The organism is Pseudomonas marginalis (genome assembly GCF_001645105.1).
Classification (GTDB): Bacteria; Pseudomonadota; Gammaproteobacteria; order Pseudomonadales; family Pseudomonadaceae; genus Aquipseudomonas; species Aquipseudomonas petroselini.
The window spans coordinates 246,141-287,528 of the sequence record NZ_LKEG01000041.1; the positions used below are offsets into that span (position 1 = coordinate 246,141).

At 60.6% G+C, this 41,388-nt stretch carries 37 protein-coding genes; 12 read left to right on the top strand and 25 right to left on the bottom strand.

The window, feature by feature from the left end; genetic code table 11:
- Nucleotides 1-109 precede the first annotated feature (109 nt).
- Together AO064_RS15610 and AO064_RS15615 are read right to left on the bottom strand one after the other, a co-directional pair.
- Nucleotides 110-1,126: an ABC transporter substrate-binding protein gene (locus AO064_RS15610; protein WP_064053901.1), complete on the bottom strand. Its 1,017-nt coding sequence runs from the start codon at nt 1,124-1,126 to the stop codon at nt 110-112.
- 133 nt (nt 1,127-1,259) lie between these two features.
- Nucleotides 1,260-1,709 (bottom strand): hypothetical protein, encoded by a 450-nt coding sequence (locus AO064_RS15615; protein ID WP_046034041.1) that lies wholly within the window; start codon nt 1,707-1,709, stop codon nt 1,260-1,262.
- Nucleotides 1,710-2,126: 417 nt separating this feature from the next.
- Here AO064_RS15615 and AO064_RS15620 point away from each other — a divergent pair, with 417 nt between their 5' ends.
- The 3 genes from AO064_RS15620 (at nt 2,127) to AO064_RS15630 (ending at nt 3,048) form a co-directional block, all read left to right on the top strand.
- Nucleotides 2,127-2,402: a hypothetical protein gene (locus tag AO064_RS15620; RefSeq protein WP_064053902.1), complete on the top strand. Its 276-nt coding sequence runs from the start codon at nt 2,127-2,129 to the stop codon at nt 2,400-2,402.
- A 110-nt stretch (nt 2,403-2,512) separates the two neighbouring features.
- Nucleotides 2,513-2,743 (top strand): hypothetical protein, encoded by a 231-nt coding sequence (locus tag AO064_RS15625; RefSeq protein WP_064053903.1) that lies wholly within the window; start codon nt 2,513-2,515, stop codon nt 2,741-2,743.
- 68 nt (nt 2,744-2,811) lie between these two features.
- Nucleotides 2,812-3,048, top strand: a complete 237-nt coding sequence (locus tag AO064_RS15630; protein ID WP_064053904.1) for a DUF2789 domain-containing protein — start codon at nt 2,812-2,814, stop codon at nt 3,046-3,048.
- A gap of 221 nt (nt 3,049-3,269) precedes the next feature.
- Here the strand turns inward: AO064_RS15630 and AO064_RS15635 are convergent, their stop codons facing one another.
- The 13 genes from AO064_RS15635 to AO064_RS15690 form a co-directional block, all read right to left on the bottom strand.
- Nucleotides 3,270-4,946, bottom strand: coding sequence for a methyl-accepting chemotaxis protein (locus AO064_RS15635; protein ID WP_425262145.1), 1,677 nt, complete (start codon nt 4,944-4,946; stop codon nt 3,270-3,272).
- A gap of 97 nt (nt 4,947-5,043) precedes the next feature.
- Nucleotides 5,044-5,448, bottom strand: coding sequence for a TraR/DksA family transcriptional regulator (locus AO064_RS15640; RefSeq protein ID WP_003191666.1), 405 nt, complete (start codon nt 5,446-5,448; stop codon nt 5,044-5,046).
- Nucleotides 5,449-5,868: 420 nt separating this feature from the next.
- Entirely contained in the window at nt 5,869-6,891 is a 1,023-nt protein-coding gene (locus AO064_RS15645; RefSeq protein ID WP_016975559.1) for an ABC transporter permease, read from the bottom strand.
- A gap of 27 nt (nt 6,892-6,918) precedes the next feature.
- Complete coding sequence (locus AO064_RS15650) at nt 6,919-8,472, bottom strand: sugar ABC transporter ATP-binding protein (RefSeq protein WP_043205233.1); 1,554 nt, start codon at nt 8,470-8,472, stop codon at nt 6,919-6,921.
- Nucleotides 8,473-8,537: 65 nt separating this feature from the next.
- Nucleotides 8,538-9,473: a sugar ABC transporter substrate-binding protein gene (locus AO064_RS15655; protein WP_064053906.1), complete on the bottom strand. Its 936-nt coding sequence runs from the start codon at nt 9,471-9,473 to the stop codon at nt 8,538-8,540.
- 48 nt (nt 9,474-9,521) lie between these two features.
- A complete protein-coding gene (locus AO064_RS30940; RefSeq protein ID WP_167355327.1) occupies nt 9,522-9,698 on the bottom strand; it encodes a hypothetical protein in 177 nt (58 codons plus the stop codon).
- A 127-nt stretch (nt 9,699-9,825) separates the two neighbouring features.
- Complete coding sequence (locus AO064_RS15660; protein ID WP_064053907.1) at nt 9,826-10,854, bottom strand: Gfo/Idh/MocA family protein; 1,029 nt, start codon at nt 10,852-10,854, stop codon at nt 9,826-9,828.
- A 152-nt stretch (nt 10,855-11,006) separates the two neighbouring features.
- Entirely contained in the window at nt 11,007-12,017 is a 1,011-nt protein-coding gene (iolG, locus tag AO064_RS15665; RefSeq protein WP_064053908.1) for a bifunctional inositol 2-dehydrogenase/D-chiro-inositol 1-dehydrogenase, read from the bottom strand.
- A 19-nt stretch (nt 12,018-12,036) separates the two neighbouring features.
- On the bottom strand, nt 12,037-13,968 hold the full coding sequence (iolD, locus tag AO064_RS15670) for a 3D-(3,5/4)-trihydroxycyclohexane-1,2-dione acylhydrolase (decyclizing) (protein WP_012723780.1): 1,932 nt from the start codon (nt 13,966-13,968) through the stop codon (nt 12,037-12,039).
- 56 nt (nt 13,969-14,024) lie between these two features.
- On the bottom strand, nt 14,025-14,846 hold the full coding sequence (locus tag AO064_RS15675; RefSeq protein ID WP_064053909.1) for a TIM barrel protein: 822 nt from the start codon (nt 14,844-14,846) through the stop codon (nt 14,025-14,027).
- A gap of 28 nt (nt 14,847-14,874) precedes the next feature.
- Nucleotides 14,875-15,663, bottom strand: a complete 789-nt coding sequence (gene iolB / locus AO064_RS15680; protein WP_064053910.1) for a 5-deoxy-glucuronate isomerase — start codon at nt 15,661-15,663, stop codon at nt 14,875-14,877.
- Entirely contained in the window at nt 15,660-16,553 is an 894-nt protein-coding gene (gene iolE, locus AO064_RS15685) for a myo-inosose-2 dehydratase (protein WP_043205231.1), read from the bottom strand. Before iolE ends, iolB begins: the two co-directional genes overlap by 4 nt.
- A 169-nt stretch (nt 16,554-16,722) precedes the next feature.
- A complete protein-coding gene (locus tag AO064_RS15690) occupies nt 16,723-18,660 on the bottom strand; it encodes a bifunctional 5-dehydro-2-deoxygluconokinase/5-dehydro-2-deoxyphosphogluconate aldolase (RefSeq protein WP_064053911.1) in 1,938 nt (645 codons plus the stop codon).
- A 284-nt stretch (nt 18,661-18,944) separates the two neighbouring features.
- Here AO064_RS15690 and AO064_RS15695 point away from each other — a divergent pair, with 284 nt between their 5' ends.
- Complete coding sequence (locus AO064_RS15695) at nt 18,945-19,853, top strand: MurR/RpiR family transcriptional regulator (protein WP_012723775.1); 909 nt, start codon at nt 18,945-18,947, stop codon at nt 19,851-19,853.
- Nucleotides 19,854-20,138: 285 nt separating this feature from the next.
- Here AO064_RS15695 and AO064_RS15700 read toward each other — a convergent pair whose 3' ends face one another.
- Entirely contained in the window at nt 20,139-21,044 is a 906-nt protein-coding gene (locus AO064_RS15700; RefSeq protein WP_064053912.1) for a hypothetical protein, read from the bottom strand.
- A 303-nt stretch (nt 21,045-21,347) separates the two neighbouring features.
- Here AO064_RS15700 and AO064_RS15705 point away from each other — a divergent pair, with 303 nt between their 5' ends.
- Both AO064_RS15705 and AO064_RS15710 read left to right on the top strand, forming a co-directional pair.
- A complete protein-coding gene (locus tag AO064_RS15705; protein WP_010564812.1) occupies nt 21,348-22,031 on the top strand; it encodes a response regulator transcription factor in 684 nt (227 codons plus the stop codon).
- Complete coding sequence (locus AO064_RS15710) at nt 22,009-23,403, top strand: sensor histidine kinase (RefSeq protein WP_012723773.1); 1,395 nt, start codon at nt 22,009-22,011, stop codon at nt 23,401-23,403. Before AO064_RS15705 ends, AO064_RS15710 begins: the two co-directional genes overlap by 23 nt.
- A gap of 294 nt (nt 23,404-23,697) precedes the next feature.
- Here AO064_RS15710 and AO064_RS15715 read toward each other — a convergent pair whose 3' ends face one another.
- Genes AO064_RS15715 through AO064_RS15725 form a run of 3 tightly spaced genes read right to left on the bottom strand, consistent with a single transcriptional unit; the run spans nt 23,698 to nt 25,963 of the window.
- Nucleotides 23,698-24,114: an SRPBCC family protein gene (locus AO064_RS15715; RefSeq protein WP_064053913.1), complete on the bottom strand. Its 417-nt coding sequence runs from the start codon at nt 24,112-24,114 to the stop codon at nt 23,698-23,700.
- 29 nt (nt 24,115-24,143) lie between these two features.
- Nucleotides 24,144-24,941, bottom strand: coding sequence for an SDR family NAD(P)-dependent oxidoreductase (locus tag AO064_RS15720; protein WP_012723771.1), 798 nt, complete (start codon nt 24,939-24,941; stop codon nt 24,144-24,146).
- Between the two features lie 17 nt (nt 24,942-24,958).
- A complete protein-coding gene (locus AO064_RS15725) occupies nt 24,959-25,963 on the bottom strand; it encodes an aldo/keto reductase (protein WP_064053914.1) in 1,005 nt (334 codons plus the stop codon).
- 127 nt (nt 25,964-26,090) lie between these two features.
- Between AO064_RS15725 and AO064_RS15730 the strand changes: the two genes are divergently transcribed.
- Entirely contained in the window at nt 26,091-26,984 is an 894-nt protein-coding gene (locus tag AO064_RS15730) for a LysR substrate-binding domain-containing protein (RefSeq protein WP_064053915.1), read from the top strand.
- Between the two features lie 141 nt (nt 26,985-27,125).
- Nucleotides 27,126-28,382 (top strand): hypothetical protein, encoded by a 1,257-nt coding sequence (locus tag AO064_RS15735; RefSeq protein ID WP_064053916.1) that lies wholly within the window; start codon nt 27,126-27,128, stop codon nt 28,380-28,382.
- A 369-nt stretch (nt 28,383-28,751) separates the two neighbouring features.
- On the opposite strand, the gene AO064_RS15740 is transcribed toward AO064_RS15735, so the two are convergent.
- Together AO064_RS15740 and AO064_RS15745 are read right to left on the bottom strand one after the other, a co-directional pair.
- A complete protein-coding gene (locus tag AO064_RS15740; protein ID WP_064053917.1) occupies nt 28,752-30,047 on the bottom strand; it encodes an NAD(P)/FAD-dependent oxidoreductase in 1,296 nt (431 codons plus the stop codon).
- Entirely contained in the window at nt 30,044-31,132 is a 1,089-nt protein-coding gene (locus AO064_RS15745) for a polyamine ABC transporter substrate-binding protein (RefSeq protein ID WP_064053918.1), read from the bottom strand. The genes AO064_RS15740 and AO064_RS15745 overlap by 4 nt, the downstream gene beginning before the upstream one ends.
- 209 nt (nt 31,133-31,341) lie before the next feature.
- Between AO064_RS15745 and AO064_RS15750 the strand changes: the two genes are divergently transcribed.
- Nucleotides 31,342-32,229: a helix-turn-helix domain-containing protein gene (locus AO064_RS15750; RefSeq protein ID WP_064053919.1), complete on the top strand. Its 888-nt coding sequence runs from the start codon at nt 31,342-31,344 to the stop codon at nt 32,227-32,229.
- 87 nt (nt 32,230-32,316) lie between these two features.
- A complete protein-coding gene (locus AO064_RS15755; RefSeq protein WP_064053920.1) occupies nt 32,317-34,479 on the top strand; it encodes a TonB-dependent siderophore receptor in 2,163 nt (720 codons plus the stop codon).
- A gap of 3 nt (nt 34,480-34,482) precedes the next feature.
- Here the strand turns inward: AO064_RS15755 and AO064_RS15760 are convergent, their stop codons facing one another.
- Nucleotides 34,483-34,920 carry a carboxymuconolactone decarboxylase family protein gene (locus AO064_RS15760; protein WP_064053921.1) on the bottom strand — a complete coding sequence of 146 codons (438 nt, stop codon included), beginning with the start codon at nt 34,918-34,920 and terminating at the stop codon, nt 34,483-34,485.
- A gap of 441 nt (nt 34,921-35,361) precedes the next feature.
- Nucleotides 35,362-35,832, bottom strand: a complete 471-nt coding sequence (locus tag AO064_RS15765) for an Lrp/AsnC family transcriptional regulator (RefSeq protein WP_064053922.1) — start codon at nt 35,830-35,832, stop codon at nt 35,362-35,364.
- Between the two features lie 123 nt (nt 35,833-35,955).
- Here AO064_RS15765 and AO064_RS15770 point away from each other — a divergent pair, with 123 nt between their 5' ends.
- Together AO064_RS15770 and AO064_RS15775 are read left to right on the top strand one after the other, a co-directional pair.
- On the top strand, nt 35,956-37,191 hold the full coding sequence (locus AO064_RS15770; protein WP_064053923.1) for a methionine gamma-lyase: 1,236 nt from the start codon (nt 35,956-35,958) through the stop codon (nt 37,189-37,191).
- A 155-nt stretch (nt 37,192-37,346) separates the two neighbouring features.
- Complete coding sequence (locus tag AO064_RS15775) at nt 37,347-38,018, top strand: helix-turn-helix transcriptional regulator (RefSeq protein WP_080567183.1); 672 nt, start codon at nt 37,347-37,349, stop codon at nt 38,016-38,018.
- Between the two features lie 70 nt (nt 38,019-38,088).
- Here AO064_RS15775 and AO064_RS15780 read toward each other — a convergent pair whose 3' ends face one another.
- Nucleotides 38,089-40,047, bottom strand: a complete 1,959-nt coding sequence (locus AO064_RS15780) for a MacB family efflux pump subunit (protein WP_064053924.1) — start codon at nt 40,045-40,047, stop codon at nt 38,089-38,091.
- 3 nt (nt 40,048-40,050) lie between these two features.
- The gene (macA, locus tag AO064_RS15785; protein WP_064053925.1) at nt 40,051-41,202 is read right to left on the bottom strand and encodes a macrolide transporter subunit MacA; all 1,152 of its coding nucleotides are present in this window, start codon (nt 41,200-41,202) and stop codon (nt 40,051-40,053) included.
- Between the last annotated feature and the right edge of the window lie 186 nt (nt 41,203-41,388).

A 41,388-nucleotide genomic window follows, 5' to 3' on the forward strand; every position in this document is an offset into this window, starting at 1 on the left:
GGGGGCTTGCTCCCGATAGCGGTGAATCAGTCAACCATGCCGTGACTAAGACGCTGCAATCGGGAGCAAGCCCCCTCCCACACTTGATCTGCANTTGAAAGATCCGTGGTTATTTCAGGCTGGCTTCAACCTTCTGCGCCACATCCTCGGTCAACCACGCCTTCCACACCTCGGGATGTTCCTTGAGAAACGCCTGGGCCACCTCACGTGGCGCGGTGTGATTTTCGCTCATGGTCGCCAAGGCTTTATTCAGCGGTTCAATCGGAAACTCGACCTTTTCAAAGAACTCAGCAATCTGCGGATGTTCCTTCTGGAACGGCGTAGAAACGCCGATACTCAACTTCGACGCCAACGACCGCGTCGGCTTCGGATCAGGGTTATCTGCATCCGTCAGGGTCTTCCACGCCTCGGCATCAAACGGCGGTTCTTCCAGCTGGATCAGCTTGTAGCGTCCCATCAGCGGCGTCGGCGACCAGTAGTAGAACAGCACCGGCTTGCCACGCCGGATCGACGAGGCAATCTCGGCATCCAGTGCCGCGCCCGAACCGCTGCGGAAGTTCACGTAGCTGTCATCCAGGCCGTAGGCCTTGAGCTTCTGTTTGTTGACCACTTCCGAGGTCCAGCCGATCGGGCTGTTGAGAAAGCGCCCTTTGCCTGGGGATTCGGGGTCCTTGAACACGTCCTTGTAGCGCGCCAGGTCCTTCACGCTCTTGAGCTCGGGTGCGAGGGGCTTGATGCCTTTGGCAGGGTCACCCTTGACCACGTATTCCGGCACCCACCAGCCTTCGGTTGCGCCTTTGACGGTATCGCCCAGGCCTACCACCTTGCCTTCGGCCTCAGCCTTGACCCACACCGGGCTGCGGCCGGCCCATTCTTCGCCGATCACCTGGATGTCGTTCTTCGCCAGGGCGGTTTCCAGGGTGATGGTGGTGCCCGGCAAGGTGTCGGTGGGCAGGTCGTAGCCCTTCTCGACAATCACCCGCAACACTTCAGTGATCAGACTGCCGCTTTCCCAGTTCAAGTCAGCAAAATGGATCGGTGCCTGGGCCGCTGAAACCGGCAACGTCGTCGCTGACAGTGCCAGGGTCGTCAGGGATGCTGCCAACAGTGTTCTCAATCCTTTCATGCCTTCGCACCTCGCGATATCGCAGCCAATGGCGGACGGCTTTGCTGCGTATGCGCGAAGCCTCTGAACAATTAAGTCAACTCAACTGTAGTAGAGGTTCCGGGAGATAACGGGGGTTCGCTGTTTTTACTGATTATTCACTGGCCTTGAACGTCACCAGTTCACCCTTGCGCCATTTGGCGGCCTTGCCGGTCACGGCCTTCAGGGTTTTGGTCAGGCCTTCCTGCAGTTGCTCGGTGGCGGCAAATACCAGCATCACGCTGTGGCCTTCCTTGAACACAATGCCCTGGCCTTCGGCTGAAGACACAAAGGCGTATTCGCCCAAGCCATAGACGGTCAACTTGATGTCGCGAAACTTCAACTCGAACTTGCCGCCTTCACGACTCGGCAACACCGCCGCGCGGAAATGGTCACCGACTTTGAGTTCCAGGCGGGGCTTGTCATCCACCACCATCGCCGCTTCGGTGTCGATTTCGGCGATGTAGATGCCTTCCGGCGTCTGCTCGGTGATGTAAACGAAACGGGATTGAAACTGTTTAACCAACTTTGCGCGCAAATCACCCAGCACGAATAACGCGTGCATATCCAGATTACTGACTGCCAAGGAAACGCCCCCACATCGAAAAGAGCGCTGTCCGCCAGAGCGGGCAGCACAAAAAAACGGCCATCACGGCACGACCACATCACTCATTCTTTGAAAAAAACTGAAGATAATCCCGCCATCGCGCCGTAAGACGAGTGCGCACGTATGCGATAGACCTTGTGCGAGGTCATCAGGCACCACAGGAGATCACAGGTTCCACGGCACGAGAATACGCGCCGACCAACTTCAGAGAATAACCTGATTAAAAATGCAGTTTTCCGACACGCAAACACAAATAAACACACTGTCATGGAACCGTGCGCGGGCCAGCGACAACAATACTAAAACAGCAGCAAGGATCAAAACCACTCAAAACGCTGCAATAACGTCATCCGGCTAGATCGAAAGGAGCAGGCCATGCAACGATCACCCTACAGCGCTATGTCTTCGCACACCCGTTCATCCTGTCAGGACAGCGCTCAATTCTACCGTTTGAACGGCTTTGGTGGGTACTCGGATTCGGTTCTCTACCAAGTCGTACCCGCCGGCAGAAACTTCTTCCACATCCGTGAAGTGCTCAGCGGTCGAATCAAAGGCTTTCGCAGCGATCATGTCAAGGCCTGTGAGCTGGCCAAGAAACTTGAGGCCCTGTTGCAGGCCTCCCACAGCGCAATCGTTTCGTCCGCCGGGTAACTTAACTGCGCCGCCGACCCGCAACAACTGCCATACTGGCACGTCCACTGAAGTTTGTGCCCCGCGGGCCAGGTTTCTCCAGTGCAGTTATCTCCAAGGGAAGGCTCTACGTGACGGAATTTGATATCGGCGAATTTTTCATCCATGGCGACGCAAGGGAGGTAGACGGTGAATTTCAAGCAGTGATTGTCATGCGGGCCAAGCCACCGCTGACCACTGTCACCACACACCAGGTGGAAAAAGACCGCTGGTTCAAAACCGCCGACGCCGCCGCCATCGCCGCAAAGGACGCCGCCAAGGCGTTAAAGAACGCTGTGGATGCCGGGGCCCTGAATTCCTGACATCCGATAGAACTCTACCGCGCCACAACCCTCCCATGCATAACGACCACCCTGCATGGAGAACGAAAATGGACGCGCCAATCCCCACCCTTGAAACCCTGTTTGAACAATTGGGCCTGGATTCAACCCCGGACGCTATCGACGCCTTTATCGCCGCGCACCCTTTGCCTGACGACGTGAAGTTGATCGATGCGCCTTTCTGGTCCGCACAACAGGCAGGTTTTCTCAAGGAAGAGCTGCGCGAAGACGCCGAATGGGCGATCGCGGTGGACGAACTCAACCAACGCCTGCATCAACCGCACTGACGGTAGATATCTACACAACGTTCAAAGGCTGAAAAATCTCCCTGTAGTGAGCGGGCTTGCCCCGCGCTGGGTGGCGAAGCCGCCCCAAACCAAGCGACCTAGTTCTATCTGGAACTCGGCGATGTCTTTATTGGGGCGGCTTCGCCACCCAGCGCGGGACAAGCCCGCTCACTACGATATGTGTCGATACCTATGCCCATTCCGGAAAAGCCTAATTTACGTCAGCGCCTCACAGCCTCGGGTTTATAGCCCAGGCGCAAACCACCCCAATGCCGGCCCTTGACCATGATCGGCACCGACAGATCGTGCATCAGCTCCCCGGTGTCGCGGGTATAGGTTTGCAGCAGAACTGCCTGTTGATGGCTGCCACAGCGGATTCCGGTGCGGTCTTCGAACTTGCGCTTGGTGCGGTTTTGCACCGCATCCACCTGGATATCGCCGGTCAGCGCCTGGGAAAACGCTTTGTTGTGCGTCGGCACATAGCCCTGCGGCGTGCAGGCGATGGCGAACACCAACCCTTCATGCCGTGGCAACAGCGCCTCCTGGATCGCCGGCAGCACCTGGTCGGTGTAGCCGTCAAACCGGGTGTGGTACTTGCTCGGGCTGGTGTTGGCAATCGGCGTGTAGCTGCGGTCGAACAGGTCATCCAGGCTGATGCGGTTCTGTTGCACATCGGCTTCGAATTGCGCGGCAATCCGGCTCGCACCTTCGCGGGCTAGGTCGTAGATGCGCTGGTGGTAGTCATCCAGCCCGACTGCCGCCAGGCGCTCGCTGATGGTTTCGGCCTGGCCTTCCATCTGCACGGCGGCATCGGCCAGTTGACGGGTTTGCTGGTCACTGACGGCCAGGTCGCTGCGCATCTGTTCCACGGCATGGAACAGGCTGTCGAGCTGGGTACGATTGGTGTCGGTGCCCTGGGCGATTTCATTCACCTGGCCTTCCACACCCGCCGCCAGCGTTGCGATACTTTGCAACTGCTCGCCAGCGTGCTCCACCTGCTCGACGCCAGTGTGCAGGTCCGCCGAAAGCTGGCGAATCTGCTCCACCACCTGGGCGGTACGTTGCTGGATATCCGCCACCATCACGCCCACTTCATCGGTGGCCGTGGCCGTGCGGCCGGCCAGCCCGCGCACTTCATCCGCGACCACCGCGAAGCCACGACCGTGTTCACCGGCCCGCGCCGCTTCAATGGCCGCATTGAGTGCCAGCAAGTTGGTCTGGCTGGCGATGGACTGGATCACCAGGGTCACCCGCTGGATTTCTTCACTGCGCTGGCTCAAGGCTTCGATCAGTTCACGGCTCGCGTTGGCGCGCTGGCTGAGTTGGTGCATGCGGGTAATTGATTGGGCCAGCACTTCGCGGCCCTCGGTGCTGCGCTGATGGGCTTGGCTCGCGGCTTCCAGAGCCTCACGACTGAGTTGGGAGGTGATCTTTTCGGTGCCAATCATCACTTCGGCACTGCTGACAATCTGCTTGGCGGCGCTCAACTGCGACTGCAACCGGGCGGCCAGTTGCTTGACCGAATAGGCCACGCCGGCAGCGGACAATGCGTTATGGCTGGTGGTGTGGGACAGGTCGCGAGTCAGCTCGCCAATGGCATCGACGGCCTCGGCAGACGCAATAACCGGCGTGCGGCGTTTCAGCTGAGGCAGCCAGATCACCAGCAAGGCCAGTGGCAGGCAGAGGTACAGCGGCAGGCTGGCAAACGCCAGGCCCAGCAGTAGCAACACCAGGGCGACGCTCTGCATCAGCTGCGTGAACCAGCCGGGCAAGCCGCGCACCACCGGTTGCGGTGGCACTGCTGCGCCCATCAGAGATCCGTCTCCAGCCATCTTCGCCACCCCACTGCTTGTCGTTATTGTCACTGCATTAAACGCCACTATCGGGCCATTATCCATGGGCCTTTAGTGGGGTAGCTTGCAGCAGATCAATGGACGGGGTGTAACGGGGTTTTTCCCTGGGGGAACGGCGTGGCGATCCCCCAGCTTCACCGCATCAGGCTTGGCGCTGATGCTTGTCGATCTGCTCGTGGCGCTCTTGCGCTTCGATGCAGTATTTGGTGGTTGGGCTGATCAGCAGGCGCTTGAGGCCAATAGGCTCGCCGCTGTCATCGCACCAGCCAAAAGAATCTTCCTTGATGCGTTCCAGTGCACGCTCAAGTTGCGGCAGCATGCGCTGGTCGCGGTCGATGGCATTGACCAGCCAGGTGCGCTCTTCTTCCACGGAAGCGGCGTCAGCCGGGTCAGCCGGGGTGTCCAGGCTTTCAATGGCGATGCGGTTCTGTTCGATGCGCTCGTGGTGTTCCACTTTCATGTCTTGCAGCAACTTCTCGAAAAAAGCGTGCTGTTCGGCATTCATGTAGTCATCCGCCGGCATGGCCAGCAACTTTTCCTTTGTCATTGATTTCTCTATAAAAAATACGTGCATTAAGGCGAATAAGGGAGCGTTCCGGTCGGCCTCTGCAGGTCTCGGAAAGGCGCCGTCCATTTCAAGCGCCACCCGGCACTCAATTTACGAGGGGCGGCAGTCTAAGGCCGACTTGAGGGCGCAGCAACTGAAATGACAGGCAATTTTTCCGAGATAACCCCAAAAGGCACCAGGACGGGCTTGGCGAATGGTTATCGGAGTGCGTTTATAGCAAGAAATTCAGTGTTGTGGAGCTATATAGAAGACAAACGGTTAGAACGGCCTGATAAAGATCAAGTGTGGGCGTTGGGCTTGCCCGCGATGCAGGCGACTCGGTCCGTCAGGGCTACCGAGTGGATGCAATCGCAGGCAAGCCAGCGCCCACATTTGATTGGTGTTGGCCGTAAGACGATCTCAGCGTTTGAGCTTGCGCTTGTTGCGATACTGGTCAATCACCACTGCGACCACAATGATCAGGCCCTTGATGATGTCCTGGATATACGCGTCCACCCCGACAAAGGTAAACCCGCTGGCCATCACCCCGAGGATCAGCGCGCCGATCACGGTGCCGGTGATGCGCCCTACCCCGCCCGCCAGGCTGGTGCCGCCGATCACCGCCGCAGCAATCGCATCCAGCTCATAGGACATGCCCATGCCGGCCTGACCCGTCGCAGCGCGAGCCGAGGCCACTACACCGGCCAAACCTGCGAGCAAGCCGGCGATGCTGTAGACGATGATCAGATGACGCTTGACGTTGATCCCCGACGTCCGCGCCGCCTGCATGTTGCCGCCGATGGCGTAGGTATACTTGCCGTACTTGGTGTAGCGCAAGGCGATGTGGAAGATCACCGCCACCACCAGGAAGATGATCACCGGCATCGCGCCATGGCCGATGGCCGTGTACGAGTCCGACAGCATACTCACCGGCTGGCCTTCGGTGTAATAACGTGCCAGGCCGCGCGCCGAAACCATCATGCCCAAGGTGGCGATAAACGGTGGGATACCGGTAACGGCGATGATGCTGCCATTGATCGCACCCGCCAACAGCCCCACACCCAGCCCCATGGCCACCGGGATCCACACCGGCAAGTCGGTCAGGCTCGGGAATACCGCCCGGGAAAAATCGGACGTCTGCGCCAAACTGGCGGCGATCATCGCCGACAATGCCAGCACCGAGCCGGAGGACAGGTCGATACCGGTGGTGATGATCACCTGCGTCACGCCGATAGCCAGCAGCCCGATGATCGACACCTGCAGGATCATCAGCACCAGGCGCTGGGAGTTCATCAGGAAGCTCTGGTCACGCACGATCCAGCCGAACAATTCAAACACCAGGCCGATACCGATCAGCACCAGGAAGATGCTCAGCTCGGTGGGCATGCGTCGACGACTCTTGGTTGGCACCGTCGCCGGTTTGTTATCCGTTATTGCGTTCATAGCCAATCACCTTTTTTATTCTGTACGTCAGTGGACTGCCGTCATCCCGGAGGCCAACTGCATGACTTTTTCCTGGGTCGCTTCGCTGCGATCCAAGGTGCCCATCAATTCGCCTTCGTGCATCACCATGACCCGGTCGCTCATGCCCAGCACTTCGGGCAGCTCGGAGGAAATCATGATCACCGCCATGCCTTCGCTGGCCAGGAACGAGATCAAGCGATAGATCTCGGCCTTGGCGCCCACGTCGATGCCCCGCGTGGGTTCATCGAGGATCAGCAGGCGCGGGTTGGTCATCAGCCAGCGCGCCAGCAACGCCTTCTGCTGGTTGCCGCCGGACAAGGTGTCGATGCACTGTTCAAGGGACGGGGTTTTCACCCGCAGCTTCTTGCACATGTCTTCGCACAGCGCACGCAGGGCTTTCTGCTGGATAAAGCCGTTACCCGAGTAATGCGGCAGCACGGCCATCTCCATGTTTTCCAGCACCGACAGGCACGGGAACAGGCCGCTGAGCTTGCGGTCCTCGGTCAGCAGCGCAAAGCCTTTCTCGATGGCCATGTGCGGGTCGCTGATACGCACCGCCTTGCCGTCCAGTTCAATCTGCCCGCCGTCGCTTGGGGTGATGCCGAAAATGGTTTCCGCCACGTTGGTGCGGCCCGAGCCCATCAACCCGGCGATGCCGAGGATCTCGCCGGCATGCAGGTCAAAGGAGACGTCCTTGAACACACCGTCCAGGCGCAGGTCGCGGACCGACAGCAGCAGGTCGCCGATCGGCGTCTCGCGCACCGGGAACAACTGGCTCAGTTCACGGCCGACCATCATCGAGATCAGGCTGTCGCTGTTCATGCTGTCGGCGCGTTGCAGGCCGATATAGTGGCCGTCACGAAACACCGCCACTTCATCGGCGATGGCAAACACTTCGTTCATTTTATGCGTGATGTAGACGATGCCTTTGCCCTGGGCCTTGAGGTCGGCAATGATCGAAAACAGGTGGGCCACTTCCTTCTCGGTAATAGCCGACGTCGGTTCATCCATGATCAGGATGTCGGAGTCGTAGGACACGGCCTTGGCAATCTCGACCATCTGCCGCTCGGCGATACTCAGGTTGCCCACGTGTTCCTCGGGGTCCAGGTTGATGCGCAGGCGTGCCAGCAATTCTGCCGTGCAGCGGTGCATTTCGCGGTGGTTGACCATGTGCAGGCTGTTGAGCTGCTCGCGGCCGATCCAGATGTTCTCGGCGATGCTCATGTGCGGCATCAGGTTGAGTTCCTGGTGGATCATTGCGATCCCGGCCTTCTGGGCCGCCAGGGGCGTTTCAAATACGATCGGCTTGCCGCGCAGGCGAATTTCCCCGGCGTCGGGCTGGTAGATGCCGGCGATGATTTTCATCAGCGTGGATTTGCCCGCACCGTTCTCGCCCATCAGCGCCAGCACCGTGCCAGGGCGTACGCGCAATTGCACGTCGGCCAGGGCTACGACGCCGGGAAAGCCTTTGCTGATGTTGACGATTTCCAGCAGGTAGGGTTCGTCCAGCGGCAACGGCTGGAGGCCGGGGGGCTGCGAGACAGCGGCTTGAGCGAGCATAGGGAGGTACTCCATCGGCAGGGCGGGCACGACCGCCCTGCCGGTTTATTGTTGTTATGTCAGGGCTACTTGAACTTGGCGACGTTTTCCGGAGTGATCAGTTGGAACGGAATAATCACGTTCTGCTCGACCGGCTCCTTCTTGGCCATTTTGCGCGCCGCTTCCACCGATCCCACCGCCTGACCCTTGGCGTCCTGGAACGCCGACGCGGCCATGTCACCCTTGGTGATCGCGTTCAGACCGTCCGGGGTGCCGTCGACACCTGCGATCAGCACGCTGCCCGGCTTGGTACCCGCCGACTTCAGGGCCATGGACGCACCGATGGCCATCTCATCGTTGTTGGCCAACACGGCGTTGAATTCGCGACCTTGGGTCAGCCAGTCGTTGACCAGGGTCATGCCCTTGTCACGCAGCCAGATGCCGGTCTGTTCCTGTTCGATCTTGATGTCCGGGTATTTGGCCAGCACCTCCTTCACGCCCTTGGTGCGGTTGGTGGTGGAGTTGTTCGCCAGGTCACCCAGCAGGATCACAATCTTGCCCTTGCCGCCGAGTTTCTCAGCGATGTATTGCATCTGCAGGCGACCCGCCTCTATGTCATCGGAGGTCACCGCGACCACATCCTTGGGCAAGTCTTTCTGGTCGGGACGGCGGTTGACGAAGACCAGCGGGATGCCCGCCTTGGTCGCCGCACTGATGATGTTCTTGGTCGAGGCGGTATCCACGGGGTTGACGATGATCGCGTCGACTTTCTGACTGATAAAGTTCTCGACCTGGCTCAGTTGCTTGACCACATCGGCACGCGCGTCCTCGAACTGCAGCTGCACGCCATCGCCCTTGGGATAGGACTTGGCTTGCTTGTCCATGTCTTCGCGCAGGTAAGTCAGGAAGGTGTCATCGAAGGCGGACATGCTCACGCCTATCTTCAGGTCGGCAGCCGAGGCAAAACCACTGGCCAGCAGCATGGACAAGGCCAGCGCGGTAAAACGGATCGGGGTCTTCATGAACGGTCTGTCTCCACTTTCTTGTTGGTTTTTTGGACGTTGCGTTTTTCAGAGCTCGGCAGGCAGCCGGACGACCGGTGCGCCTGGAATGCAGCACACCAGCGCGCCTTTGTTTTCGACGCACAGCACATTAAGGAAGTAGAAGTAGAACGGCCGGGCGCGGGGCAGACCGCGTGGCGTGTGGGCAGGGCGTAAAACTCGCAGTACAGCGTTGAAGATTTTCATCTGACGGTACCTGGTTGTTTTTGATCTTGTTTTTGTTGAGTCGTGCGAATCGAGTCCGAACGTACTTTATGCAACCTGGAAAAGACTTTATTGGAAAATAATTTCCATATCAACCTGTTTTAGAATTTTATTCTATTTTTGTTGAAACCACCTGCTGGCGCTCGGCGCTCAGGCGTGCGGCGTCCAATATACGGGTGGTTTCCAGCGCATCATAGGCGTCCACCGGCAACGGCCCCTGCCCTTGCACCGCCAGTTGCAACTGCCGATAGAACTGCGTCCAGCAGCCCTTCTCCGACGGCACTCGCTCGCGTTCCGGGCCTTGTTCGAACCAGCCCCAGCGTCGGTGTTCTTCAGCGCCCCAATGCTCGCCTTCGGTCTTCGGCGACTTGCCGGCCATCAAGGCGTCTTCCTGGCCGTCCAAACCCTCGACGGTGTAGCAGCCGGCGGTGCCACTGACCCTGAAACGCGGGGCCTGGCTGTTTTGCAAGGCATTGCCCCACAGGTGAGAGATCACCCCGTTGGCATGGGTCAGGGAGACAAAGAAGCCATGATCCACGGTGGGGTGTTCGGCGGTGTAGTGCAGTTGGGCGAACACCCGATCTACCGGCCCGAACAGTTGCAGGGCCTGATCGACCAAATGGCTGCCCAGGTCGCGCAGCCAGCCGCCACCGCTGGCGTTGCCCACGGCTTGCGGGCTGTAGCGTTCCACGCGGGATTCGAACCGGGTGATGGTGCCCAGAGCGCTGGCGTCGATGAGTTTGCGCAGGGTCAGGTAGTCCGAGTCCCAGCGCCGGTTCTGGTAGACACTGAGCAAAGAGCCCTGGCGTTCAGCCGCAGTGATCAGGGCTTGGGCCTGTTCGGCGTTGGCGGCGAAGGGTTTGTCGCTGACCACCGCAACGCCGTGTTCGATGGCTTCCAGCACTAATGCGGGACGCCCTTTAAGCGTGGTGGAGATCACCAGCGCATCGACCCCGGCTTCGACGATCTGGCCGATGGAATCAAAGGCCTTGAGGCCTGGGTGGTCGGTTGCCAGTTGCTGGCGGCGTTCCGCAGACCGGGTGACCACGCCGACAAATGTGGCACCGGCCAATGTTGCAATCAGCGGCGCATGAAAGAAGCGCCCTCCATGGCCGTAGCCGACTAGTCCGATTCGCATACCTACACTCCTTGCTTGAAGTGAAAACCAGATTCAAATGTGGGAGGGGGCTTGCCCCCGATTACAGTGTGTCAGTCAATAAATATCTATCTGATCCACCACCATCGGGGGCAAGCCCCCTCCCACATTTTTGACAGTATTTCTCCAGTGATTCAGCCGTAGAAACGTGGGCGATCCGGCAAGCTTATCTTCACAATCTGCTCACTGCCCTGCGCTTCGATACACGCATCCGCCGCCACCGCCGCCGCGAACCCGTCCCACGCCGACGGGCCGCCGACCTGCCCGGCGCGCACGCTGTCGATGAACGCCTGCAACTCCACGTCGTATGCACCGATAAACCGATCCTTCCAGTCCATCAGAATCGCATTGGACAGCTTCGCCCCGCTGCGCAGTTGCACCTGGGATGGCTCCGGCAGTTTGGCGATACCGGTCTCCCCCACTACTTCGCACTGGATGTCGTAGCCGTACTGGCAGTTCACAAACACTTCCACATCGATGCGTGTGCCCTTGGCGGTTTCCAGCAGTACGATCTGCGGGTCACGCAAGTGCGCCAAGGCCTTGCTGGATTTGCGCGGGAACACCACTTGCACCGACACGTAGTCATCGTTGAGCAACCAACGCAATACATCCAGCTCGTGGATCAGGGTGTCGGTGATCGCCATGTCGGTCTTGTAGTTCTCGCCCACCGTGGGGTTGCGATGGGCGCAGTGCAGCATCAACGGCTCGCCGATCTGGCCACTGTCGATCACCGCTTTGAGGGCGCGATAGCCTTCGTCGTACGGGCGCATGAAGCCGACCTGCACCAGGCGCTTGCCGTAGGCCACCTCGGCGTCGACGATCCGGCGACACCCCTCGGCGGTGACCGCCAGGGGTTTTTCGCAGAACACCGGTTTGCCGGCGGCGATGGCGGCGAGCACGAATTCTTCGTGGCTCGGGCCCCAGGAGGTGACGAGCACCGCCTCGACCTGCGGCGAATTGATCAAGGCATGGCCGTCGGGGTATACCTCGGCGTCCAGCTTGAGGTCCGCAACCACCTTGGCGGCCTGCTCAAGGTTGATGTCGGTCACCGCCACCACCTGGCTGTTGAGCAAAGTCTGGCTGCAACGACGAATATGGTCCCGGCCGATGGCGCCTGTACCGATCACTCCAAGCTTCAAAGACATACAAACACTCCTCTTGTTATTAGTACTGCCGGGCCTTCGCCAGGTGTTCATTGAGTTTTTTTGCGGCGGCATTCGTGCGTTCGCTGGTGGACACCTGCGCCACGCCCACGCGCCACCACGAGAGGTAGCCGTGGATCATGGTCTTGGGCAGCACCTTGATATCGATCAGCGTCGACACCGTTTGCGTACGCGCGTCCGCCAGCGCCGATTCCAGTTGTTCCACGGTGCTGACCTTGTAGGTCTTGCAGCCATAAGCCGCCGCGCTCATGGCGAAATCCACCGGGACCAGGCCACCATCGAGCTTGCCGCTCTCAGGGTTGCGGAAGCGGAATTCGGTGCCGAAGCTGTCCATGCCATTGCCGATCTGCAGGTTGTTGATACAGCCGAAAGCCATGTTGTCGAGCAGCACCACGTTGATCTTGCGCCGCTCCTGGATCGAGGTGGCCAGTTCCGAGTGCAGCATCATGTAGGAGCCATCACCGACCAGGGCGTAGACCTCCTTGGTCGGTTCGGCGAGTTTCACGCCCAGGGCGGCGTTGATCTCGTAGCCCATGCACGAATAGCCGTACTCGACGTGGTAGGTGTTGACACCCTTGCTGCGCCACGCGCGTTGCAGGTCGCCGGGCAGGCTGCCGGCGGCGGCGACGATGATGGCGTCATCCGCCAGGCTTTGGTTGAGCACGCCCAGCACGCGGCTTTGGGTCAGGCACGAGCCGGTCAGCTCGATGAATTCACGCAGCACTGCACGGTCCAGGTGGTCGTCGACCTCGGGCACGAAGCCGTCGCCGGCGTATTCCACCTGATGCACGCGGTCCACTTCGGCATCCAGCTGCGCCTTGGCGTCGCGCACCTGCTCGCCCCAGCCGGAACGGTAGTCGCCCAGGGCATCGGCGAGCGCTTCAAGCGCGACCTGCGCGTCGGCCAGCACCTGCACGCCGTCGAGCTTCAGGGCATCGCACGGGCTGATATTGAGGTTGAGAAACGTCACCTCGGCGTGCTTGAACAGTGATTTGGACGAGGTGGTGAAATCGGTGTAGCGCGTGCCGATCCCAATGATCAGGTCGGCCTCGGGCGCCAGCAGGTTCGCCGCCAGGCAGCCGGTTTCACCGATCCCGCCCACGTTCAACGGGTGACTGGAGACGACAGCACTCTTGCCCGCCTGGGTCTCGGCAAAGGGAATATCAAAACGCTCGGCAAACGCTTGCAGCGCGGCATTGGCGCCGGAGTACTTCACGCCGCCACCGCAGATGATCAGCGGTTTGCGTTTGCCTCGGAACGCCGCCAGCGCGTCACCGATCATCGCGGCAGTGGCCGGGCGACGTTCAATACGGTGCACGCGTTTCTGCAGGAAGTAATCGGGATAGTCCCAGGCCTCGGCCTGCACATCCTGGGGCAATGCCAGGGTCACGGCGCCGGTTTCGGCCGGGTCGGTGAGCACGCGCATGGCGTGGATCGCAGCGGTCATCAACTGCTCGGGGCGGTTGATGCGGTCCCAGTATTTGCTCACCGAGCGAAAGGCATCGTTGGTGCTGATGCTCAGGTCGTGGAACTGTTCGATCTGTTGCAGCACCGGGTCGGGCTGACGGCTGGCGTAGACGTCGCCCGGCAACAGCAGCAACGGAATACGGTTGGCCGTGGCGGTCGCGGCGGCGGTGAGCATATTGGCCGCACCGGGCCCGACCGAGGCGGTGCACGCGTAGATCTTGCGGCGCAGGTGCTGCTTGGCGAAACCGATGGCCGCGTGGGCCATGCCTTGCTCGTTGCGACCCTGGTGCACGACAAGGTCACCGCTGTCCTGCTCCAGGGCCTGGCCGAGGCCCAGCACATTGCCGTGGCCGAAAATCGTGAACACCCCGGCGACAAATTTGCTCTGCACGCCATCGACTTCGATGTATTGGTTATCCAGGAACTTCACCAGGGCCTGGGCCATGGTCAATCTTGTTGTGGTCATGTTCGCACCTTGAATGAATGCAAATCTGTCGATCAACCGCGATCACCTGTCCGGTATCAGGTCCGGGATTTCTGCAGGTGGGCGATGCTCGCGCCCAACGCTTGCTGGATGTCGGCCAGGCCATGCACGCTCTCGGAAAACGGCTCGAACGACAGGTAGCCGCTGTAGCCGCTGCTGAGCAAGGTGTCGATCTGCGCCGCGTTGCCGAGGATGTCGCCCTCGCCCACCAGCACGCGGTGGCCGTCGCGAATCGAATTCAGCGGTGCCTCGGCATCTTCCACGCCGGAGATATGCACCAGGCCGGTGAGTTCCGGAAAGAACTCATGCTCGCTGGCCAGGTGATGGTGAAAGGTGTCGTGCACCAGGCGGAACACATCCAGGCCGCCGATGGACTGGATCGCGTCCACCGCCACGCGTTTGCGGCGCATCGCGCACTCTTCAAAACCCAGGGGTTCGATAAAGCCGAGAATCCCGTATTCGCGCAGGATCGGCGCCAGCTCGCTCAGGGCGGTGCGCAAGCCGGCAGCGCGCTGGGCTTCATTGCGCGTGTCACCCGGCTCGTTGAACGGGCACATCACCAGGCCCTGGGCGCCGCATTCGCGCGCGTAGGTCGCCAGCGTGATCGCCTGGGCACGGCGTTCGTCGTTCCACACATCAAAGGGGTACAACGCGTTGATCGACAGCACCGTGATGCCTTGCACCGCGCACAGTTCGCGCACGCGGCTGGCCGGGGCGCCGAATTCAATTTGCCTGTCCGCCAGGTCGTTGCGGATCTCGATGGCATCGCACTTGAGCGCTACCGCCAACTGGATGAAATCCGGCAGGGACAATTGGGGAGCGACCATGCGGTTAAGGGCGAAACGTAAAGGCGATTTCATTGTTGTTGTTCTCCGTCCAAACCGCTGATTAAAGGTCCAGCAGCCAGCTGTGCTGCGGGTCGTTATGGAAATGCCAGGCGCGCTTGGGGCCGGCCATTACGTTGAGGTAATAGGACTCGTAGCCATACGGCACGCTGACCGGGTGATAGCCCTTGGGCACCACCACCAGGTCGCTGTTTTCCACCGCCATGGCCTGGTCGATGCTGCGGTCGTCGGTGTAGACGCGCTGGAACACAAAGCCCTGGGGCGGGTTGACCTGGTGGTAGTAGGTCTCTTCAAGGAAACTCTGGTGCGGCAAGTCGTCGGTGTCGTGTTTATGCGGCGGGTAGCTCGACGAGTGCCCGGACGGCGTGCGCACCTCCACCACCAGCAGCGAATGCGCCGGCTCGCTGTCAGGCAGGATGTCGCACACGTAGCGGGTGTTGGCGCCTTTGCCGCGCACGCTGCGCCTGCAGTTTTCCGGGCGGATCAGGCGTGGTTCGTAGCCTTCTGTGCCGGGAGCGGCGCAGACGGCAATCTGTACATCGCTCAAGGCGGTGACTTGTGCATCGGTGCCCGGTGGCAGGTAGGCGGCGAACGGGGATTTGTCTTCAAACACCGACTGGCGGTCCCCCAGGTTCTGCCAGTTGAAGCCTTCGCCCTCAATGTTCACCCGGCCGCTTAGCAGCACCAGGCACAGCTCCTGATCACCGGCGCTGACCGGCAGGGTTTCGCCGAGGCTCAGGCGGTAGGCGGCAAAGCCCACGTACTCCAGGCGCCCTTCTTCCAGGGCGACCATGGTTTTTCCGCGTTTGCTGCTTTTGACCAACAAGCTCATTTTCCGGTCCTCTCATTCAACAGAGCACGTAAGGTGTCGTAGCCTTTTTTCGCATAGATATAGCTCGGCGCCACAGCCGGGTCCTGCTCGGCCTCCACCACCAGCCAGCCTTGGTACTGGGCGGCGAGCAGCACATCGAGCAATTCGGCGAAGTCGATATCGCCATCGCCGGGCACGGTGAAGGTGCCGTTGACGATGCAATCCGGAAAACTCCACATCTGGTTGCGCGCCAGTTGCACCACCGGTTTGCGCACGTCCTTGAAGTGCACGTGGCAGATACGCCCGATATGCTTGCGCAGCACGTCAATCGGCTCGCCGCCGCCCATGTAGCAGTGGCCGGAATCGAACAGCAGGCCGACTTCCGGGCCGGTACGGTTCATCAGTTGGTCGATGTCTTCCGGGGATTCAACATAAGCGCCCATGTGGTGGTGGTACGCCAGGCGCACGCCCTGGGACAGGGTAAAACGCGCCAGTTCGGTGAGTTTGTCAGCGTAGTCTTGCCAGGCCTGTTCACTGTGAAAACGTGGGCGTTCGATCAGGCGGATGCGCGAGCCCTGGATCGAGTCGGCCACCTCGCCGTACACCAGCACCGTGGCGCCGTTCTGTTTGAGCAGCTCGACATGACCGGCGATGGCTTCGATTTCCTCGGCCACCGAGCGACGGGCCAGGCGGCTGGAGTACCAACCGGAGACCAACGCCAGGTCGTAGGGGCGCAACACGTCGCCGACGCCCTTGGCATCCTTGGGGAATTTACCATTGAGTTCGAAGCCTTCGTAGCCGATCTCCTTGCCTTCGCTCAGGGCGGTGCTCAGGGGCGTTTCACCGCCCAGGGCCGGCAGGTCGTCGTTGCTCCAGGAGATCGGGTTGATGCCAATTCGGATTGCGGGCATGGCTGCACCTTTTATTTTTATCTAACTTAAGCCGAGTGAGATTTGCTCTTTGTGGGAGGGGGCTTGCTCCCGATAGCGGCGTGTCAGGCAGCACTTCTGTAACTGGACTGCCGCCATCGGGAGCAAGCCCCCTCCCACATTGGATTGCATTTCAAGTTGAGGACGGTATTCAGTCTCGGGCACTGCGCCAGGCGTTGATCAACTGTTCGAAGGTGGCCTGCACCTGTTGAATCAGGGTTTCATCGTCGATCTCGCCGGCCATCCACGCCCGGCTCGGTTCCTGGAAGATTGTGCGACCCACGGCAAAACCCCGGCAGGTCGTACTCTGGCTGGCTTGCTGGAAGCCATCGGCGAGGAACTCGGCCGAGGCATTCAGGCCCAGCAGCACCACGCCTCGGCAGTACGGGTCGCGCTCCAGGATCAGTTCGTCGAGCTTCTTCCAGTCCTCGGCCGACTGCGCCTCGATCTTCCACCACGCCGGGTAGATGCCCAGGTTGTACAGGCGCTTGAGGCTGCGATAGAGCACGTCGGGGTAAGTGGACGGGTGATCCTTGGGCGGGATGACTTCCAGCAGCAGTTCATGGCCGCTGACGATAGACGCCTCGTACACCGCCTTGAGTTGCGCTTCCTGTTCCAGGCGCAGCAGCGGCTCGTCGTCCGGGTGGAATTGCACCAGGCACTTGATGATTTGTTCCTGGGGCCAGGCAATCAGGTTGCTGCCCACCGAGCGGCCATGTTCGAACGCCAGCGGCCGCGAGTTCTGCACCTCCACCGGGCGCGCGATCCACCAGCCGCGACCGCTGGCGGCGTTGAGGGCGTCCTGGCCGAAGCGCTGGTCGGCGAGCAGGCCGACGTCGGCTTCCACGCCTTGCTCAGCGAGTTTTTGCTCGACGCGTTCGATGGCCTGGATAAACAGTTGCTTGATGGCGCTGATGCGCGTCGTGTCTTGTCCACCTTTCTGCGCCAGGTCCACCAACTGCCAGCGGTGGTCAAAGGCAAACACGAACAGTTGCTTCCAGTTCTTGCGCGGCACCGTCACGCGGTGCAGGCGCTGCAGCGTCACGTCCTGATCCGGGCGCGTAATCGGCACCGGGCTGTTGAACAGGTACTCGAGCTCCGCAGGCGTCGGCATCGCCGGCGCACAGGCGTGCCGCGAAACGACCAGGCCGCCGCACGCATTGGCCAACTGGCTGCACCGTTCATCACTCGCATCGTTGATCCAGCCACTGAGGAACCCCGACATGAACGCATCGCCGGCGCCCAGCACATTGAGCACTTCCACACGCACACCGGGGTAGATGGCGCCGTCTTCCAACCGCGCGGGAATGGCGCCGTGGATGACTGTGCAACCCTGCGGACCGAGCTTGACCACCAGGGTCGCCGGGGTCAGTTCGCGCACCTTACGCAAGGCGGTGAGCAAGTCTTCGCTGCCCCCCGCAATCAGAAATTCTTCTTCGGTGCCGACGATCAAGTCGAAGCGCGGCAGGATTTTCTGCACGTGCTGGCTGACATTCTGATCGGCGACAAAACGGGTTTCGCCGTCGGCCTTGCCTGCCAGGCCCCACAGTACCGGGCGGTAGTCGATATCCAGCACGCGCTTGACGTTGTGCTTGGCCGCGTAATCCAGCGCCTGGATGCTGGCCTTGTACACGCCGTCGGTGGAGAAATGCGTGCCGGTGATCAGCAGGGCTTTACTCGACGCGATAAAGGCTTCGTTGATGTCTTCGGCACGCAAGGCCATGTCGGCGCAGTTTTCGCGGTAGAACACCAAAGGGAAGGTTTCGCGGTCCTTGAGGCCGAGCAACACCAGGGCGGTGAGGCGCTCCGGGTCGACCTTGATGCCGCTGACATCGCAGCCTTCACGCGCCAGCGATTCCACCAGGAAGCGCCCCATATGGTCGTCGCCGACCCGGCTCAACATCGCCGACTTGAGCCCCAGCCGCGCGGTGCCGAAAGCGATGTTGGCGGAGGATCCGCCGAGGTACTTGGCAAAGCTGGATACGTCCTCAAGCCGCGCACCTACTTGCTGTGCATAGAGGTCGACGCCCAGGCGCCCGAGGCAAATCAGATCCAATTGACGCCCACTGGCAAAACGAGTCTGGCCCATGCTGGCTCCTGTTATTTTTATCAGCCTGCGTTGTGCCGCCGTGGCGACGGCAAACGCTCTTGGTGGGAGCAGACTAGAACGTCCTGCGGCGCCAATCAATATTTATTCCATATATTTTTTCATTGGAATATTTTTTCCATTAAGCTTGTACAAGAGCATGCAAGCGGCAGTGCATCGTTTCAGCAGGCCACGGCCGCCGTGATGCCGAGGTATTTTTTTGCGCCTACCCTGTAGACTTGCGCCACCCATCAGCGCATCAGAAGAACACGCCAGAAGGATTGCCCATGTCCCGCACCGATCCCGAGACCACCCTGGAAGACTCTATCGCCAGCCCTCCGATCAATGCCGAGCGCCTGTTGCAGCTGATCACCGACGAATACGAGAGCCTGCCGCGCCAACTCAAGCGCATCGCCAGCTACATGAGCCAGCAGAGCGACCGGATCATGGTCGACCGCATCAGCGACATCGCCCGTGAGTGCGAAGTGCACCCGTCGGCCATCGTGCGCTTCTCCCAGCGCTTCGGTTTCAGTGGGTTCAGTGAGATGCAGGCGCTGTTTCGCGAGGCCTACACCCACAAGACCACACCGGTGCAGAACTACCAGCAGCGCATCCGCAGCATGATCGCCAACAAGTCGCAGAAAGCCAGCGGCGGCGACCTGGCGCGCGAGTGCGTCAACGCCACCCTGTCCGGAATCGAGCGCCTGGGGCTGGAACTGGATGACGTGGCCTTCGACAAGGCCGTGGACCTGGTGGTCAACGCCGACAACATCTACGTGGTTGGCGTGCGCCGCTCCTTTGCGGTGGCTGATTACCTGGTCTACAACCTGCAGCACACCAACAAGCGCATCCATCTGATCTCGGGCCTGGGCGGCAGCTACCGCGAGCAGATGCGCAGCGTGCGTGCCAATGACCTGGTGATCGCCATCAGTTTCACGCCCTACGGCAAAGAGACCCAGCACTGCCTGCGCATCGCCCAGCACCACCAGGCCAAGACGCTGATCATCACCGACAGCAACCTGTCGCCCCTGGCCAAGCGCGCGAACGCGGTGCTGTTGGTCAATGAAGGTTCGTCGTTTGCCTTCCGCTCGTTGAGCGCCACCCTGTGCCTGTGCCAGGCGCTGTTTATTGCGGTGGCGTACCGGTTGGAGTTGAAAGTGGACGAGATCCACGAGCAGGTTGGGTTTGATGACTGACCTGCTGCCCCACCTTTTGATCAGTAAATAGCCGCCAGCGCGCGCCGTGGTGACAAGTTGGCTAGCGCTACACACCACCCAATGTGAGAGCGGGCTTACTCGCGAAAGCGCCGTGTCAGTCAACTCATGAGTCACTGATACACCGCATTCCCGAGCAAGCCCGCCCCCACAGTTTTTACCGAGTAAGACGTGCTATCAGTGCACGAATATCGCGATCAGGATGATGATCGGGATTGGGATACCGAGGAACCACAGAAGTAATGAGCGCATGATGTTCTCCTTGAATTAACGTACGAAGTGTTCGGTTTCGACATACACCACGGCATCGCGACGGCGACCGCCGAAGGTGGCTGCGAAGCTGGCGAAGAATGCACCGATCAACAGCGCGATAAAGGTCCACAGCGAGGTATACGCAGCGACTTTGGCGGCCGTGTCAGCGGCTTGCTTGGCTTTGAGCTTGGCGTCTTCAACGGCTTTACGGGCATCGCCGTAGACCTTGTCGATTCGCGCCTCGGCATCCGCCTGGCTGAGGTTGGTGCGTTGGCTGATCAGTTGGGCCAGGTAGGCACGATCTTCGGCGGCAAGCTGGCCGTCGTTGCTCAGGGTGCGAGTGAAGATGCGTGCAACCACGCCGTGGGCCGCGTCTTCACTGACGGCAACCGGGCGATCATCGCGGAACAGGCTGTCAACGTAGTAATCGAAGTCGCCGCCGTTGACGCCCTTGGCGGCACTGCCGGCCGCTTGGGTGATACCACTGGCCGCGCCCGCTGCGACGCTCGCACCGGCTTTGACGCCACCGCTGACGACACTGCTGACCGAACCCACCACCAGCACCGCCGTGATCAGCGTGGCAACAGCCCAGGCCAGGAAGCCGTGGGCGGTGTCGCGAAAGTACACCTCATCGCCGTGCATATTGGCCCACTTCACGCGCAACCGACCGGCGATATAACCGCCCAGCCCGGACGCGACGATCTGCGTGAACGCCAGCCAGACAATCGTGGAAATGCCAAGCCCCTTGGCACTGATACCGCTGTCGGCCCACGGCGACACCGCCGAAAAGCCCAGGCCGAAGCCCAGCAGTACCAGGATCAGCGACAACGCAGCCGCGGCAGCGGCCCCGGCAAAGATTGCCCCCCAGGAAACCCCGGAGAGCGCGCTCGACTCTTGCAGCGTGGATGAGGATGTGATCATTGTTGTTTTGCTCCAAGGCAGAAAAATAGTGTTACAAGTCTCAAAAGGGACAGTGCAGTCACCATGCCAGTCGCGATTAAATTTAAAATCGTTATATATCAATAGCTTAAGTATTTTGAACTTACCAAAACCATGCAAGTTGCAAGAATCGATCGTTTAAGGCGGGCGTTATGCATTCCATGCACTGAGCGGTGATGAAATCTGTGTCAGTTTTGCCAAGATGAAGTTTTATTTAGGAAGCGTTCAGGCATTTCTTGGCAAAATGTGTCCACTTCTAGTGTCAATCGCTCACCAGGTAATCCTATGACCCGTATTTTGACCATCGAGGATGACGCCGTAACAGCCCGCGAGATCGTCGCCGAGCTGAGTAGCCATGGACTGGATGTAGACTGGGTAGACAACGGCCGCGAAGGCCTGGTCCGCGCAGTGAGTGGCGATTACGACCTGATCACCCTCGATCGCATGCTGCCGGAACTCGATGGCCTGGCCATCGTCACGACCCTGCGCACTATTGGTGTATCAACACCGATCCTGATGATCAGTGCCCTCTCCGATGTCGACGAACGCGTGCGCGGCCTGCGGGCCGGGGGTGATGATTACCTCACCAAGCCGTTCGCCTCGGATGAAATGGCCGCCCGCGTCGAAGTGCTGCTGCGACGCAAAAGCACGGTCAAGGAATTCGAAACCGCCTTGCGCGTGGCCGACCTGGAACTGAACCTGATCAGCCGCGAAGCCAGCCGCGCCGACCAGCCCTTGAGCCTGTTGCCCACCGAATACAAACTGCTCGAGTTCCTGATGCGCAACACCGGGCAGATCCTGTCGCGGATGATGATTTTCGAGGAAGTCTGGGGCTATCACTTCGACCCAGGTACCAACCTCATCGACGTGCACATCGGTCGCCTGCGCAAAAAGATCGACCCACCGGGCCTCACGCCGCTGATCCGCACGGTACGAGGTTCCGGTTATGTCATTGCTGAACCCCTCTAAAGGCTGGCGCTCCTCCAGCAGCCGTTTGCTGGCGCTGTACAGTTCGTTGTTCGTGGCCTGGAGCTGCATCCTGATGGGGGTGTTGTATTACGAGGTTTCCGGGTACCTGGGCGACCTGTCGCGCCATTCCCTGCTGCAGCGCCAGCACTTGTTCCAGCGTTTTGACGGCGAAGAACTGGTGGAAGCCCTGACCACCAGCATGACCTTCGACATGAAGGGCGTGGACGCCTACGGCCTGTTCGACGAGCAGTTCCGGCCCTTGAACGGGCCGATCCGCGCGATGCCGCCGGACCTGCCCCTGGACGGCAAGATTCACGCCCTGGCCAATTGCGTCGACTCCGACGACCCCAAACTGCCCAAGGACAGCTGCGACGCCGTCGCCACCCACACCGACGACGGCCGCTGGCTGGTGCTGGTGCGTGCCAACGGTTCGTTGTTTGGCGTGACCCGCATCATCTGGCATGCGCTGTTGTGGGCGCTGTCGCTGACGATCATCCCCGGCGCCGCCGGCTGGCACTTGCTGCGCCGCCGTCCGTTGCGGCGCATTCGCGGCATCCAGGCCAGCGCCGAAGCCATCGTCGCCGGTGACCTCACCCACCGCCTGCCGCTGTCCGATCGGCGCGACGAACTGGACATGCTTGCCGCCATCGTCAACGCCATGCTCGACCGCATCGAGAAGCTGATGAACGAGGTCAAGGGGGTGTGCGACAACATCGCCCACGACCTGCGTACCCCGCTCACGCGCCTGCGTGCGCAGCTGTATCGCATCAAACAGGAGGCTGAGGCGGAGTCGGACTATGCGGTAAAGCTGGACGACGCGATTGCCGAAACTGACACCCTGATGGCGCGTTTTCGCGGGCTGTTGCGGATCTCCGAACTGGAAGACCACCAGCGGCGCTCAGGTTTCCTGGTCATGGACCCGTTACCGCTGCTGCGCGAACTGCATGACTTCTACCTGCCCCTGGCCGAAGAAGGCGAACTGCAACTGAAGCTGGAAATCCCGGAGTCCCTGCCGTGGATCACCGGCGACCGCGCCCTCCTGTTCGAAGCCCTGGCCAACCTGCTGAGCAACTCGATCAAGTTCTCCCCTCCGGGCGGCGAAGTGATGCTGCGCGGGGTCAATGATGCCGGCAGTACACGCATTGAAGTGCATGACTCGGGGCCGGGTATACCCGCGGCGGAGCGTGACGCGGTGTTCCAGCGTTTCTATCGCGTGGATGAAAGCGACCAGCAAGGTGGGTTCGGGCTGGGCTTGTCGATTGTGGCGGCGATCATCAACTTGCATGGGTTCAAGTTGGAAGTGGGTACGAGCGCCCAAGGGGGCGCGCGCCTGATTCTGGAGTGCCGCCAACAGTTGATGCCTGAAGCCTGATCCATCAGGCAGTGAGGTCCACAGGTGGTGGGGCTTTCTCCCTCCCACATTTGAGCTGCTTTGATTGTTGGATCAGCGCTCGAGCCGATATCGATCACCCAACCTGGGTCTACTGGTGAAGCCAGCCAAGGCACAAATCCATCTGGCTCAACAGTGATTAACCTGTGGGAGGGGGCTTGCCCCCGATAGCGGTGGTTCAGACAGATATGAATTGACTGACACACCGCTATCGGGAGCAAGTCGAATCGTCGCACCGCCCCTCCCACATTTTATTGCTGGGCCTGAAGGATGGAATCAGGCCGGGAAGTTGGCTCGCAGCGCGTCCAACCCACCGCTGTAGACACCGGAAAACAACTCCTCCACCGCCGAATCCGTAGTCCCCACCGCCGGGGTGAACACACCGGACCAGGTGACTTTCGCCGACGTCTCACTCAGCGCTTCAACCTGCAACGTCGCCAGGTACGCACTCACCGGAAACGGCGACTGCTCGATGGTGTAGCTGTAAGTACGACCCACGTTATCGAACGTCTGCAAACGCTCGACCACCACGCCGCCATCGGCGGTTTCCAGATGCCGCACACGGCCGCCATCGCTGGGCTCGCTCTTGACGATAAACGGCAGCCAGTCCGGCAGGCTGTTGAAGCCGCCGACCAATTGCCAGACCTGATCGGCCGAAACCGGAACTTCAATGACCGAAGACGCTGTTGCCACGATTAATACTCCCTAAAATGAAAAACAATTCAGATTGCCATGCTGTCGACAACACCACCGTCGACCCGCAACGCGGCACCGGTGGTGGCAGAAGACAGGGGTGAAGCAATGTAAGCCACCAAGTTGGCGACTTCATCTACATTCGCCGCCCGCTGGATGATCGACGTCGGCCGTGCATGACGCACGAAGACATCCGCCTCGTCCCGCGCACTGCGCCCGGATTTCTGGGTCGCGTCCTTGAGCATCTGCTCCAGGCCATCGGTGAAGGTCGGGCCCGGCAGCACGGCGTTGACCGTCACACCCGTCCCTGCGAGGCGCTTGGCCAAGCCATGGGACACCGCCAGGTTAGCGCTTTTGGTCACGCCATAATTGATCATGTCCGCCGGCGTCGCCACACCGGATTCCGACGACACGAAGATCACCCGCCCCCAGCCTTGCTCGACCATGCCCGGCACGTAATGGCGCGCCAGGCGTACGCCGGAGATCACGTTGACCTCGTAGAAGCGCGTCCACTCACTGTCCGGCGCTTCAAAGAAATCCACATCGTTGAAGATGCCCAGGTTGTTGACCAGGATGTCGGCACGCGGTTCGGCGGCGAACAGTTTTTCTGCGCCTTCGACCGTGCCGAGGTCCGCCACCCACCCGCGCAGGTCCGCGCCTGGCACGGCCTGACGGATGCTCGCCAATGCATCATCCACCTTGCCGGCGTCACGTCCGATCACCACCACCGTGGCGCCGGACTGTGCCAGCGCGAGGCTGATACCCAGGCCGATACCGGCGGTGCTGCCGCTGACGATGGCCACTTTACCGCTTACATCAATTTTCATCGGTTGAACTCCTGAAGTTAACGCGGCAGTGGTGCACGGTTCGAGATCAATCGGGCATCGCGCAGGGCCTGCCAGAAGGCTGCCGGGATTTTCTCTGACAACGCCGCGACGTCTTCGGCAATCCGCCCCGGACGACTGGCGCCTGGAATCACCGCCGCCACGGCCGGGTGCGCCAGGGAGAATTGCAGGGCCGCGGCTTTCACGCTCACGCCAAACGCTTGGGCAATCGCCTTGATCTGCTCGACCTTTTGGATGATCGCCGGGCTGGCCTGCTGGTATTCGAAATGCTCACCACCGGCGAGAATGCCGGAGCTGTAGGGGCCACCGACGACGATCTCGACGTGCTGCGCCAGGGCCGCGTCCATCAGGCGCTGCAGGGCGCGATCGTGGTCCAACAGAGTGTAGCGGCCGGCCAGCAAAAAGCCGTCGGGTTGCGCTTCGGTCAGGTCCAGGGTCAGTTCGCAGGGCTCGACGCGGTTCACACCCAGGCCCCAGGCCTTGATCACACCCTCTTCGCGCAGCCGGGTGAGGACTTTGAACGCGCCGGTGCGGGCTTGGTTGAAGTACTCCAGCCACTGGTCGCCATAGAAGTCTTGGGCGATATCATGGACCCACACGATGTCCAGGCGATCGGTCTGCAGGCGTTCCAGGCTGTCTTCAATCGAGCGCATCGTTGCATCGGCGCTGTAGTCGTTGACCATCTTGTTCGGGCGACCGTGTTCGAACACGCCGCTTTTTTCGCCAAGGTCACGGGGGCTTTCTTCGACTTCATCAAGAATCACCCGGCCGACTTTGGTGCTGAGCACGAAGTCATCGCGGTTGTACTGCGACAGCGCCTGGCCCAGACGCAATTCTGAAAGGCCCGAGCCATAGAACGGCGCGGTGTCGAAGTAGCGCACGCCGGCGTTCCAGGCGGCCTCGACAGTGGCCTGGGCTTCTGCTTCGGGGATGGCGCGGAACATATTGCCCAGCGGTGCGGTGCCGAAGCCCAGAACGCCTGGCAGTGTGTCTTTCAAACTCATGGTGGGATCCTCAATCGGTTCGTGGTCGCGGTGACCGTTGAGCAGAGGCTAGATTGCCTAGATCGGACCGTCCAAGACATACTGCGACCAACTTGAGTCGCTACAGGTCTTAAAGAAAAGGTCCAACATGATCGATCTCCGTCAACTGCGCTATTTCGAAGTGGTCGCTGAAGAAGAACACGTCGGCCGGGCCGCCGAGCGCCTGCACATCTCCCAATCGCCGTTGAGCCGGCAGATCGCCCAACTCGAAGAACGCCTGGGCCTGACCCTGTTCGAACGCAGCCAGCAACGCATCCGCCTGACCCGTGACGGCCAGACCTTCCTGGCGGAAACCAAGGCGCTGCTGACCCACGCCAATCGCCTGGAGTCCCTGGGCAAGCGCCTGGGCCGCGGTGAAGAAGGCGGCCTGTGCATCGGCTATATCGAAAACGCCATGCACGCCGGTTTACTGCCCAACGCCTTGCGCGTCCTGAGGGACGACCGGCCCACCGTGCATATCAAGCTGTACAACCTGCCATCCCTCGAACAACTCGAAGGCCTGCGCCAACGCAGCCTGGACATCGCCCTGGTCGGCGAACCACCCGCCGCCGATGACCCGGACCTGACCGCGCTGCAGGTGCTCGACGACCCCATGCTGCTGGCACTGCCCGAGCATCATCCATTGGCCCGCCAAAACGCGCTGTTGCCGGAACACCTGGCCGACCAGGAATGGATCGGCGTGCAGCGCAAACCCGGCGCCAACCCCGCCGACGACTTCGTCGCCGCCTGCATCCGCGCCGGTTTCACCCCGCAGATTCCCATGGAGGCCGGTGAGCCGTTTACCGCCTTGGGGCTGGTCGCTTCGGGGCTGGGCGTGGCGATGGTGCAAAAAGGCCTGAGCCGCAATGCACCACCGGGCGTGGTGTTGCGGGAGTTGCCGTGGATGACCTACACCACGCCGCTGTGGGCGGCGTGGCATCGGGTTAATTTGCGGCCGTTGGTGGAGACGTTCAGGAGGGTGTTGACCGAGCCCGAGGGCTGAACGCTAGCCAGAGCACTTGTTTGTACCTGTTAGAAATGACAGTTGTTTAAGGCCTGCCCACGGCGTTTACTGGCGTTGAAACCAACGTGCAGCCACTGCGCGTTTGGCTTGGAAGGCAAACATTCCAGGGACGGACTTGTCATGCAACGTATCGGAAAAAACGCGATCACTCCAATGGCACTGATCGGTGTCGCCTTGTTTTGCGGTAATGCTGCGACGGTTAACGCGGCAACGTTCATCAGTTCGGGTAACGCTGCCGGAGCGCAATGCGAAACGGTCGGAGTCAACGATAACGCACAGGTCGTTGGTAACTGTTCCCCCTTTAGTGTCAGTGCCAATAACAATCCCTGGTACGCAGCAACACCGGCCGGCCCTCAACAGATCTTGCCACCGCTGGTCAACAGGAAGCCCTGCCGAGTCGAAGCCATCACCAACAGTGGCTGGATAGTTGGAAGTTGCTCCAACGCTACCAATCGGCGGTTTGCGGTGTTCTGGAATACTGCGACACCTAATAGCGTACCGACGAAGACGGCACCGTTGCCGGGGACCCTCCTGTTTCCCCTATTTCGACCTGCCGACGTGCAGACATTGCCAACCGCAGTGAACCAACAGGGGACAGTACTGGCCCAAAGCTTCAATAAGAGCTTACTGGCTACGGTGGTGTTGTACACCGCGGGAAATGCCACACCCCGCAGGGTTTCAAGCTACGGAGATAACTGCTCCGGAGTCGATGTGAACAACACCTTGATCAACGGCTACCCCAGTATCGTCATGAACTGTCCCGGTGAAGATGCTACCCCGGTCCCTACGATCGCAACCTGGAACGGTAGCGCCTACGTCATGACGGTTCTGGCTGTCCCTCCGGGAGCCAGTTACTGCTCGGCCGTGGGCATGAACGATCAGCTTAAGGTGCTCGGTACCTGCTTCTTCAATAGCTCGACCGATGAAGTGCCACAAACCGCATTCTGGGGAACACTAACCGGCCTCCCGGATCTGCTCACAATGCCGCTGAATGCGCAAAACCACGCCGTAGCGATCAACAACGCCGGGCACTACGTCGCGTACGGTAATGACCCTTCAGGCGTCGACAAACCACTTTTCGTGCAAGACCCGACTGACTCGTTCAGCGTGCAGTCGATCCAGCCATTGCCAGGCAGCATCCAAACCACCGTCGCGGGTTTTGCAGACAACGATACGATTGCACTGAACTGCATTGATGCCAACCAACACCCCTGTGGTGGATATTGGACCTCCGCCACGGGAACCGCAGCGGTGCCGCAGCTTCCGAGCGGGTCGATAAGCCAGCTCAATGGCATCAACCCTTCTGGATCGATTGTTTATGGAACAGCCTTAAATGCTACGGAAGACAACAAGGCGGTCACCGCGACATTACCCTGAACTTTAAGTCTTAAGCATCGTTCTCTGGCACTGCCAGAGAACCTTTACTCAACAGGAGGTCGTCGTGAAGATAGCAACCGGGTTGTGCTGCTGGGTCTTAACGTTGAGCTTGGCATTTGTCTCTACCTATACATGCGCGATGAGTCTGAAAGGAAAGTCGTCAGAGATAGGTACGCCGTATGGGTATGATTTTTGGTATCAATTCCCAGGACAACTATCAATAAATTTTCAAATGTTTTCAGCCGTTAATTCCTGGGAAGTTGATTTTTACTCCTTTAAGAACTGACCGAAATTGGATCACAGGAATATTTAGTCCGAACACCTGTAAAAACAAAAAAGCAGCTGAAAACCTGACCTCCTTAAATGTTGTTAACCAAACATCTCCCGCAACCGAAACCACATCATCCCCAGCGCCAACAGCGGCGAACGCAGCGCCTTGCCGCCGGGAAACGTCATGTGCGGCACTTGGCTGAACATATCCAGGCCCTGGCTGTGACCGGCGTGGATACCCTCGGCCAGCAGCCTTGCACACCAGTGCGTTACGTTCAGCCCATGCCCCGAATACCCCTGGGCATAAAACACATTCGGGTACTGCTTCAACCGCCCCACCTGCGGAAAACGGTTGGCCGTGATGCCGATCTTGCCGCCCCACTGAAACTCAATGGCGGTCTGGGCCAATTGCGGGAACACCTTGAGCATTTTCGGCTGCATATAGGCGGCGATGTCCGCTGGGTCGCGTCCGGAGTAATGGCAGGCGCCGCCGAACAACAGGCGTCGGTCGGCGGACAGTCGGTAGTAGTCCAGGCCGACTTTCTGGTCGCACAGCGCGAGGTTTTGCGGGATCAACGGGGTGGCGATGTCCTCCGATAACGGCTCGGTGGCGATGATGTAGCTGCCGGCCGGAAGCACCTTGCCGCTCAAACGGGGCTCCAGTTCCTCCAGGTGCGCATTGCACGCCAGCACCAGGCTGGCCGCGCGCACGGTGCCACCGGCGCAGCGCACCTGCACGGTGTCGCCGTGGAGCAGTTCCAGCACTTCGGTGTGCTCGAAAATCCGCACGCCGAGGGACTCGGCCAGCCGTGCTTCACCCAATACCAGGTTCAGCGGATGCAAGTGCCCGGAGCCCATGTCCACCAGGCCACCGGCATACACTGTCGAGCCAACCACTTGTTGCATGTCCTGTGGGCCGACCAGACGGGTTTCATGCACGTACCCCAGGTCGGCCAGGTGTGCCTGCTCGGCCTTGAACGCGGCGAACTGTGCCGGCGTATTGGCCAATTCACAAAAGCCCCAGCGCAGGTCGCAGTCGATGCTGTGCTCGCGAATGCGCTCGCCCACCAGCGCCACCGACTCAATCCCGGCGAGTTCCAGGTAACGCACGCCCTCCTCGCCCACATGCTTGGCGAACCCCGACACATCATGGCCGATGCCGCGAATCAACTGCCCGCCATTGCGCCCGCTGGCGCCCCAGCCGATGCGCCGGGCTTCCAACAGGACTACCGAGAGCCCACGCTGAGCCAGTTCGATGGCGGTGTTGACGCCGGTGAACCCGCCGCCGATCACGCACACGTCAGCGGTCAGGTCGGTGCCCAGTGCCGGACGCTCCGCCAGGGCGTTGGCCGTGGCCCGGTAGTAGGAGTGGGCGTGGTCAGTTGACTGGATCATTTATTGGTCTTCACTTTGCTCCACGCGCGAGTCATCAGGCGCATGGTCGCCGGGGTGGGCGTGGTGGAAATGTAGAGTTTGTCGAGCACGGCCTGTGGCGGGTACAACTCGGGGTTGTTTACCAGTTCCGGGGCCATGAAAGCCTTGGCGGCCGGGTTGGCATTGGCATAGCCCACCGAGGCGCTGACCTTGGCGATCACTTCCGGGTCGAGCAAGTAGTTGATGAACGCGTGGGCCTCTTTCGGGTTACTCGCGTCGGCGGGAATCGCCAACAGGTCGAACCACAGGTTGGAGCCTTCCTTGGGAATCGAATAGGCGATGTTCACGCCGTTCTTGGCTTCCTTGGCGCGGTTGGCAGCTTGGAACACGTCGCCGGAATAACCGAAGGCCACGCAGATATCGCCGTTGGCCAAGTCCGAGATGTACTTGGAGGAATGGAAATAGGTGATGTACGGCCGCAGCGTCAGCAGCTTGGCTTCGGCCTGTTTGTAGTCCTCGGGATTCTCACTGCGTGGGTCCTTGCCCAGGTAGTTGAGGATGGCCGGGAACAGCTCGTCCGCCGAATCGAGGAAGGCCACGCCGCACTGGTTGAGCTTCTTGATGTTCTCGGGCTCGAACAGCACCGCCCACGAATCGATACGGTCGACGCCGAGCACCTGCTTGACCTTGTCGACGTTGTAACCGATGCCATTGGTGCCCCACAGGTACGGCACCGAGTGTGCGTTACCGGGGTCGTTTTTCTCCAGCAGCGCGAGCAGCTTGGGGTCGAGGTTCTTGAAGTTGGGCAGTTGCGCACGGTCGAGCTTGAGGAACGCACCGGCCTTGACCTGTCGCGCCAGGAAGTGGTTGGACGGGACCACCACGTCATAGCCGGTGCGCCCGGCCAGCAACTTGCCCTCCAGGGTTTCGTTGGAGTCGAATACGTCGTAGACCGGCTGGATCCCGGTCTTGGCCTGGAAATCGGCCAGGGTGGTCTCGCCGATGTAGTCGGTCCAGTTGTAGATGCTCACCGTCGGTGCCGCCTGGCTGGTGCTGCTGAATGCCGCCACCAGTGCCAGCGGGAGAAGCTGTTTCACAAGACGCATATCGACACCCCTTTATTGGTTGTTAGACGCTCAACAGCACGAACCCACGCGCCCAGGCACTGCTTGAGCCTGTCGCAGTCCATGGCTGGGGGACTGGCGTCGGCTTGTACACCTGGCGCATTGAGGTCTATCTTGAGGCCGCTGCCCGTCGGCATCTATCCACTTTGCACGCACCACAACGCACCATTAGAGTGCGCCCAGGGTATCCCATGACACAGTCGACCGCTTTGCGGGTACAGGCCTTCACCACCGGTGATGTGGCCGCTCAATGCGGTGCGACACCCGGCTGGGTGCAGCAGTACCAGCAGATGTCCCCAGGGCATTTCGCCGGGCAGATCCGCTACCTCGACCTGCAAGGCGTGCAGGTGTACGAAGAGCGCATGAACACCCGCGTGGAGCAGCATTTCAACGCGCCGCCAGGGTCGTTGGCGTTCTGTTTCGACGGCAGCGACAACGCGCTGTACGTGCTCAATGGCGAAAGCCGCAACACCTGGATCACCCCGGAAAACTACCGCGAAGTGGCGGTGGTGTTCGGGCCGCAATTTGTGCAGCGTCATGGGCTGGATGTGGCAACACTCGAAGGCTTGTTCATGGCCCCGCTGACGTGCCAACAGAATGCGCTGTTCAGCCGTTGGTTAAGTAGCACGCTGACACGCTTGCCCACGGTCACCGACCCCGCCCCCCTCACCCAACAGTTGCTGGACGATTGCCTGTTCATCCTCGACAACGCCTGCGTCTGCCTGGACCGCCACGCGTTGAAGCGGCGCAGCGACGAACGCCAGTTGATGGCGCGCATTGGCGAATGGGCGGCAGACGTTCCGGACGAAACCGTCAACCTGCTGGAACTGGCCCGGATTGCCGGCGTGCCGTTGCGCCAGTTGCAGCAGGGCTTCAAGACCTACACCGGCATGAGCCCGGCGCAGTGGTTGCGGCTGCGACGGTTGAATGGGGCGCGACGGGAGTTATTGAACTCACCCGGCACCACGGTGGCCGAGGTGGCGATGAATTGGTCGTTCTGGCATTTGGGGCGGTTTTCCAACAGTTATCGCGCGCTGTTCAAGGAATTGCCCAGTGAAACGTTGAAACATCACCACTAACGGAGAAACCTTCTCAATACCTTGTAAAACCTGGCCGATATGCCTAGCTTATGCGCCCCCCGCCCCGCGCTTTAAGGCCTTGCCCCCATGGTTTTGCGTTTTCGTCCCGTCGTCACCTCACGTTTCGCCCTCGGCCTGCTGCTCAGTGGCGGCATCGGTAGCAGCCTGGCGGCTGAAATTGAGCTGCCGGCGGTGAAGGTCCAAGGCCAGGACACGTCAGGCTACCGCAGTGAAACCGCCTCGGTCGGCAGCTTCGATGACGCGCCGCTGCTGGACACCCCGGCCTCGATCACCGTGATCAACGCCGCGCTGATCAAGGACCAGCAAGCGCGCCTGCTCAGCGAAGTGCTGCGCAACGACGCCTCGGTGGGCGACAGCTATGCGCCCATCGGCTATTACGAAAACTTTGTGGTGCGCGGCTTCTCGCTGAACGCGGCCAGCAGCTACAAGATCAATGGGCGCACTATCACCGGCGAGCAGAACGTTGCCCTGGAAAACAAGCAGCAGGTGGAAGTGCTCAAGGGCCTGGCGGGCTTGCAAAGCGGCATCTCCGAGCCCAGCGGCGTGATCAACTACGTGACCAAGCGCCCGGAAGATGTGCGCTCGGTGACCGTGTCCACCGACGATCGCGGCAGCGGCTATGTCGCCACCGACGTTGGCGGCTGGTTCGGCAGCGAGCAGCAGTTCGGCCTGCGCGCCAACGTCGCCCATGAAGACCTCAATTCCTATGTGGAACACGCCAACGGCCAGCGCGATTTTGTGGCCCTGGCGTTCGACTGGAACATCAGCCCGGACGCCGTGCTGCAACTGGACGCGGAGTACCAGGACAAGCAACAGCGCTCGGTGCCGGGTTACCAATTGCTGGGCGGCACGGAGGTGCCACACGGCGCCTCGCCGAAGAAACTGCTGGGGCACCAGACCGGCTCCAAACAGGTGGGCATCGACTCGCTGAACCTCAATGGCACGTTCGAGTACCGCTTCAGCGATCAGTGGAAAGGCAGCCTCAGCGCGGCACGCAGCAAGGTGATGATCGACGATTACAGTTCCTTTGCCTGGGGTTGCTATGGGTCGACCAGTTGCACATCAGGCGTACCGAACTACTTCAGCCCAGAAGGCAATTACGACGTCTATGACTACCGCAGCCCGGACGACACCCGCCGCGACGATGAGGTGCAGGCCGCGCTGACCGGGCTGTTCGACACCGCCGGCCTCGGCCATGAGCTGACGTTCGGTACCAGTGCGTTCCGCCGGGTGATCGACAAGCGAAAATCGGTTAACGAACTGATCGGCACCACCAACATCGACGTGGACGCACCCTCGTTCACACCGACCGACAAACCCCTCAACGCCAGCCATCGCACCCTCGACAGCCGCCAGTACGGCCTGTTCGTCACCGACCGCATCCGCTTCAACGAGCAATGGCAGACGATCCTCGGTGGCCGCGAAGTGCGGCTGGACGAAAAGGCCTTCGACGGTGTCACTGGCAGCCAGGCGCGCCACACCCAGCAATACGTGTTCCTGCCGCGGGCATCGTTGATCTACAAACCGGTCGAGAGCATTTCGCTCTACACGAGCTACAGCAAAGGCCTGTCCCTGGGTGGTACCGCGCCATGGTTCGCCAGCAACGCCGATGAAACCCTGGCACCCACCACCTCGCGCCAACTCGAGGCCGGGGTCAAATACGACTGGCGCCGCATCAGCTTTGCCGCCGCCGTGTTCCAGACCCGTCAGGCCTACCAGTACGCCAAGCCTGACGGCGCCGGCAACTTCACCTACGTGCAACAGGGCGAGCAGAAGAACACCGGGCTGGAACTGTCGGCCAACGGTTGGGCCACCGAGCGCCTGCAAATCGCAACCAGCGTGGCCGCGATTCGTGCGCGGGTCACCGGCAGCGGTACGCCGGACTATGAAGGCCACCAGGCGATCAACGTGCCCAAGCTGCGCGCCAGCGTGTATGCGGACTATGCGTTGCCATGGGTGAACGGCCTGGCGGTGCTCGGTGGCGTGCAGTACAGCGCCAAGAAGTCCGCCAACCGCACCGGCACTGTTGAGGTGGGAGATTACGCGGTGGTGAATGTGGGCAGCCGCTACACCACCCGAGTGGACGGCTATGAGACGGTGTTTCGCCTGAGCGTCGACAACCTGTTCGACAAGCGCTACTGGCGCGACGCGGGCGAGTACATGGGCGATGACTACCTGTTCCAGGGCGCGCCACTGACGGCGCGCCTGAGTGCATCGGTCAACTTCTAAGGATTACTTGGGCATCTTGCGAAAGCCCACGGCCAGGCGGTTCCAGCTGTTGATGGTGGCGATCGCCACGCTCAGGTCGACCTGCTCCTGAGCGCTGAACTCGTCGGCCAACGTGTTGAAATCTTCATCCGGGGCATGGGTCTGGCTGAGCAGGGTCAGGCTTTCGGCCCAGGCCAGGGCAGCGCGCTCACGTGGGGTGAAGAACGGCGTTTCGCGCCAGGCCGACAGGGTGTACAAGCGGCGCTCGGTCTCGCCGCCCTTGCGTGCATCGGCGGTGTGCATGTCGAGGCAGAAGGCGCAGCCGTTGATCTGCGATACGCGCAAGCGCACCAGTTCCAGCAGTGGCAGCTCGATGGACAGTTTGCCGACGGCGGCTTCCAGGGCGAGCATGGCTTTCATGGCGTCTGGGGAGGCGGTGTAGAAATCGGTACGGGTTTGCATGGTGATATTCCGGGCCAGTGGGGATTGATGGCTAGGTTAGTCATCGGGGCTTGGGGGAGGAATATCCAATTTTGGGTAAGACGGGGTGACCAATTGTTTGTGTGTGTGTGTGTTGGGTACATATTCGTTATTGGGGTAACGGCTGCTATTGGTTCCGCTCTTGCAGCGGGCCGCTCGGTGTGCCCGTCATCCGACAGGGATTTGGGGGCCGCCCAAGATCAAAAGCAGATCAAAAGCAGGCTGATATCTACCTGATGTATGAAGATCAAACTGTGGGAGGGGGCTTGCCCCCGATGGCGGTGGGGCATTTGCAGATGTATTAGCTGACACACCGCAATCGGGGGCAAGCCCCCTCCCACATTTGACCGAGATTGACAGTAAGAAACCGGCCGGCTCTAGGCCGCCGTGCTCTTGCTTTTGATCTTGATATTAGGTGCCCCATCACCCCGGCAACGGAATAACCCGCAAAGCCCGCACCGACTTATAAGAAAAACTCGAATAAATTTCCTTAACGCAAGGCAGCGTCTGCAACACCTCCCGCGCAAACTCACCAAACGACTCCAGATCCCTAGCCACCACTTCCAACAAAAAATCATAGCGCCCCGACACGTTATGACACGCCACCACCTCCGGAATCTCCAACAACCGTTGCTCAAACGCTCTGGCAATCTCCTGGGTATGACTCTCCATCATAATGCTGACAAACGCCGTCACCCCATACCCCAGCGCCTTGGGCGAAAGGATCGCCTGATACCCACTGATCACCCCACTCTCCTCCAGGTTGCGCACCCGGCGCCAACACGGTGAGGTCGTCAGAGAGACGCGGTCGGCCAACTCAGCCACCGTGAGTCGGGCATTGCCTTGCAAAGCGTTTAAAAGGGCTTTATCGGTGCGGTCGAGACTGGCGGGCATAACGTGCCTCTGATTGTTATTTTTAGACGATTTTCATCCCAGGACGCGGGAATTGGCAGCAAACATTGCAAAGTTCATCTCTGGTTATGAGCATAGCATTGTAGGAAATAAGGAGCGCCCGACATGAACAATAAACACAACACATTCGGCTTTTCCACCCGCGCCATCCACCACGGCTACGACCCCAAGGAACATCACGGCGCGCTCGTACCGCCGATTTACCTGTCTGCCACCTTCGCATTCCCCACCGCCGAATACGGCGCCGCGTGTTTTGCCGGCGAAGCCGCCGGCCACTTTTATACGCGCATTTCCAACCCGACCCTGGCACTGCTGGAGTCACGCATGGCGACGTTGGAAAACGGCGAGGCGGCAGTGGCTTTCAGTTCCGGCATGGGGGCGATCGCCGCCACGTTCTGGACCCTGCTGCGTCCCGGTGATGAAGTGATCGTCAGTCAGACGCTGTACGGCTGCACCTTCGCCCTGCTGCACCACGGCATCGGCGAATTCGGTATCAAGGTGCGGCATGTCGACCTCACCGACCTGGCCGCCCTGCAAGCGGCACTCTGCCCCGCCACCCGTATGATCTACTGCGAAACCCCGGCCAACCCCACCTTGCAACTGGTGGATATCGCCGCCGTGGCCGCCCTCGCCCACCAGCAGCCCAACGTCACCGTGGTGATCGACAACACCTACTGCACCCCCTATCTGCAACGCCCCCTCGACCTGGGCGCCGACGTGGTGGTGCATTCGGCCACCAAGTACCTCAGCGGCCACGGCGATATCACCGCGGGCATCGCCGTGAGCAGCCAGGCCCTGGCCCAGCGTATTCGCCTGCAAGGCCTCAAGGACCTGACCGGCGCGGTGATGTCGCCCCAGGACGCCTCGCTGTTGATGCGCGGCCTCAAGACCCTGGCCCTGCGCATGGACCGCCATTGCAGCAATGCCCAGGCGGTGGCCGAAGCCTTGCAGGCGCACCCGGCCGTGCAGTGGGTGACTTACCCCGGTCTGCGCTCTTTCGCCCAGTACGAACTGGCGACACGGCAGATGAAACTGCCCGGCGGCATGATTGCCTTCGAACTCAAGGGCGGGATCGACACCGGCCGGCGCTTCATGAATGCGCTCACACTGTTCACGCGTGCGGTCAGCCTGGGGGATGCAGAGTCACTGGCCCAGCACCCGGCGAGCATGACCCATTCCACCTACACACCGGAGGAGCGTGCGGCGCACGGCATCAGCGAAGGGTTGGTGCGTTTGTCGGTGGGGCTGGAAGATATCGCCGACCTGCTGGCGGATGTGCAGCAGGCGCTGGCCAAGTGCGCCCGTACTGTTACGCGTCCTTCTAAGCTTGTGAATATTTAATCCGATTTTTTCAGATTGGATCCCCTTCCCGTCGCCAGGCTGTACTAGCATAGGTTCCGGCGGGAAGGACTATCACGGTAGGTTATTCGCATTGGCTAGCATCTTAATCCCCGCCGCTATAAAGCCGAATGCCTGCACGCCTCATGGACGAAATGATGAACTCACAGTTGTTCCCCCATATTGGCAAGGTCATCGCCAGCACCGGCAGTCGCCATTTCCCACGCATGCTGCATGACCTGATCCTCACTCAACTGGCAGTGGACGCCACCCACATCACGCAATTGCAGGTCAGCGCCGACGGCCACACCCAACGCAAGATCAGCCCGATCTACACCGACTCGGTCGCGCCACTGGGCGAAGAACAACCCGCCGCCCAACTGCACCTCACCCGCCGCAGGGACAACGTGCGCTACGTGCTGTCGGTGTATCGCTCACACCAGTCCGACAGCTTTTCGCCGCAGGAGCGCAGCATGCTGCAGGACTTCTCCACGTTGCTATTGCCGATGGTGGAAAAGCACATCAGCGCGATCCAGCCATGCCGCACGGGCAGCGAGCCTGTGGTGGCGGAAAACCAAGGCATCGAAACCCTGCGCCGACGCATTGAAGAGCGCTTGGTGCAATCGGGGTTGAGCCTGTCCAAGCGGGAGCTTGAGGTGTGCGTGGGCCTGCTGGCCGGGCGTACCGCGCCGGAGTTGGCGGAGCAGTTGGCGTTGAAGGTCAACACCATCGAGAGCTACCTGAAACGCGCGGCGATCAAGCTGGGAATCAGTGGGCGGCATTCGCTGTTGCGGTGGATGTATGCCACTGAGGACACCGCTGGTTTTTAAGACAACACCGATCACAATGTGGGAGGGAGCTTGCCCCCTCCCACATTGGCTCCTCATTGGCAGACCGGTCTCAATCCCTTGCCAGTGCTTCAATCGGGTCCAGCCGTGCCGCGTTCCGCGCCGGCACAAAGCCAAACACAATGCCGATCAGCGTCGAGCAAGCAAACGCGGTGATGATCGAGCCCAGTGAAAACACCATCTCCCATTCCTTCACAAACAACGAAAACAGAAACCCAAGGGCATACGACAGCGAGATCCCGATCAGCCCGCCAATCAGGCACACCATCACCGCTTCCACCAGGAACTGCTGGCGAATATCCGACTGGCGCGCGCCGACCGCCATGCGAATGCCGATCTCACGGGTACGCTCGGTGACGGACACCAACATGATATTCATCACCCCGATGCCGCCCACCAGCAGCGAAATCACCGCGATCAACGACAACAACAGCGCCAGGGAGCGACTGGTTTTCTGCACTGTCTGCATGATGCTGTCGAGGTTGTTGGTGAAAAAATCCTTGGTGCCATGGCGTTGCAGCATGAGTTTATTGACGTTGTCTTCCACCACTTTGCTCGGCTGGCCGTCCTTGATACGCACGGTGATGCTGTCCAGATGGCGCTGGCCGAGCAAGCGCCCCGCCGCCGTTTCATAGGGCACCCACACGTTCAGCGCCTTGCTGGCGGCGAACATGTTTTTATTGTCAGCGGTCACCCCAATCACCGTGCACGGCAGGTTCCCCACCAGGATCACCTGGCCCAGCGGGTCGACATTTGGTCCGAACAGACGGTGCCGGGTGTTGTGGTCGATCACCACCACCTGGGCCTGACGCCGTGCGTCGCTTTCACTGAAGGCGATACCGGCCTCGAGCTTCAGGCCCTTCACTTTGAAATAGCGGTCGCTGACGCCATTGACCTGCGCATCCAGGTCGATATTGCCAAAACGCAGCAACAGGTTGCGGCCCACCACCGGCGTGGCGCTGTCGACGTAATACAGCTGGTTCAACGCGTCCACATCCGAGGGCATCAAGGTCTCAATGGCCGAGGCGCGACTGTCGCCGAAACTGGTGCCGGAAAAGATATCGATGGTGTTGCTGCCGATCGCCTGGATGTCCTTGAGCACATAGCGCTTGGCGCCTTCACCGATGGCTGAGATCGACACCACCGAGGTAATGCCGATGACAATGCCGAGCATGGTCAGCAAGGTGCGCATGCGATGGGACACCAGCGCGACCCAGGCCATGTTGAACGCCTCCTTGAACAACCCCAGGCTCGCCACCAAGCGCCGGGCGCCGCTGCGCCTGGGCTCAATCGGGGTGTCGCTGGGCAGTTCCAGGCCGACACCGTCGTTGGCCTTGTCGCTGACAATCTCGCCGTCACTCACCTCGACGATACGTTGGGCATTCGCCGCGACCTTGGGGTCGTGGGTAACGATGATCACCGTGTGCCCGGCCGCGTGCAGCTCGGCGAGGATGCGCATCACCTCCTTGCCGCTGTGGGTGTCGAGGGCACCGGTGGGTTCATCGGCGAGGATCACTTCGCCGCCGTTCATTAACGCTCGGGCGATACTCACCCGTTGCTGCTGCCCGCCCGAGAGCTGACTGGGGCGATGGGTGGTATGGCCCGCAAGGCCCAAGCGCGTGAGCAATTCCCGCGCGCGACTGTGCCGCGCGTTTTCCGGTGTGCCTGCGTAAATCGCCGGCATTTCCACGTTGTGCAAGGCACTCAGGTGCGCCAGCAAGTGATAGCGCTGGAAGATAAAACCAAAGTAGTCGCGGCGCAGTTCGGCCAACTGCTCGTCCCCCAGCGAGCGGGTCTCGATGCCATTGATCTTGTAGCTGCCCGCCGTGGCGTAATCCAGGCCGCCGAGGATGTTCATCAGGGTGGACTTCCCGGAGCCTGAGGCACCGATGATCGCGACCATTTCCCCGGCATGTATCGTCAGGTCGATGCCCTTGAGCGCGATGAATTCACGCTCGCCGGCCATGAAACTACGGGTGATGCCCTTGAGTTCCAACAGTGGCTGGGTCATGCGTCAGTTCCCCGCCACGGCCGGCGTGGCGTCGCCGATCACCACTTTGTCACCTTCGGCCAGGCCGTCGAGGATCTGCACCTTGACGTTGTTGTTGATCCCGGTCTTCACATCCCGCGAAACCGCCTTGCCCTTGGCGTCCAGCACCCGCAACGGGTAGCTGCCATCGTTATTGCGTGCGCCAAGCGCCGCCACCGGCACCATCAACGCGGCCTGGGCAGTGTCGAGCACGATACGCACCTGGGCGGTCATGGCGATGCGCAGGCGGTGGTCGGGGTTGGGCACATCGAACAGCGCGTTGTAGAACACCGCGGTGTTCTGCTTCGGCGTGCCGGCGGCCTGGGTTTCAAGGAAATTCTGCGGCGCCGGCTCGGTGCCGCGCAGCTTGGCGTAGTAGCGTTTGTCGGCCTCGCCGAGGATGGTGAAATACACCTGCTGGCCGGGGCTGATATGAATCACATCCGCTTCGGAGACCTGGGCCTTGACGGTCATGGTGTCCAGGTCGGCCAACTTGAGCAGCACCGGCGCCAGTTGGCTGGCGATCACGGTCTGGCCTTCCTGGGTGACGATGCCGACCACATCGCCGTCAATGGGCGCGACGATACGGGTGTAGGCCAGGTTGACCTTGGCCGTGTCGATCTGGATATGGGCGCTCTTGATCTGGGCATCCAGGGACAACAGGTTGGCCTGTTGGACCTGGAAGGTGGATTCGGCGTCTTCGAAGTCCTGGCGCGATACCGACTCGTCGTCCTGCAGGCCCTTGTAGCGTTCGTACACGGACTTGGCTTGCTTGAGCTGGGCCGCCGTCGCACGGCGTTGGGCCTGGAGGTTTTCTTCGTCGACCTGGGCTTTGCGCAGGGTGTTTTGCAGGATCAGTGGGTCGATTTCGGCGAGCCATTGGCCCTTCTTGACCTTGTCGCCGACCTTGACCTTGAGGGACTTCAATTGGCCGGAGACTTGGGCGCCGACGTCGACTTGCTTGATGCCTTCGAGCAGGCCGGTGGCGAGGACGGCGTTTTCGATATCGCCGCGTTCGGCGGTGGCGGTCAGGTATTGCGGCGCATCGGCGGGGGCTTGCACGGTGTAGATGATCAGGCCGATGGCGATGGCCAGTGTTGCGAGCATTCCTAGTTTGCGTAACCGTGACTTTTCCATAGGTAACCTTTGATCGTGTACATATCCGTTATTTGGGTAACGGCCGCTTATGGTTCCGCCCTTACGGCGGCTCACTTTTGAAGAGCGCAAAAGTAAGCAAAACGCTCTTGCCCCAACACTCGGCACCTCGCCTAGGCTCGGTGTGCCCTCACTCCGGCTTGAATCCGTGGGCCGCCGTCATGGGCC

What these genes read in the sequence shown, in the direction of transcription:
- AO064_RS15610 (WP_064053901.1), bottom strand. Translation starts at nt 1,126, where the DNA reads ATGAAAGGATTGAGAACACTGTTGGCAGCATCCCTGACGACCCTGGCA.
- AO064_RS15615 (WP_046034041.1), bottom strand. Translation starts at nt 1,709, where the DNA reads ATGCACGCGTTATTCGTGCTGGGTGATTTGCGCGCAAAGTTGGTTAAA.
- AO064_RS15620 (WP_064053902.1), top strand. Translation starts at nt 2,127, where the DNA reads ATGCAACGATCACCCTACAGCGCTATGTCTTCGCACACCCGTTCATCC.
- AO064_RS15630 (WP_064053904.1), top strand. Translation starts at nt 2,812, where the DNA reads ATGGACGCGCCAATCCCCACCCTTGAAACCCTGTTTGAACAATTGGGC.
- AO064_RS15635 (WP_425262145.1), bottom strand. Translation starts at nt 4,946, where the DNA reads ATGGATAATGGCCCGATAGTGGCGTTTAATGCAGTGACAATAACGACA.
- AO064_RS15640 (WP_003191666.1), bottom strand. Translation starts at nt 5,448, where the DNA reads ATGACAAAGGAAAAGTTGCTGGCCATGCCGGCGGATGACTACATGAAT.
- AO064_RS15645 (WP_016975559.1), bottom strand. Translation starts at nt 6,891, where the DNA reads ATGAACGCAATAACGGATAACAAACCGGCGACGGTGCCAACCAAGAGT.
- AO064_RS15650 (WP_043205233.1), bottom strand. Translation starts at nt 8,472, where the DNA reads ATGCTCGCTCAAGCCGCTGTCTCGCAGCCCCCCGGCCTCCAGCCGTTG.
- AO064_RS15655 (WP_064053906.1), bottom strand. Translation starts at nt 9,473, where the DNA reads ATGAAGACCCCGATCCGTTTTACCGCGCTGGCCTTGTCCATGCTGCTG.
- AO064_RS30940 (WP_167355327.1), bottom strand. Translation starts at nt 9,698, where the DNA reads ATGAAAATCTTCAACGCTGTACTGCGAGTTTTACGCCCTGCCCACACG.
- AO064_RS15660 (WP_064053907.1), bottom strand. Translation starts at nt 10,854, where the DNA reads ATGCGAATCGGACTAGTCGGCTACGGCCATGGAGGGCGCTTCTTTCAT.
- iolG (WP_064053908.1), bottom strand. Translation starts at nt 12,017, where the DNA reads ATGTCTTTGAAGCTTGGAGTGATCGGTACAGGCGCCATCGGCCGGGAC.
- iolD (WP_012723780.1), bottom strand. Translation starts at nt 13,968, where the DNA reads ATGACCACAACAAGATTGACCATGGCCCAGGCCCTGGTGAAGTTCCTG.
- AO064_RS15675 (WP_064053909.1), bottom strand. Translation starts at nt 14,846, where the DNA reads ATGAAATCGCCTTTACGTTTCGCCCTTAACCGCATGGTCGCTCCCCAA.
- iolB (WP_064053910.1), bottom strand. Translation starts at nt 15,663, where the DNA reads ATGAGCTTGTTGGTCAAAAGCAGCAAACGCGGAAAAACCATGGTCGCC.
- iolE (WP_043205231.1), bottom strand. Translation starts at nt 16,553, where the DNA reads ATGCCCGCAATCCGAATTGGCATCAACCCGATCTCCTGGAGCAACGAC.
- AO064_RS15690 (WP_064053911.1), bottom strand. Translation starts at nt 18,660, where the DNA reads ATGGGCCAGACTCGTTTTGCCAGTGGGCGTCAATTGGATCTGATTTGC.
- AO064_RS15695 (WP_012723775.1), top strand. Translation starts at nt 18,945, where the DNA reads ATGTCCCGCACCGATCCCGAGACCACCCTGGAAGACTCTATCGCCAGC.
- AO064_RS15700 (WP_064053912.1), bottom strand. Translation starts at nt 21,044, where the DNA reads ATGATCACATCCTCATCCACGCTGCAAGAGTCGAGCGCGCTCTCCGGG.
- AO064_RS15705 (WP_010564812.1), top strand. Translation starts at nt 21,348, where the DNA reads ATGACCCGTATTTTGACCATCGAGGATGACGCCGTAACAGCCCGCGAG.
- AO064_RS15710 (WP_012723773.1), top strand. Translation starts at nt 22,009, where the DNA reads ATGTCATTGCTGAACCCCTCTAAAGGCTGGCGCTCCTCCAGCAGCCGT.
- AO064_RS15720 (WP_012723771.1), bottom strand. Translation starts at nt 24,941, where the DNA reads ATGAAAATTGATGTAAGCGGTAAAGTGGCCATCGTCAGCGGCAGCACC.
- AO064_RS15725 (WP_064053914.1), bottom strand. Translation starts at nt 25,963, where the DNA reads ATGAGTTTGAAAGACACACTGCCAGGCGTTCTGGGCTTCGGCACCGCA.
- AO064_RS15730 (WP_064053915.1), top strand. Translation starts at nt 26,091, where the DNA reads ATGATCGATCTCCGTCAACTGCGCTATTTCGAAGTGGTCGCTGAAGAA.
- AO064_RS15735 (WP_064053916.1), top strand. Translation starts at nt 27,126, where the DNA reads ATGCAACGTATCGGAAAAAACGCGATCACTCCAATGGCACTGATCGGT.
- AO064_RS15740 (WP_064053917.1), bottom strand. Translation starts at nt 30,047, where the DNA reads ATGATCCAGTCAACTGACCACGCCCACTCCTACTACCGGGCCACGGCC.
- AO064_RS15745 (WP_064053918.1), bottom strand. Translation starts at nt 31,132, where the DNA reads ATGCGTCTTGTGAAACAGCTTCTCCCGCTGGCACTGGTGGCGGCATTC.
- AO064_RS15750 (WP_064053919.1), top strand. Translation starts at nt 31,342, where the DNA reads ATGACACAGTCGACCGCTTTGCGGGTACAGGCCTTCACCACCGGTGAT.
- AO064_RS15755 (WP_064053920.1), top strand. Translation starts at nt 32,317, where the DNA reads ATGGTTTTGCGTTTTCGTCCCGTCGTCACCTCACGTTTCGCCCTCGGC.
- AO064_RS15760 (WP_064053921.1), bottom strand. Translation starts at nt 34,920, where the DNA reads ATGCAAACCCGTACCGATTTCTACACCGCCTCCCCAGACGCCATGAAA.
- AO064_RS15765 (WP_064053922.1), bottom strand. Translation starts at nt 35,832, where the DNA reads ATGCCCGCCAGTCTCGACCGCACCGATAAAGCCCTTTTAAACGCTTTG.
- AO064_RS15770 (WP_064053923.1), top strand. Translation starts at nt 35,956, where the DNA reads ATGAACAATAAACACAACACATTCGGCTTTTCCACCCGCGCCATCCAC.
- AO064_RS15775 (WP_080567183.1), top strand. Translation starts at nt 37,347, where the DNA reads ATGAACTCACAGTTGTTCCCCCATATTGGCAAGGTCATCGCCAGCACC.
- AO064_RS15780 (WP_064053924.1), bottom strand. Translation starts at nt 40,047, where the DNA reads ATGACCCAGCCACTGTTGGAACTCAAGGGCATCACCCGTAGTTTCATG.
- macA (WP_064053925.1), bottom strand. Translation starts at nt 41,202, where the DNA reads ATGGAAAAGTCACGGTTACGCAAACTAGGAATGCTCGCAACACTGGCC.